This is a genomic window from Exiguobacterium sp. s101, from assembly GCF_018617835.1.
Taxonomy (GTDB): domain Bacteria; phylum Bacillota; class Bacilli; order Exiguobacteriales; family Exiguobacteriaceae; genus Exiguobacterium; species Exiguobacterium marinum.
In genome coordinates this window covers 1-57671 of record NZ_JACSKX010000013.1, presented here as the reverse complement: position 1 = coordinate 57671, position 57671 = coordinate 1, and the positions used below count along the sequence as shown (strand labels likewise).

Below are 57671 nucleotides of genomic sequence, written 5' to 3'. Positions count from 1 at the left end.
GTTGGACGAGATGTTCATAATCGGATTCCATTATGTAAGCCCCTTTCTTTCGATATTCTTTAGCCTGTAAAAATATTGTTTATGGGTAAAGTTGTACATCGACTCATCGTATGATACGTTGTTGGAACAGATCACTAAAGGAGTGTTATTGATGTACAACTGCGTTAGCTGCAACAAGCAATTAACAGAACAGAAAGTCATCCATACAGATGAACTCGGTCACTTTGGTGATCCCATCAAACATTATTGTGATTCTTGTTTCATCGAAGGAGCGAAAATCGGTTTTAACAAGATGGAGATTGGTTGCTGCACAGCATGCCAACAACCGTTCGTTTTAGAATATGATGCGGAAGAGACCGCTAGTCTGGCTCGAGAAGATGGAACCATCCACTACATATGCCCTCAACTACTAGACGCATATCGACAACAAAATGAAGAGTTGATTGACCAGTTAGAAGATGTTCATGATCAATTTATTTTTTATGCAATTCAACCCGATCCGACGCTGCCTGACTTCGGATAATGGATTGTCATTCGCTTTCCTACCAACTTTCGGTCTATAATGGACTGTATTGCAAATAGACATTGAAATTTTCTGTAGCAGAAGTTTTCACGAAAGAATGAGGTTACCCATGAACAAACAGCAATTTACTGATTATCGCCTGAGCGACGAGATCACTCGTGCGTTAGGCATTATGAAATACGAATCACCTACCGAAGTACAACAGCAGGTCATCCCCCGTGCGCTCGAGCGCGAAGACTTAATCGTCAAAGCACAGACAGGAAGCGGAAAGACTGCCGCTTTTGGGATTCCGGTCATCGAGCTCATCGACTGGGCTGAAAATAAACCCCAAGTGCTCGTTTTGACACCGACACGCGAACTCGCCGTTCAAGTCCGAGAAGATATGACGAACATCGGACGTTTCAAACGAATCAAAGCGACTGCCGTCTACGGGAAAGAACCGTTCTCGAAACAGCGTGAAGAGTTGAAGCAAAAGACACATATCGTCGTCGGTACGCCAGGACGCGTCATGGACCACATCGAGCGCGAAACCCTCTCACTCGACCGTATCGAATACTTGATCATCGATGAAGCGGATGAGATGCTCAACCGTGGCTTCCTCGCTGACGTCGAGAAGATTCTTCAGCAGTTGCCAAACGAACGCGTGACGATGGTCTTCTCAGCGACGTTCCCACAAGATATCGAACGCCTCTGTCAGAAGCATATGAATGCTCCTGCGCGTGTCGCCATCGAATCGACCGGCATGACCGCTTCGACAATCGAACACCGTCTCCTCCCGGTTCATCGGAATGAGAAACTTGCTGTCCTTCAAGACATCACGGTCGTCGAGAACCCGGACAGCTGTATGATTTTCTGTCGAACGAAAGAGAACGTCGACACGGTGTACGCCGAGCTCGACAAAGCTGGCTATTCGACTGAACGTCTTCACGGTGGACTCGAGCAAGAGGATCGCTTCGCCGTCATGAACGGATTCAAGATGGGCAACTTCCGTTATCTCGTGGCGACAGACGTCGCAGCGCGCGGAATCGATGTCGATAACGTCGAGCTCGTCGTCAACTATGACGTTCCTGTCGAAAAAGAAAGCTACGTGCACCGTACCGGTCGTACCGGACGTGCCGGCAAACAAGGGACGGCCATCACACTCATGACCCGTCAGGAAGAGCGCCTCATCGGAGCCATCGAATCTTACGTTCAATTCGAAATTCCGATGATCGATGCTCCGACAGAAGCGGAAGTCGCGGCTAACCAAGATGCCTTTGAGCAAAAGTTGAGCGGACGACGCGTCGTTCGCAACAACAAGACGGCTCGCATCAATCAAGACATCATGAAGCTCCATTTCAGTGGCGGGAAGAAGAAAAAACTTCGTGCCGTCGACTTCGTTGGAACGATTGCAAAAATCCCTGGAGTATCCGCTGACGACATCGGAATCATCACGATCAACGACCAGATGACGTACGTCGATATCCTCAACGGAAAAGGTTCGATCGTCCTTCAGGCGATGGAAACGACGCCAATCAAAGGGAAGAAACTTAAAGTAAGCAAAGCTCATAAATAATGCATACCCAGCCTCAAAGATGATGTTCGTCTTTGAGGCTTTTTCGTTATTCGACAAACATCGAAAGCGCTTTCGATAAACGGTAAAAAAATATAGTTTTTAGAAAACGTTTTCATCTGCATCATACCTGTATCAAAGATTGAATTCAACCTTCCTCACTTGATTGTCAAAAAAGAGCCCAAGGTTTAAGCCTTGGACCCTTCACTTGAATCGAAAATCTTGAACGTTCCCTGTGAATCCCGAGATCGACACGTCATTCTTTTCATCGACGCGATAGTAGTATTCTGCGTTCGGTTCATTTGTAAATGTGACGTAGATCGTATACGGATTCGTGTGTTCGAAACCATCCGCGCGAAACGGGATTGTTCTTATGCTGTATGTTTCGTCCGGATACTGCTCAGCGAGATACATGTCAACGAGGTGCTTGTCTTCTGCGACCCGCTCCGCTATAAGAACAGGGCGTGAAAAATAGAACGTACCGTACGTCATAACAATCAGCAATGCAACGCCAACCATACCGAGTCTCCATTTTTCACGCAATGCTAGCGCAAGTAATAGTGGGATAGCAACCAGGATGAAAAATGCAACATATTCAATCAACTCGATCGGATGCATCGATTTTCCCCCAATCAGTCTAACGACTCTTCAGAGATGAGCTTGAACCCTTCGATTTCTGTCTCCTCTTCCACTTCGATTAAGAGACATGGTTTTCCTTTATAATTCACTTGCTTCACGTATTTCAAATCTTGTGGACTGACCGAAATATTGGCGACCTTTGTATTGATCTTGATTGATTTTGACGTATACTTCGGAACGACACTCGTCGCTTTCATCTCATATTTCGTGTCATCCACGACTTGCTTGAACGCCTGCTCGACCTTCTCCGTCGTCACATCTTCCACACCGCTCGCCCGTAAGACGACCTCGACCGCCCGAGAGTCGAGCATGGCCACCGTCTCTTCTTCTTGCTCATTCTCTTCCTCGGCGACGATGATTTGATTGATCTCATCGTAAACGGTCGCGAGTGTCCGGGAATTAACTTCTTCGCCGATGACCGCTTTGATGACTTCTTCAAAGACAGCCTTCTCTTCCACTGCCGTGACGATTTCCGAACCGTTCAACACGTTCTCGATGAACGTCATATCCGGTTGATGCGCTTTATGCGCCGAGTAAAGCACATGGTTCACATCGGCCGCGTTATCCGTGAAACACGGGAATAAGAATCCACCGATTGGCGCCTCGAGTTTGATGATCGGATTTACAATCAAGCTGGCTTTGAATTCCCGCTCGACGAAGTCAAAAACAAGTGACTTTTTCGGAAGTTCTGTCGGGCTGATACTGCCGAGGATGAACTTCGTCGTATACACTTCATCGTTCGCGTGAATCTCAGACTCTTCCGAATGTCGGTTCGTCGGTTTATTGTAATTCCCCCGAATGAACGTCACGACCATGTCTTTCTCAAACGGCGTGTCCTTCACCATCTTCAACGCGATGCGCTGCATATAGTCCGTCCATACGTCTGTCTCTTCCGTACGGAGTCCTTCATAGAGCAACCCTTGCGTATGGTCGACTTGACCTTCCTCAGGATATTGGAACTTCACTTCGAACAACTTTTCATCTAGCTTCCCGCCGAGCACTTTTTTGAAGTTCGTCAAAAACAGTTCTTGCTGTTCTTCTTCAAGGAACGGGAACGGGCGCAACTCTTCGTAATAAATCTCATTCGTTTCCTGTCGGATGTAAATCGTATATAGATCAGCAATCTTGAGTTTGGTCGCATTTACTTTAAACTGTCGGCGAATCGCCGCAATCTCTTTCTTGTTCATTCCATCCACCTCTTCTTTTCTATCAATCCATGTCACCCATTATACCAGTCCTGATTGGTTACTAGTTCCAAAGAAACAATAGGAGGCTGAACAGTCACTCAGATGCTCATGAATATTCACGAATGGGGCAATTTTTATAAATGTGCCCCTTTCTGGGTTCAGTTCAATTCGAGTGAAAGACTACTTCTTTTACTTTTTCATCTAAAAAAGCACCTCAAAAAGAGACGCTTTCAATGGCTATATGGTCTGATATTTTATTAACACGTCTTTCGGGATATGACAATAATCGTCCGGGCAACGTGTCAGACGGTCCTGATGTTCGTCCGCACTTCGCACATAGTTCGTGAGCGGCTTCACTTCAACAGCAATCCGTTCCACATCAGCGCGTTGATCTATAAACGCTTGCGCCTCGAGCAGATGTCGTGGCTCCTCACTGTAGACGCCCGTTCGATACTTCTCCCCGACATCAATCCCTTGTTGATTGATGCTGTATGGGTCGATGATTTCGAACAAGTAATGCATCAAATCCTCGACCGTCACTACGTCCGGATCGAACGTCGTTTTGACGCACTCCGCGTAACCGTCATACTCTCCGTCTAACGTGTCCGTCGTCCCATTCGCACGACCTGCCTCGGTCAAGAGGACGCCGGGTAACGTCTTCACGAATGCCTGGACGCCCCATAGACATCCTTCGGCTAAATAGATTGTTTCGATTGGAACCCTCCCCCATTTCGTTGAATCTTTTCTTCAGCATACACGTATCAATGGGAGAAAGGAGAGATTCACTTGAATAAACAACGTTTTCTCACCACAATGACGAGCTCCATTATTCTCTTTATTGCCATGATTTTTATTTTTAGCAACGACTTTTCTTTATTCATTGAAATGATGATCATCTTTCTTGCGGTTGTCGTCGGTCAAACAATGCTCGAACGACTATTTCGACGATTTGCGGAGAAACAGGTATCGAATCAGACCGTGTTCGTCTCGTTCCTATCGATGCTAGTGATATTATGGACGTTCGCAGGCATTCTTTTCGATTGAATACGAAGTCATTGTTCTTGAATGTACCCCAACCGCTTCAAATCTTCATAGACAAGCGTAGACAATAATTTTCGCCCGTCCCCATTCAAGTGGTCCGGGTTATGGAAGAAGGATTGTTTGTGAATGAACCGTTCATCCCCCATGTAGTTGAGGAATGGGACATCGACATCCAATTTTTCTAAATACTGAAATACGAGGTGCTCCATCACGTTTTCATCAAAATACGTATGATATGACGCATGGACCGGCTCCATCGCTAAGACGACGCGATAGCCTTGCTTTTTGCAGTAATCGATGATGTCTTGTAAATGTGCCATATTCTCTTCAATCTCGTGATGGATCACGGCATTCTCGTATTGAGCGGCCACTTCTTCAAACTTACGCTCGGAATAATTCAGCCCACCATTTTCCCATGGCTTATGCACATCAAAGCGAAAATCTCGGATTTCCCGGGAAATAGCGGCGTAGGCACTCCCACTGTTCAATGCAGGGAAGCGCTCGTGCGTATAGTAGTGGAACCAACTGACCGACTCCAAGTCTTCCCGTTCCAACACGCGATAGTAGTTTTCTTTCCGACCGACGTCCGAATTGCTGAACGTGATTTGTGATAACGAGACGATCACGACCCCATCTGGCTTCAGATGTTCATCGTATTCTTTCAACATCTTTAAGTCATATTCGATCGGTTGACTCGGTAACGCCAAATCCAGATGCGACAATCCAAGCGACTTGAATGAATACCCGTACATCGCATGGGACGTCCCGAGATTGATGATGTCGACCGGGTGGGGGTCTTCCTTAAAGGCAAGGACAGCTCGGTTATTATTATACTCCCACGACTCTTTCACGAACTCGTTGACGGGAATGAAGAGTGCGATGATGACGAGTAACACGACACCTATTTTGATTCCTAAACGCTTCATGCTAATTCCTTTCCGTACATCTTAAAACCCACCGTATACAAATCCTTGGCCCGACACCCCAAACAAGAAGGCCAAGACAATAAAGAACAAGTTGATGGCCACGCTCGTCACCACAGACTGACGTGCCATCCAGTCCCACGCCGAACCTCTCGTCCGCTCAATATGTTGGAACAGATGAACGACGACAAAGACGACGAGGAAGATGATTAAATCGAGTAACGAGAAGATTTGAATCGCCTGTATCATGCCTGACGGTGCCCATGAAGAGGGTGTCACGTACAGTTTGGCATGCGAGAACGCCTCCGCCATGGAGTGAGACTGAAAGAAGACACGTGAGAAGCAGACGAGCTGGAACGTGATAGCGATTTTCCACCACCGATGCAGTGTCGGCACGCAGTCAAATCCGACCCATGACGCCATTTTTTCACGTTGTTGTTTCGTATGGTCTCCGAACACGCGATAGATTCCATGAATGAGTCCCCATAAGACGAAGTTCCATGCGGCTCCGTGCCAAATCCCACTAACTAAAAATGTCACAAGGATAGCTCCGTAAATCTGTTCGCGTTTCTTCTTTCCTTTTGCGAGCGGCATGAAGATATAATCCCGTAGCCACATCGAAAGCGTGATATGCCAGCGGTTCCAGAAGTCGGCGATTGATACGGCGAAGTGCGGCTGCTTGAAGTTTTCCGATAACCGAATCCCAAGTAAGCGTGCACAGCCGATGGCGATGTCACTGCACGCCGAGAAGTCGGCGAACAGTTGAATCGAGAACAACATCGTTGCGAGCACGATCTCCGAACCGGTCGGGTCCGGACTGTTGAACACGCTTGCGACAATCGGGGCTAACCGGTCAGCGATTAACGTCTTCTTGAAGAATCCCCAGATAATGCGCTGAATCCCATAGCTGATGTTGTCGTAGTCGAGATGTTGTTCCGTCTTCAACTGTGGAAGTAGCTTTTTCGCCCGCTCAATCGGTCCCGCTACAAGTTGCGGGAAGAAGGCGAAATAGACCGAGAAATAGCCATAATGACGCTCCGCCTTTTGCTTCCCGCGCGAGACGTCCACGACATAACTGATGGCTTGGAACGTATAGAACGAAATCGCCAATGGTAAGACGATTTCTCTATACGGGACGTCATAATCAAATCCGCTCCATGTGGTGAACGAACGAAGCGAGTCATTGACGAAATTAAAATATTTGAACCAGCCAAGGCAGAAGACGAGCCCCGAGACACCGACCCACATGAGCCGTTTCTTCTGTTCTTTCTTTTCCTGCTTCTCGATCAGAATCCCGATGACGTACGTGAAGGCGGTGCTGATCAACAGTAACGGGATGAATTGAATGCTCAACGTGGCGTAAAAGACATAGCTCGCCAGGAGAAGGAGTATCCAACGGAATCGATGTGGAATCATATAGTACGTTCCAACGATGAGTGTTAAAAATAAGAGAAATTCAATCGAAATAAAAGTCATATTTACCACCTGATGTTATGAAACTTGACGATGTACCGATTCCTGACAATCAGGTGGTCACAAGTTCTCGCTTCGGCAATGCGGCATAACGAATCTTCCCGAACGCATTACGCGGAATCTCGTCAATCTGCATCACCCGCACACCTTTCACCTTGATTTGTTCTTTCATGATTTTTTTTATGTGCGTAACGTCGTCCTGTAACGTATACACGTATAACTGGTCGTCCTCCCCGGCACAGACGCACTCATGTCCATGCTCTCGAAGGAGCGCCTCGACTTCGTCCAGGCTGATTCGACTGCCATACAGTTTAATCATGCGCTTGATGCGACCGACGATGAAGAAATACCCATCCTCGTCGCGGTACGCCATGTCACCCGTATGCAAGACACCGTGATTGTTGTCACCTTTCGCAAGGTCAGCTAACGAGGTCGCATACCCGAACGACACGTTATCACCTTGATACACCAGTTCGCCTGTCACGTTCGCCTCTTTGATGTCATTTCCGGATTCGTCACGCAACGTGAGCGTTCCACCAGGGATGGCAATTCCGATACTCCCTGCTTTTTCCGCATGCATCCGATCCGGTAAATACGATATCCGGGCCGTCGCCTCCGTCTGTCCGTACATGATGAAAAACTGAATCCCTTTTTCTTCACATACCGTCGCGAAGTGCTGTGCGAGCACCGGGTCCAACTTGCCACCGGCTTGCGTCAACTTCTTCAGACTTGGGAGGTCGTACGTCTCAAACTTCAATCGTTTCAACATCTCATAATGAAACGGGACCCCACCAAACGTCGTCGCCTGCTCGGCACGACACAGCTCCCAAAACTCCTTTTGAACGATCGAGCGGTCTGTCAGGATGAGGGTCGCCCCTTTCAACAGATGACTGTTGATGATGGAGAGTCCATACGAATAGTTCATCGGCAGCGTCGTGATTGGTTTATCCGTCTGATCGATGTCGAGATAGTCGATGATGGATGAAGCGTTCGCCTTCAGATTTTTGTATGTGAGGCGAACAAGTTTCGGACTTCCGGTACTACCTGATGTCGTCAATAGAAGGGCCAACTCTTCATGAAGTTCGTGGTAAACCGATGTTCCGGTTTCAAATAAGGCGTAGCCACCATAGCCATAGAAGGCATTCAACGAGTTCGCCAAATCCTCCCTTGTCTCCGGAGCCCAGACGTGCGTTGGTTGATACCGTTCCATCAACTTCTGTAATTGTTCTACTGGAATATCTGCATCGAGCAAGACCGGGACGACTCGCCCACGGAGAAAGCCGATATATCCGAAGAGCGACTCGACCCGGTTCGCACATAAACAGAAGACGAGCGACCGTTCGCCGACTTCCTCACAAATCGAATCCCCGACTTCAAGCATCTCTCTGTATGAATAAGAGCGGTCCGCATAGACCGCCTCACGATTCGCATACTGCTCGAGTGTTTGAAAAAGCGTCATGATTTGATGTCCACACCGAGACGCTGCAACAACGCGATACCAGACTTGTACGAATGGAACTCTGTCATTTCATCCGAGTCGACATACACGTCAAACGCATCCTCGATTTCGGCGATGAGGGTCATATGTCCAATCGAATCCCACTCCGTTGATTCCCCGAGCTTCATCTCTTCAAGGACCACATCGTCCTCTAGTTCCAATCCATTTCGAAATGCCATGTTGTATGCTTCAAGCGTGCTCATTGTATTCATCCTTTCACATTCACTCAACCTTATTCGATTCCATCTATTCTTATCGACTGATAATGATAATCATTTGCCTTGTGATTCTATCACAAATTTTCGAAATCCTCAATTCTTAATAGGAGATAAAGCTTGAAGTTGAGCGATTTTTTGCATGAAAAAGACCACATCGTTATGATGCAGTCTCAGGAGATGATAAAACATATTCGAGTTGTAAGTCGAGTGGTTCTGCCTCGTAGACTTCTGGCACGGTTTCTTCGGCTAACGTACATCCCATCGCTTTGTAGAAATGATACGTATCAACGGCCGGATTCGCCCCGATGTACAGTTTTTTCGCACTCCGTTCGATTGCTGCCTGACAGACACGTTCAAATAATCGCATTCCGATTCCCTGACCTCGGCAAGGACGACTCACATGAATGAAACCCAAATTCAAATACTGGCCTTCCGTTCCGAGCGATTGTCCGTTTAGTCCGGCAAAGCCAAGCAGCGTCTCGCCTTTTTGGATTACCACAACAACGCCGCCACGGTCGATGTAGTAGTTAAGAATCTCAATGACCTGTTGTTTTTTCGCATCGTCCCATTCATCGATGTAATGCTCTTCTTTTTGATAAAGCTCACCATTTGAATCCACGGCATAGATGCGATGGGTTTCTTGAAAACGTTCAAAGGTTGCTAGAAAGTCTGGAGCAATTCGTTCTGTTAGGAGTTTGATGGTGTAGTTCATGTTTTCTCCTTATTCAAAACCAGTAATTGACTAATAATTCATGTCCAACAACTATAGATTATCGATTAATTTATTGGTACTTCAAAAACATATGGTTTGAAATCTAAATCGTAATTGTCTGAATAAGCTTCAGCATTTAATTTGATGGTATTTTCACTTAATTCAATGGCTGGATAGACGATGACCCCTTCAGTTTCAATTCCTGGCAAAATCTCTGATTGAATTTCTTCAAGTCCAGTCTCTTCAGAATTAAAGTATTCCTCTTCTAATTGTTTGTTTCCGATAATCAATTTTGTTGAGTGAGAATAAAATGATGCATTGTCTTGTGTATTATTTTTAACTTTTAAATAAACTCTTGTTTGATTTTTTGCGAATTCTATCTTTTGTAGAGTAACTACAAGCTCATTCTGATTGACTTCTTTATCAACTACTATTTCTTTTTCAGTTGGAGAAATAACAGAAATGTAATCAGAAACTTCTATACTTTCAGCCAATATGACTGGTGCTTGGATTGTTCCTCCAAAAGCATTTTCACCTTCATATTTGTCTTTAACAACACCTTTTACTATTACGTAATCATTAGTACTTATTTTCAAATTAGGATCATTTACAGCTGCCAATGTATTCTTCTCAGAATTTTCAGGATCAGCCCAAAATTGAATATAAGTTCCATCGGAATCTTTCTCTGGTTCAGTAAAAACTTGTCCAGTTAGTTCCACCTCATATCCAATATATTTTTCAGGGTCACTATATAATTTCTCATAGTCTTCAGCTTTTAGTTTTCCTTTGTTGGAAACTTCCTCCGATGCATTACTATCTTTAGAAGTAGAACTTTCAGAATCACCACATGCTCCAAGTATTACAATTACAAAAGATAAGCATGTAAATAAAATTAATTTTTTCACGGTTGAGTCTCCTTTCATTCAATTTACCACCTATAATTTTACTATATTTTTCTATTTTATTGAACAGTAAATTTAATACATCTTCTAAAAGTAAAAAATCTCTGAAATGATATTTAACACACGAAGAAAATATCTCTTTATTTTAGAAATCATTACTGACAAAAATAGAAAATTGATAACTCAATCGTCTAAAAAATCATTACAATTCATTCATTTGTGGTACGGTTCTCCATACCACATCTAAATGAGGTTTTTGTTCAACTTTCATTGTTCTTTCAAATTAAATACTATTTTATCTTTTTCTATAGTTATATAACTGCATACGGGTAAAGTTATTGGATACTTCGCAAATGGATTCAAAAAATGTCCAACTTTAAATTCCAGCTCCCCCTCAGCCTTCCATTTTAATTCACAAAATAAAACACCGGTCAACGATGTATTTTTGGGTTCACTTCTTCCTCTTGGCAATAAGATACCACCCTCTACACGTACGAGCTCATATTCTCCCGTACTAGAGTTATATCTTAAATTAGAGGGACCATATAAAACTTCAGCCACATCCTCCCAATCAACGCCAAAGCTTGCACTATTACAAATAGCGACAAATAATGGACCACCCCACTTATATTTACTCAATTTTGATTTAATTCGTTTCTCAATTGAATTGTTTGCTTCAATTTCTTCTATAGGACCTAATAATGAAAAGTAAATTTTATCTTTTATAAATTTCATCTTAGGTATAGGGATAAATCCCCCTACAAATCCGAAATCATGAATTATCAATTCTTCCTGCTCTTCAACATTCTTAAGATCGAGACCGTCTAAATATCCTATGAGAGTATCTTTAATTTTTTTGGGTTTAATATTATGCTCATCAATATTTTCATAATAAACGATAATATTATAATAGTGCTCGATTTTGCCCAAATAGTTAAGTAAGCGGTCAATAGCTTGGTTTGACTTTTCTCGCTTCTCATTATCAAACAATGTCACAACATCTAATAAAGCTTTTTGACCTTTTATATCCCACAATAATTCTGGTGTTTTTCCATCCTTCAGTTCTGGATCTAGGTCGATTTCACCTAATCTATCGCAATATTCGTATACAAAAAATTCACTTACCTGAGCAAGAAATACCTTATCGTCTAAACTTTTTAAGCGAGAAGAGTACGATTTTTTTTTATCTTCATCAATTTTCTCAAACCACTTCTCTATATAATTTTTAAGTTGTTTACACTTTTCGTTTTTTTCTTTAGCAACACATACTACAATTGGAGATTTCCAGAATTCTTCTGCTTCGGTCAAACTTGATACAAACTCATCATTGTATAACACATTATTCCTCCTCACATTAAGCTTTCATTTTTAGTAGATTTAAAAAATTAAATTTTAAATAGATGAATTTAACATAGGTATTACACAAATTATACTATTCTCTCTAATTAATTTTGAATTCTATTCATCTCCTTTATACACAAGTTAGTCGGGTTTTCGGGTCTTATAATGAGAACCGCGTAACAATCGATATACGCGGCTTTCATATGGTAAAGGCATGTTTATGAGGATTATCAATAAAACCTGTTTTAATCGCTCATTTCGAAGCTTAGGATTGATTTCAGCTTCGTCTGATAAGACACCCCTTGCGTTGTCATGCGATATTCAACAGCAACGAAAAAGGCGGAGGTGACCCGTCAGGATCATCTCCACCTTCTTCCGAAAAGAATCGGATAACATCTTCATTCAGTTTGATTTGAATGGTCTCAATTTTGCGACTCGCATCAATCGTGATTTCTTCAACCAGAATCCGCACGAGGCGCTTCTGTTGCTCCACAGTCAGGGCTTTGTCGTATAGCGTCACGAAATTGCTTAGAAGGCTTTCCACGACGTCAGCGTCCACTTTCAAACGATTTTGTTCCCGGAGTTGTTGTTCAATCTGGGATAGCTCATTCTTAGTCTTCTGAATGTCAAGATCACTTGCTTCCAAACGCTTTTGTACTTCGACTTTTTTGATGACTCCGTCCTCATAAAGACTGATTGTTTTTTCGCGTTTCCGTTCCAAACTTTCCAAACGACGTGTCAGATGTATATGGCGCTTCTGTAATGGTTGAATGCCTTCCTTCGCATTCTTGTTCACTGCTTCAACCAAGCCTTTTAAAAGTGATTGATCACTCAATAGTTCACGAATACGATTGATGACATAAGGATTCGCCTTATCGACCCGAATCCCGTTCGAACTGCACACCGATGATCCTTTGTTCTTCCATTGTCCACAGGCATAATACTCCAGTACGCGCTTTTCTCCATTCTTTCGTCGATTCGTCGTTCGAGAGAGCACCATCCCTGCTCCACACTGGGGACATTTCATGATACCTGTGAGTAGGTAGCTTCCAGAGTGAACCCGGTTCGGTGTATGGCTTCGTCCTTGCATTAACTTCTGCGTCTTTTGCCACGTCTCCTTATCAATGATTGGTTCGTGAACCCCATCGACAAGAACTGGGTTTGGATTGATGTTGTTCCGACGTTTGGTCGCCCACTCCTGTCGCACGTTATAACGGATGTATCCAGCGTAAAGCGGGTTTGTCAGGATCGTCTTGATTCCATTGATGGAATGATTGCGTTTGAGCTTCGTCTTGTGACCTTCGCGGTTCAATAGATTGGCGATGGTCTTATAACCATTTCCTTGGTTATAGAGAGCAAATATCCGACGCACAATCTCCGCCTCATAAGGATTGATTTCAAGAATGGTATCCCCGCGTTTGCGCATCGTGTCTTTCACTTTGATAATGTCATAGCCGTACACCACACCACCATTCCAACGTCCACTCTGTGCGCGCTCAATCATCCCCATTCTCACGTTCTCAGCAATGTTCTTCCGTTCGAACTCGGAGACCGCAGCCATGATATGAAACTGGAAACTTCCTTGTGGTGTATTGGTGTCGATGTTATCCATATGAGAGTAAAATTCGACGTTACGTAATTTGAGAGCATCGACGATATTCAACATGTCGGTGATTTTACGGGATAGACGATTCATCTTCCAGACGAGAACGATATCAAGCCTTCTATCCTCGACGGCTTGAAGCATCGCCTGTAACCCTGGACGGTTCACGACATCCTTTCCACTGATACCTCCATCCACATACTCTTCAATGAGTTCAAACCCCTTTGCTTCACACACCTCCCGAAGACTCTTCAACTGTGCATCGATCGAATACCCTTCCTCTGCCTGCTCGACAGTGGAAACGCGAGCATAGATCGCCGCGCGTTTTCCAATTGTCGATGGATTTTTCGAGCCACTCATGTATGACTTTGGAGGTTCTGCGATGATTTCGAGCACGTCACTCATCTGCCATCTCTCCTTTATTGTTTGCTAGTTGATATAACACCATGTCTTTTAGAATCTCCGTCAGTTCATTTGCTTGTGTATCGATATGCATAGTAGGTTCGCTCCTTTAAAAGTCATCGTTGTCCTGTGGTGGCAATTCAACATTGGCAATCATGTCTTTAATGTCTTCATAGCTACTATTGTCGGTTGGAGAAATAGCTTTCTCCGAACTCCATTGAGGTCCAAACTTATAGCTGAGTTCTTCATCACTTGGAAGATAACCATCAAAAGTATCCGATGCAAACTTTATCCGATATCCCGTCACTCGCTCTGTTCCAAACACTCGTGTTCGAGAAGTCATTCGATCACCTTCTGATACCATCAATTCCTTGTCTCTCCACTCTCGTAAGATGACTTTAGGGCTCGTGTACCCGGCTTTTCGTAAGAATTCCTCTAAGGATTCTTTTAGAATGAATACTTCAACACGATTCGGTTGTCGATGCAGTTTGATTTCCCCAAAAACTTCACTATGCATCGGACGATACGACTTGTATTTGAACTTTCGGATATGGGTAGTGATATAGTTTCGTAATTGATCGTATGCTGTGTTTGCGATATCGAGAGTTTTCAATTGTTCATTGAAGATATCAACCAACATCTTCCGGAACTCGAGAAACTCTCGACTAATTTTGTCCTTCTCATCTTCTGAAGTACGGAAAAAACACACATACGCATAACGGATGGAGAATTCCAGCGTCGCGAACATCGGTGACAATCGATTCACATAGTTACTCGTGCTCGGGACAAGTGATTCATACTCCTTACGAAATTTACTCCACTTTTCGAGTAAAGCTGTCGGTTCTAAATGCAGTAGTCGTTCAGCAAAGAGCGGTCCGAGAATCCCATAATGTTCATTCGTCAACGCGGAGACGGTTTCTGCAATTTCTTTTGAAGGCATGAAGTCGATATCTGTCACTTCAATCGCACGCACGGATAGTCCAGCATTTTGTACGTTATGACCACGACGATCCAGATTTCGAAGGCTCTGCTCCCCTGTAGATACGCAGATGGTCGAGAAAATCGAGCGAGGTCGCTGTTTCGAATCACGTCCGAGTCTCGCCCGTTCCTCTCCATTCGAAAATTGATAGATCATGTCAGAGGCATCCCGTTGTGCCATCGATGACTCATCAATCAGGATAGGCAATCCGAAATTTCCTTGGAAACTATTCAGCAATGCATTCGCAGTAGCATCCCATGAGGTTTTCAATGGAGCGTCGAAAGGACTTCCCCCGACACTCACCGCCAATTTCGCAGCTGTCGTCTTTCCTGTCGAGCTGTTGCCATGAAGATGGACGATATAGTTCAGCAAATATGGCATCTGCAACTTCAGATATCCATGTAGAAAGGCTGAAAATCCGATTGCCAACGCAAGTTTGACCTCTTTGTGCGAGAACATCTTTTTCAACTGACCAACCAACTGTTCATAATCCCCTTTGGTTGTGACAGCTTTGCTATATCTCTCACTCACCTGACTTTCATAATGGTATACAGTTCCATCCGCTGCTCGTTCATATTCTAGACTTCCATGCGCGAACAACAAGGAAGTACCTTCGGCATATTCTTCTTTGCGAAAACCGACATATTCATGGATCGAGTGATGAACGAGCTCATTGATTTGAAGCATCAAGTAGTGAGCGAGCAACGGCTTATTGCCTGGCGTCGGATTGATGACGACCCCTAGACTCGATAACTTGGAAGATACGTTCTCGTTGATGTTTAATGACGACAACTCGACTTCATACCATTCCGCGTTCTGCAGTTGATAGGCGACCCTTGCAACCAGCTCTCCTGTGAGTCGATTTCGCGTCACACTACTGACGTAGATTGGTGTACACAGGCGTTTACGCGCAGGGATGTAGTCATCACTGTCTTTGTCATACTTCATCGCGTATACTCCGTTCGGTTTCAGGAAGAACTCTGGTCCATCGTCCGACTGTATGAGATACTGACCATCTGTGAATATCGATAGATAGTCCACATATTCTGTTTCCATTGTTTCCTGCTGTTCTTGAAAATCACTTTGATCATATGCTTGTTGGTGTTCTAACTCATTTTGTTCAGATAAATGCGACATCGTTATGTCTCCTTTGCAATTTACCTGGGGCCCCGGTAGGAAAACTATAACCACAGTATCGAGTTTTGTGAAGGAAAATCACCGTCGGCAAACGCCCCTGAATCCGTGGGGAAATTTCACCCTCGTCGGCAAACAGCCCTGAATCCTTAGGAGCATTTTCTTACAACTTTTTTTATTCAGAAGACACATTTCAGACACATTTTAGGGCTATTTTATAGATTTAAGCGAAAAAAATAATTCATATCGTTTTCATTTCAAAACGATATGAATTATGATTATCATTTATATATTTTTATCGATAAGATTAAGTCAAATACTACTTTCACCATTTCTTTCATTTTTATCCCTCCGCTAACTTTAAATAATAAGACAGATACAGCGCCACCATATTACGGTCTTCAGCAGGCAATTGACTCAACACTTGTCTGACCACACCCTCATCAATATCCGTCCCATCCGACACGTATTCTTCCATTAAGATGTCTTTCATCGCATCTTCATCCCAGATGCTATCCGAGTCCGCATTGATCCATGCATCCGACTTACAATAGACTTCTTCGCCGTCAATCCAAATCCGTTGATACTCGTTCATTGTTTATTCCTCCTCGATTAGTTGAATTAATTTTAGTTCGTCACGATGATAAATCACTAAACACATTCTTTGCCCATCACGTAGGAGATGGACCAAATATTCTTTATACAGGTACGTTTCAAGTGAGACCCGGTTTCCCGTTGTTTTTTCGATTTCATCAGGTAGGAAGGACAAGTCCAACTCCTCTTTATCGAATTCGAATGCCTCGCTGACAATTAGGTCCCACCACACCTCATCCGTTTTATCCACATACATAAGTGCGCGGTCGATAATCGTTTTAGCATCATTCATCAGCAATGCCCTCTTTCTTTCAATGAGACATATCCTTCTGTGCCGATAATCAAATGATCGAGCAACGGAATACCAATCAAGTCTCCAGCCTGTGCCAATCGCTCAGTGACTGATACATCTTCTCCACTAGGCTCACAGTCGTCAGACGGATGGTTATGACACACCATGATGCACGCTGCGTTCGAGAGAATGGCAGACTTGAACACTTCACGAGGGTGAACTATGGACGCACTTAATGAGCCGATGTGGACCGTCTCTAGCACGACTGGTTCGTTCTTCATGTTTAACCCCATTAGTACAAAATGCTCACGATCGAGGTCGCCCATATAATCACGGAACAAAGAAACCGCATCACCTGGTGAGGTGATGCGGCGTTTAGCGTACATGATTGATTTTTCTCTTACTAACTTCAATGTGACGATTGGAATTCGTTTTTTGGACTCGTTACTCATCATAGTACCTCCTCAAATATTCTCAAGGAAATAATATATATTTAATTTTATATTTGTAACTGATAAATATATATTATTAATGGGATAAAACTATCAAGTTCTATTGGGAAATTAAATAAATGTACGATATAATTATTAATTCTACAAAGTTTGTGTTTATAGATTTCTGATATGATGAAAACATGTAAAGTTATTAAAGTGAATAGCTTCTTAAATACAATACTATTTATAATATTATTAAGTCATTTCTTTATTAGATGGAGGTAAATATGTCAAAAGTACTCATAAGTGAACAACGAAAATATTTAGTAACTACAGTTTCTGAAGCAAAAAAATACGCTCAAGTATTTTTAGATAGTAAACAATTAGACAATACAGAATTCGGTTTACCTGAGATTGATGACAGATATCACATTTGGAGAGTACCTTTATTGAATCATAGTCGTTCAGTATTAGGTTACGTTATTATTGATGCTTTCTCCGGGGAATTTGATCCTAAAAAAACTACAAAAAAAGAAGTTATTCAGGCTCGATTAAAATATTATAACGAAATAAAAAATCCATCATCTAGTAAACCAAAAAAACTGCAATATCCGATTTCACCGTTGCAAAATACTATACTTCATGGAGATAGCAGAGCGATGCTTGATACTTTACCTGAAGAGTCTGTAGATCTAGTCTTCACTTCTCCGCCTTACTTTAACGCTAGAACTGAATATAGCGATTACACAAATTATGAAGAGTATTTAGAAGTAATAAGAGAAGTTATCAGGAAAAGTGCACGCGTTTTAGTTGAGGGTAGATTTTTTGTAATGAATGTATCTCCAGTTTTAATTCCAAGAGCTAGTAGGAATGAATCTTCGAAAAGAATCGCAGTTCCTTTCGATATGCATCGACTATTTATTGAAGAAGGCTTTGAATTTATGGACGATATAATATGGCAAAAACCTGAAGGGGCTGGCTGGGCTAGCGGAAGGGGAAGAAGATTCTCTGCGGATCGTAATCCTTTGCAGTACAAACCTGTACCTGTTACAGAAAATGTTTTAGTATATAGAAAAAAATCTGATAAACTTATTGATTGGTTTATTAGAAAACATCCTGATCAAGACTTGATCAAAGACTCTAAAGTCGGTGATGATTATGAAAAAACAAATATTTGGTATATCAGCCCCGCAAGGGACAAGCGACACCGTGCTATTTTCCCAAAAGAATTAGCTAGCAAAGTGATTAAATATTATTCGTTTAAAAATGATGTAGTACTCGATCCCTTTGCAGGGATTGGGACTACTGGGAAAGCTGCGATTGATCTTGAAAGACGGTTTGTCTTAATTGAAAAAGAACAAGAGTATGTTAATGCAACAATTGATGATTTACAACAATTGTACTTCGACGTTTTTGATGACATTGAAATAAAATAAATGTTAAGGGCAGGATTTTTCTTGCCCTTAACATTTACCCTTCTTCGCTTTCTATTTTTTCAATAAAATGAGCAAGATTTATGTGCTCTAATCTCTCTTCGATCCACTCATGAACTTCATTGTCGTCTAAATCGACTAGTATGTCACCCGAACCTAAGCAGTTGTCTAGGTACTTCGAGAAATGTTTTATCCAAAGCTCATCTTTCATCTCAACGGCATAACCCGCAATACTTTCCGCAATAGAACTCATATGACTATTGGTTCCAATAGTGTCAACAATGACTATTGTCTTTGTAGTATGATGTAAACTTCCAATTTCGCCTTCACTTCTAAATCGAGTCATTTTATCAGTAGCGATTTCTGGGTTTCCTTTACCTATAAATCCAATATCAATCCTAACAGCCTTTTGATCGAATACTACTGTAGCATCGATTTCTCGCTCTTCTTCTTCGGATGAAGACAACCAAAATAATTTTTGAGATGGATCTATAATTTCTGGTACTCTTGGACGGTATTCAAAACCAAATAGCGTAAGAGCCGCGCCTAAAATTAATTTTTCAAAAAGTTTTCCACTCATTGACTTTGATGACCCTCTTACAGTTAAAGTTTGAGCTCCAATTGCTGTAAAAAGATTATTTAGAAATTCCCAATCCACATTTATCTCTTTTCCATTAACTGAAATAGAGCCTTCAATTTTACCAAAATTATGTTCCAATAACGGAACTACTTCTTCTAGTGTATTTGTTAGTTTGTTAATGTAGTCATTTAAATTTTCACGTCCTCTAACAATATTATCCAGACCTTTCTTCGTTAAGCCCATGAGCCACAAGGGTAGTAAACGATGATTATCATTACTTGATAATTGCAACGATTTACCTAAAAAGTCTAAATAGTTGTCTGTAGTATTTTCTTCGTGTTCTAAGTCACATAACAACTTAAAAATCCCAGCATTTGAAATTATAAGTCTAGTTCTAGTCATAAATTCTGTAATGTCACGAACATTTCCACCGCAAAGAACATTAAAGACTAAGGACCTTAGTCCTTCTTCTCCTAAAGCTTCAATGATATCCCTACTAGATGAACGCATCAATTTTTGTCCATCACTATGATACATTGCATAAAGATTTTCATGTTCATTCAAATACCTGTTAAAACGTTCAAATTCTTTAGTATCAGTTAATTCAGCCACACTGACTTCTAAATCTTGAGCTAATATTCTTAAATGCTGACTAGTGGGAGATCTTTTTCCATTTAGTATTTTGCTTACAATACTACTATCTAGAGATAGATCACTTTGATTAATCTTTTTCTCTTCAAGTAATTTTTCAATATTGATTCGTAATGCAACAAAATTTATGTCATGCAAAAAAATTCCTCCTTAATTCAATTTTTTATACCAAGTCAAAATTTATTGACTTTAATACATCATATACATATAAAAAATATGTGTCAATAACTTTTACCAAGTATTTTTTTTTGAATTTCAGAGAAATAAAAACCTCATTTACTTATGGTACGGTTCATTCCGATTGATTCGATACGCCCGATAAATCTGTTCACACAACACGAGCTTCATGAGTTGATGGGGGAACGTCATCTTCGAGAACGAAATCGTATCGTTCGCTCGCTTCATCACATCGTCCGACAAACCAAGCGAGCCCCCGATGACGAAGGCGATTTTACTTTTTCCGTACGTTGCGAGTTGATCGAGTTCACGGGCGAACTCTTCACTCGTTCGCTGCTTTCCTTGAATCGCCAAGACGATGACGTGCGTATCTGGGGATATTTTCGCCAAAATGCGCTCGCCTTCCTTTTGTTTTACTAGTAACATATCTGCCTCACTCAAATGCTCAGGTGCTTTTTCGTCTGACACCTCGATTTCCTGCACTTTTGCATAGGCAGAAAGCCGCTTTGTGTACTCGGCAATTCCTTGTTTTAAATATTTTTCTTTCAGTTTGCCGACCGTGATAATTGAAATATTCATCCAATTCTTCCTTTTTCCACAGTTTTTTTGGAGTTATCCATAGGGTTATCCACAGAGTTATCCACAAATCCACATGTTGATAATTAGTTTTTGCTTGACACAACATATGTTGCATCGGCATCACAGAACTCACATGCCACTTGTCCACTTGTGGATAATTCCTCTAGTAACGGGTACTCCCCCGTCTCATCCACAATGATGTCTAAAGCGATTTCAACATGTTCCTTGCATACTTTTTTTTCCACAGTTTTTCCTCCTTAAAAAAGAAGCGTCGCCGCTTCTTTATGTTGCTTCAGTTAATGTCGCCTCAGTTTCTCTTGCTTCCCCTCGACGTAAATACTCAATGGAGATTGTATCACCGACCGTTGCGTCACGATACAACGCATCACGTAAATCGACGTATCGTTTGATCTCCCGGTCTCCGATTTTTGTGATCACATCCCCGACCCGAAGTCCTGCTTCTTCGGCCGGACTACCCGGTGTCACCTCTTCGACGAAGACACCGTCTTCCTGGTCGAATGAAATCCCGTACTCTTCCCGGATGTTACCAGGTACGGCGATGACTTCCTGAATCGTGACCCCGAGCTGAGCCCGTGTTACCTTACCGTCGCGTTCTAACATGTCAATGACCGGTAGGGCCACGTTGACGGGAATGGAGAATCCGACCCCTTCTACGCTCGCCTCGGCGATTTTCATCGAATTGATTCCGACAAGCTCTCCACGAATGTTGATCAAGGCACCACCCGAATTTCCCGGGTTGATGGCCGCATCCGTTTGAATGACTTCCGCGTTATAATCCATCAAGCCGTCGCTGTTCGTATCGACCGGCACCGTCCGCTCGACACCACTGACGATACCACGCGTAACCGAGTTTGAGAAGACACCAAGCGGATTTCCGATGGCCATGACGGTCTCGCCAGCTTGGAGAACGGTGGAGTCACCGAGAACAATCGGCTCCACATCAATATTTTTCGGCAACTCGACCTCAGCGACAGCCAAATCGTTGAGCGGGTCTTCGCCTAAAATGGTTGCCGATGCGATTTGACCATCGGAAAAGGTGATGTTGACCTCGTCCGCTTCTTCGATGACGTGGAAGTTCGTGACGATATAGGCCGTGTTTCCTTCTACTTTATAGATGACACCAGAGCCGGCACCCGCCTCCCATTGCGAGTCCGAGGTGAACGCACGCTGGATATTGGTGATGCTGACGACGGACGTCTTCGCCCCAAGGACAGCCGTCGTCACGTCCGATTCGGTGACGGTGACGGCCTGTTCGGTCCGCGTCAGTTCATTCGTCACAAAACGAGAGGTCGGCGAATCCCAGAGCATCACAATGACAAAAAACAAAGCCGCTCCTAAGAATCCGCCAACCCCTCCGAGTAACAACGGTTTTATATTTGGTCTCGGCTTATGGCGTACGTGCTCCTCTTGCTTCGGTCGCCATTCGCTCCGAGACGGATACGTCGATTTCTCTTCTGTTGCTTCGTGTACTTCAGGTTCGACGTCTTGAGGTTCATACTCATGGTGTCTCTCTTCGTTCACGACGCGTCCCCCCTTCAAGACAGTGTGATAACTGTCTTTTCCCAAGTTTCCTTATAAAGAAACGAGTGAAGTGGGGATTGTCGGGTCCGTGTCGCACAATTTGATTCGACCTAAGTCGACATCTCGCATGCCGAGTGTTTGCGAGACGCTCATCTGCGCGAGCTCCTTCATGTTGTTGTCCTTGCTTAAGTGGGCCAAATAAATCCGTTTCGTACTGTCGCCGATGACCTCACTCATCGCGATGGCTGCATCCTCGTTCGAGACGTGGCCATAGTCGCCGAGGATTCGTCGTTTGACACTCCATGGATAACGCCCCATCTGCAACATCGAGACGTCATGGTTCGACTCAAAGATGAAGTCGTCCGCTCCACGGATGACCCCTTTCATCCGGTCCGAAACATATCCCGTATCGGTGATATGGGCCAATCGTTTCCCGTCATGCGCAAACTGATAAAACATCGGGTCTGCCGCATCATGGCTCACGTTGAACGTCTCGATTTCGATATCCCCGAACTGTTTCACGTCTCCGACTTCGATTTGAAACTTCAAGGCAGGATCAATCTTTCCAATCAGTGATTCCATCGCTGCCCATGTCTTCGCATTCGCATAAATCGGTAAGTTATACTTTCGTGCTAATATCCCGACACCTTTAATATGGTCGGAGTGCTCATGGGTGACGAGCAGTGCGTCGATTCCGTCAAACGACCGACCGATGGCTTCGATGCGCTGTTGCATCGCTTTTCCGGTCAAACCGGCATCGACGAGCAGCTTCGTCCGTTCCGTCTCGATATAGAGGGCGTTTCCGGTCGACCCGCTCGCTAACACACTATACTGTAAAGTCACGCAATCACTCCTTTCATTCTTTCGTTTCAAACTCCACGTGCTCGACCGTTCCATCGATCGCATTGACGAAGTAGACTTGATCATCAATCCCAATCGACCAAAGCGGTGGCATGATAATCAAACTGCCTGAGCTGTCGAGCGGTAAACTGTAAAACCCGGTATTGATGGCCCGCATCTCCTGGTTCGGTTGGAAGTACTTCCGAGACGCGAGTTGTGAGATGGCTTCACTGGCCGTCAACACGAGGTCGTCTTGCGTTTTTGACGAGAGGTCTTTTAAATGACGCTGCTTATAATCCGTCACTTCGAACGACTCGTTCAACTGAATGAGGATGAGGGACGGACCGATGTACATTTCCGTATCCCCCTCGACTTCAGGTGCTGAAAAAATCTTGTTATCCTCGAATGTTTGCACGAAAGCAATCTGTCTCGTTTTTTCATCGTAGCGCCAGTAGGCGTACTCGTTTCCAAACGGGACATATTCCGCTACAAACGTCGAGGCGGTCGTCCGCAAATCCTTCGCATCGAGCAAGACGGGTTGCTTCAACTCGACTTCGAGTTGCATGTTGTCGAGCGTCGTCGCGAGTTGTGCCTCCCGATTTTTGGTGATCATCGCAGCCGACATTTCTTCAGACGAACCCGTCAAATAGCCGATATCCCGACCCATCCGTGGCAATTTTGCCGGATCGACATTCCGCTGGTCTAAAATCTGCGTGATCGAGGTGTTGTCATTCGTCACGACTTCGGTCGCCCATGTTTCCGTCAACAATTGGAACAATAGATAGATGTTCAAGGCGAGGAAGGCGAAGATTAAAATCGTTTTCGCTTTACTCCAATCCACGATACATCATCCTTTCTGTCCAATCGTCTCCTTGATTGTATGGGACCCAACGGCCCGCCTCACGCACGAACCAGTTCGGTGAAAACGTCACGTAGCGGCTCGTATCTTCGTTATATTCGATTTCATAACCGATTCGAATCTCCGTTACGTTCTCAAACCGTCCGGAGTTGATGAGGGTACTGAGCACCTCGTTCGCATTAGCCAACTGTGTCGTACCGACCGTGATCAGCCGATCGATTTCCAAGTGGTGACGTGTGATCGACCGGACCTGTGCCCCGTCGTTTTCCACACGTAATGTGGATAAGTCGATGGCATCGTTGTTGATAAATGCCTCGCGCTGACTAAAGACCGGATACCCTTTCACATGAAAACGGAACACAGTCGTTTCAAAACCTTTATTTGCAGGTGTGATGGCATCAAAGCGAAGTGAGAGCCCTTGATTCTCAGAAGCTTCATCGACCCATCCACCGTGGAAGTTCACGAATTCTACAATCGAATCTAATCCGAGTGCCGTGTCACGTTCTGTACTGTTCCGAGACAAGTTTCGGTAACGACTGGCGTTCAGGGTCGCATCATATTCCCCAACGCTGACACCATTCGTCAAGGCTCCAATCGAACTTGCCGGGTCGACCTCCTGAACATTCGGGTCGCCCGGGAAGAACGTGTCCCGCATCCAGTCAAGACGGGTATCGATTTGAATCGATGATACGTCGTAAGCAAACAACTCATTCATCTCAGGTCCAATGACCGGAATGTAATTCACCCGCTCATCGGTGTACGTCACCCGCTTCATCGTTCGACTCGAATTTTTCAAGAAGATACTGTTCACATCGCCGTTTCCGACTTTCGTCAACTTTCCTTCCCAAATCGATTGGTCGCTCATGATGGTGCGAATGTTGAACGCATTTTCGTCCATATAGATGAGGATCCGTTGTGGAATTTTCCCAGACAAACTATACGTTCCCGGCAACATGTAGCTGAGCGTATCCGCATAGTAGGCCTCCGGTAAGATCAACTCGAGTCCCTCGTTGATATCCGTATAGAAGCTCGGGACATTTTTCACGGCGAGTGGTTTGAACTCACTCGCTTCAAACGAATCCCGAATGACGCGCATCAGTTGCTTCGGCGTATTCTTCGAAGCGAAGACGGCATTGTTGTCATGTACGACCGCTTGAGTCGGGATGATGACCTGATTCGCTCGGCGCTGCAGGGACTCGTCCACCGTCGTGAGCTGCGTCTCCGATTGGACGGCCTGATACGTGGGATGGTAATCCCACAAGATGATGGTTTGAACAATCGACGTGACGATTAACGTGAGCAAAATGAACGACTTCCACAGTTCCGGCTTTGCAATCGTAAACCGTTTCATCAATCATTCACCTCCACAATCGTATCGAACGGGATGGTGAAGTAAATCGTCGTACCGCGGCCAAACTCACTCTCTGCCCAGATGTCGCCCCCGTGAGCGGATACGACTTCTTTGGCAATCGATAGACCGAGTCCGGTTCCACCGATGTTACGCGCCCGTGCCTTATCGACACGGTAGAAGCGCTCAAAAATTTTCTTCAAGTTCGACTTCGGAATCCCGACCCCTTCATCCTTGATCCCGATAACGAGGCGCTTCGCCCGAAGCATCGTCCGGAACGTGATCGTCCCGCCTTCTGGTGAGAACTTGATGGCGTTCGTGATGATGTTGTCGATGACTTGGGTCATCTTATCTTGGTCGGCATGCACGTAGACACGACGCTTCATCAGTTTGCGACGGAATTGAATCGCCTCTCCTTTCGTCATCTCGTGACGGTCGATGATGTCGTTAAAGAATTGCACGAAGTCGAACTTCACTTTCTGCATCTTGTATTCTTTACTGTCCATCTTCGAGAGTTGCAACAAGTCGTTGACGAGGCGAATCATCCGCTCCGTCTCGTTTTGTGTCGTCTCTAAGAAGCGTGGCGCCAACTCATCGTCTTGATAAGCGCCTTCCGCGAGGACTTCCAAATAGCTGCGCATTGTCGTGAGCGGTGTACGCAACTCGTGACTGACGTTCGCCACGAATTCACGGCGGTCCTGTTCGACTTGTTCTTGTTCCGTGACATCATGCAAGACGACGATGAGACCTGTGATCGGTCCGCTGTGCTTTTGAATCGGTGAGAAGTAGGCACGGACGAGGAACAATTCTTCATCCGTACTGAGGTCAATCAGCTTCGTCGGCATCGTCCCGTCTTCTGGAATAACGATTTCCTCTTCGAACGCGAGGAGACTTTGTAAATTCGTCCCCATCGCCTCTTCCTCCGCAACCCCGATCATGTCGCGCGCTTGGTCGTTCATCAAGATGACGCGTAACGAGCGGTCGGTCGCGACCACCCCGTCCGACATGTTCTCAAGGACACTCGTCAAGCGACGTCGTTCCGCTTCCGTCGTCGCATTTGCTTCCATCAATTCGTCTGTCAATTCGTTGAACGCATACGCGAGTTGACCGACCTCGTCATCCGAGTACACTTTAACTTTCCGCGAGAAGTTCCCTTTCCGCATCTCTACGGCCTGCCTGCGCATGTCGGCAATCGGTCGCGTGATGGTGCGCGATAAGAGAATACCAAGGAACGAGGTGATGATGAGTGCAATCAACGTCCCCGTTGCGAGGATACGTGTCACTTGTTCCATCTGGTTGTAGATGGATTTCATCGATGCCTCGATATAAATCATCCCGGTCGTCGTCCCATCCACTTCCGATTTAATCGGAACGGCGACGACGCGCATTCGGTCATTCGAATCCTCATAGACGAGCGTCTCCTGCGCCCCGCCTGTCGCGAATGACTTCTGGATAAACGTACTCGCCGTCCGTTGTCCGACGAGACTTTGATTATTTTGATTCGAGGTCGCCCGCACGACACTGTTCGTGTCGATGATTTGGACTTCCCGAATGTCGTCAGCTAGCGTCGTGCTCTCTGTAAATTCAGACAGCAGCTGATCCAATAACTGGTTCAACTGCTGGTCAGTAGTCGAGTCACTCTCGTTCGCTGCGATTCCCTCACTGACGTTATAGCTCAGTAGGTTCGCCCGGTCGACGAGTGACTGCGAGAAGTTGTTGATGTATTGTCGTTCCAAAGAACGTACAAAGTACACGCCGATGACTTGCATCGCAACGAGAATGAGCAGCGCATAGATGACGACGAGCTTCCACTGGATTGATTTAAAGAAGTTCGTCCGTTTCATCGTTTAGTCTTCTTCTCCTGCCTTCAAATAATATCCGACGCCACGACGCGTAATGATGTACGTCGGCGTCGATGGGTTATCCTCTACTTTTTCGCGAAGACGGCGTACTGTAACATCCACGGTACGTACGTCACCGAAGTAATCATAGCCCCATACCGTTTGGAGCAAGTGTTCACGCGTCATCACTTGTCCAATGTTTTGCGCGAGGTAATGAATTAATTCGAACTCGCGATGCGTCAATTCGATTTTCTCTTCCCGTTTCGTCACCATGTACGAATCCGGATGAATCGTCAAGTCGCCGATCGCGATATCGTTCGCATTCGCCCCTTTCGCTTCTGGCGCCGGCGCCGTCGCGTGACGTCGCATATTCGCTTTGACACGAGCCAACAGTTCACGTGAGCTGAACGGTTTCGTGACGTAGTCATCCGCTCCGAGCTCTAACCCGAGTACTTTATCGATCTCGGAGTCTTTCGCCGTCAACATGATGATCGGCATATCATACTTCTTCCGTACCTCACGACATACTTCCATGCCGTCTTTGAGCGGAAGCATGATGTCGAGTAAGATGAGGTCCGGTTGAATCTCCTCTACTTTTACGAGGGCTTCTTCGCCGTCATAAGCGACATGCACCTGGTAACCTTCTTTTTCAAGTTTAAACTTCAATATATCTGCGATTGGTTGTTCGTCATCTACCACTAAAATCGTACGATCCATTCAGTGAGTCCTCCTCTTATCATTAAACGTACATGCCTACATTGTAACTCTTTTTATACAGCTTAGAAAGCTTGGTCCATTTCCGTGGAAATGAAAAAGAGAGCCCGATGGCTCCCTTTCTTATGCTTCGTAAATATCACGCAAGATGACCGTCTGTTCACGAGCCGGTCCGACCGAGAACGTCAGCAACTCAATCCCTGTCAATTCTTCGATACGACGAACGTAGCGCTGTGCATTCTTCGGAAGGTCATCGAAGTTGCGGACACCCGTGATGTCTTCTGTCCAACCCGGAAGTTCTTCGTATACTGGTACACACTTCTCGAGGACGCGGAAGTTCGGCGGGTACTCATCAAGATGCTTCCCTTCGTACTCATACGATGTGCAAATCTTGAGCGTCTCAAGACCTGTCAATACATCGATGGAGTTGAGGCAAAGATCTGTGATTCCACTGACACGACGTGAGTGACGTACGACAACCGAGTCGAACCAGCCGACACGACGGGGACGACCTGTTGTTGTCCCGTACTCTTTACCGACTTCACGGATCGTATGGCCGATCTCATCGTCAAGTTCTGTCGGGAACGGACCGTCACCGACACGTGACGTGTATGCTTTACAGACACCGACCACGTGATGAATCTTCGATGGTCCGATTCCGGCACCGCTCGATACGCCACCTGACGCGGCGTTCGACGATGTGACGAACGGGTACGTTCCGTGGTCGATATCGAGAAGGACCCCTTGTGCCCCTTCAAAGAGAACTTTCTTTTCTTCGTCGAGTGCATCGTTTAAGACGACCGATGTATCACACACGTATTTAGCGAACTGTTGGCCATACGCATAGTACTCTTCAAAGATATCATCAAACTCGATCGGGTCGACCTCATACATTTTCACGAACATGCGGTTCTTCAACTCAAGCACGGTCTTTAGTTTCTCCGCAAACACTTCTTTATCAAGAAGGTCAGCGATGCGAAGCCCGATACGTGCCGCCTTATCCATGTATGCCGGACCGATTCCTTTGAGCGTCGTACCGACTTTTGCGTCACCTTTTGCGTCTTCCTCTAGACGGTCTTGAAGCTGGTGATACGGCAAGATGATGTGCGCCCGGTTCGAGATCCGAAGGTTATCCGTGCTCACACCGCGCTCATGTAAGTAAGCGAGTTCGGTCACGAGTGATTTCGGGTTGACGACCATTCCGTTTCCGATGACACACGTTTTGTCCGAATAGAAGATCCCAGACGGAATGAGGTGAAGTTTATATTTCGTATCATTGAAGACGATCGTGTGACCAGCGTTGTCTCCCCCTTGATAACGCGCGACGACTTCGGCTTGTTTCGATAAGAAATCGGTGATCTTTCCTTTCCCTTCATCGCCCCACTGCGTTCCCACTACGACTACTGATGACATAATGAATCCTCCTTATTAATCAACGTTCTGTTCAAACCATCCGTAAGTGTACACTTGAAAAGTAAGAAAGTCAATCTAATGCCGAACGTTTTATATAAGATGTAACTATTCGTTCGTTATTTTTAAACAAAGACACCACCGACGTTACATCGGTGGTGCGAAGGCTTGTGTCTCCATATTGACGAACTTGTTATACTCTTTCCGGAAGGAGAGCTTGACCGTACCGGTCGGACCGTTACGTTGTTTCGCAATGATGATCTCAATCGTATTGGCGTCTTCACTCTCTTTATCGTAATAGTCATCACGATAAAGGAAGGCGACGATATCGGCATCCTGCTCGATCGCTCCCGATTCCCGGATATCCGACATCATCGGTCGCTTGTCTTGACGACTCTCTACGCCACGCGAGAGCTGTGACAAGGCGATAACCGGTACTTGCAGTTCCCGCGCAATCGCTTTGAGCGTACGCGAGATCTCCGATACTTCTTGTTGGCGGTTCTCGCCCGGTTTCCCGTTCCCGACGATGAGCTGCAAGTAGTCAATCATAATCATCCCGAGGCCGTACTCCTGTTTCAAACGACGACACTTCGCTCGAATCTCGTTGACACGGAGACCCGGCGTATCGTCGATGTAGATGCCTGCTTGCGAAAGCGACGACATTGCGAGTGACAGACGGCCCCAGTCTTCTGCTTCGAGACGACCGGTCCGGAGACGCTGGGCATCGATATTCCCTTCCGCACACAACATACGCATAACGAGTTGCTCGGCACCCATCTCCAAACTGAAGATGGCGACGTTCTCGCCCGTACGGACGGCAACGTTTTGCGAGATGTTCAAAGCGAACGCGGTTTTCCCGACAGATGGACGAGCGGCCACGATAATCAAATCGTTTCGCTGGAAACCGGCCGTCATCTTATCCAAATCGGTGAAGCCCGTTGCAATTCCAGTGATTTCACCACTCGACTGATGTAGTTTTTCAATCGTTGAATATGCATCCGAGAGAACCGACCCGATTGGATGGAAACTCGATTGTCCTTTTCGCTGTGATACTTTTAAAATATTCCGTTCGGCATCTGACAGCACGGAATCGACCTCATCTTGGCGTTCATAACCGTCTGACACGATATTGGTCGCCGTTCGGATTAAACGACGGAGCGCCGCTTTTTGGTCGACGACGTTCAAGTAATAGCCGATGTTTCCAATGGCCGGTACAGATTCAGCGACTTCTGCCAAATAGTTGAGACCGCCGATTTCGTCTAGAATGCCTTGAGCCTGTAACTCTGAACTGAGCGTGACTAAGTCGACGAGTTCGCCCCGGTCATTGATCTTTAACATCGCTTCAAAGATGCGTTGGTGGCTGACACGATAAAAGTCGTCCGGGTCGACACGTTCTGAGGCCGTGATCAACCGATCCGAATCGAGGATGATTGCCCCTAAGACGGCTTGCTCCGCTTCCACGCTATGTGGTGGTGTATTGACTTGAATCGCATCACTCATCCGTCTCTACCTCACCTTCAAGCTTCTTGTACATGTACATTCAACGTCGCGACGACGTCATGGTGCAACTTCACAGGCACTTTCGTGAAGCCGAGCGCCTTGATTGGGTGCTCGAGTTCAATTTTACGCTTATCAATCTTATAGCCCATTGTTTTAAGGGCATCCGCGATTTGTTTGCTTGTGACTGACCCGAACACGCGACCGCCTTCCCCTGCTTTCGTCGTGACGGCGATCGTCTCTTTTTCAAGCTTCTCTTTTAGTTGTTTCGCTTCGTTCAACTCTTCTTCTGCGGCCTCTTCGGCACGACGTTCTTTCGCTGCGAACGCTTTTAGGTTCCCAGGTGTCGCTTCTACCGCCAAATTTTTCTTGAACAAGACATTTTTCGCGTAAGCGTCTGCCACATTTTTCACTTCTCCAGCTTTTCCTTGCCCTTTTACATCTACTTTCAAAATGACTTTCATTCTAATTCCTCTCCTTCAGTTTCATCTGTTACATAATGATCGATTGCCTCTTTCAACATGGCATTCGCTTGTTCGCGACTCACTTCGAGCTGCGTCGCCGCATTCGTCAAATGTCCACCACCATCAAGCATTTCCATGATGACTTGAACATTGACGTCACCGAGGGATCTTGCGCTAATACCTGTTCGTCCATCCGGTAAAATCGCGATGACGAATGATGCTTTCACGCCTTCCATATTTAACAGTTGGTCTGCCGATTGGGCAACCAACACTTGATGATGCGCCTCATCGTCAGAAGCGACCGCAATCGCCATGCCGCCTGCATAAATTTCGGTGTTTCTCAAAATCTGAGACTGCTCGATATAAGCATCGAGGTCCTGTCGCATAAAATGCTGTACGAGAACCGTATCCGCCCCTTGAATTCGTAAGAAAGATGCCGCGTCAAACGTACGTGAGCCTGTTCGGAGCGTAAATCCTTTCGTGTCGACCATGATTCCTGCAAGAAGCGATGTCGCTTCCAAAATGGAAAGCTTGCGGCTTCCCGCCTGATACTCAATCAGCTCCGTGACAAGTTCACACGTTGATGACGCATATGGCTCCATATAAACGAGTACCGGATCTTCGATAAACTCTTCCCCGCGACGGTGATGGTCGATGACGACGACTCGTTCCGCTCGGTAGAGAATATCTTTTGAAATGACGAGCGATGGACGGTGTGTATCGACGACGACGAGAAGCGTCTGCTCATCAATGAGGGGTTGTGCTTCATATTCGGTTAGGAACTGGCTATACAACGCGTCATCGTTCTCTACTTCTTGGACGAGGCGCTGAATTCCGATACTCGTTTCGCCAGACGGAATCACGACATACGCCTCACGTCCGACAAACTCAGCCAATTTCATAATCCCGATGGACGCCCCGAGCGAGTCCATATCTGGATTCTTATGCCCCATTATGAGAACACGACTCGATTCTCGAATCAAGTCACGCATCGAGTTCGAGATGACACGTGCCCGGACGCGCGTCCGCTTTTCGGTCGGGTTTGTCTTCCCCCCGAAGAAACGTACTTTTCCGTTATGACGTTTGACAACAGCCTGGTCACCACCACGACCAAGTCCGAGGTCTAGACTTGACTGAGATAAGTTGCCGAGCTCCGTTAGCATTGTCTCTCCACATCCAATCCCGATCGATAACGTCAGCGGGATCCTCTGCTCTTTCGTCGCTTCACGTACTTCATCTAAAATTGAGAATCTGTTGTTTTCAAGTTCAGATAACGTTCGCTCGTTCATAACGAGGAAAAAGCGATCCGCCGCTGTACGGCGCATGTAGATGTGATGCTGCTGTGCCCATTGATTGAGAAGTACCGTCACACGACGATTGATCTCACTACGCACTTGTTCATCCACCGCAGTCGACATCTCATCATAGTTATCCAAGTACAAAATACCAATGACTGTTTGCGATTGCACATACTTTTGCTCAATTTCTGCTTCCTCGGTCATGTCAAATAAATAAAGGGTTTGATGTATTTGATTGTAGTAGACGCGGTAGACACGATCGCCTACTTCAATCGTGGCTTCATCCTCTTCCTCTTCAATCAATTCAGCGAATGCAGAATGGAGCGCGTCGAGCGGGACTCCAATCGCCATATCGAGTTCGAAGATCAATCGCGATTGTTCGTTAAACCAACTGATGCGCCGGTCTTGATCAAAGACTAAAATTCCAATCGGCATCGTCGTCAACGCTTCTTTCCCGACCTCTTCGATTTGATGAGAGAGTGAGAGGACATACTGTTCCCAATTTTTACGCTCCCGTCGCATTGTTACTTGCTGATAGATGAAGAAAATCAGCGTGCCCATAAACAGGGTGATTGCCGCCACAATATTGTAGAACGCCAATCCTAACGAGACAAGGACTCCAATCACATATGGAACCATGTGCCGTGCGTATTGGTTCTTCACGGATGTTAATGCTTCACCACTGTGCATGTATGCCTCCTAAAATGAGTAATGTTCACCCATAGAATCGTAAAGGTTTCTGCTCTATCATACCATATTCGTTGGTTTCACTTACACACTTACAGACGAGATGAAATACAAAAAAACGACTTATCCAAAAGGATAAGTCGTTCGTCAAACATTACTCTGCAACGTATGGAAGCAAAGCCATTTGACGTGAACGCTTGATAGCGACAGTAAGTGGACGTTGGTATTTCGCTGAAGTACCAGTCACACGACGTGGAAGAATTTTACCACGCTCTGAAACGAAGCGTTTGAGTAATTCTACGTCTTTATAATCGATATGAGTGATGTTGTTCGACGTAAAGAAACATACTTTACGACGACGACGACCTCCTGGACGACGTGCCATGTGAAGACCTCCTTTATAAGTTAGTTTTTCATGTCAACGATGATTAGAATGGCAAATCATCATCTGACAAGTCAATTTTGTTGCCACCCGAGAACGGATCTGCATCAAAACCTTTATTTGAAGACTGGTTTGAGGACTGAGATGAAGTCGAAGCAGCTCCTGCGCCCCATCCTGATCCACTTGACTCACCACCACTGAAGACATCTCCAGATGGTGCTTGCTCACGTTGCCCTGAAGCTCCGCGTGGTTCAAGGAAGCGTACGCTGTCGGCGACTACTTCTGCCCGGTAACGACGTTGGCCATCTTGTCCTTCGTAACTACTGATTTGAAGGCGACCGTCAACGCCGGCCATGCTGCCCTTTTTCAAGTATTGTGCTACGTTCTCTGCTTGTTTGCGCCAAACGACACAATCAATAAAGTCCGTCTCGCGCTTCCCATCCTGCCCAGCAAATGGACGATCGCAAGCGAGAGTAAAGCGTGTTACGGCGATTCCGCTCTGCGTATAACGCATTTCCGGATCGCGAGTCAATCGACCAACTAACACAACTCGGTTAATCATCTCCAAGATCCCCTTTCACGATACGAAACGTTAAGGATTAACGCTCGTCTTTTGTTGTCATTTGACGGACAACGTCGTCAGAGATCTTCATGAGACGCTCTGTTTCTTGGATCGCTTTAGGTTCAGCAACGATGTTAAGAAGAACGTAGTGTCCTTCACGCATCTTGTTGATTTCATAAGCGAGACGACGTTTACCCATGTCTGTTGTTTTTTCAACAGTACCACCGTTTTCAGTGATGACGTTGTTGAAGCGTTCGATTAAAGCTTTCTTCGCTTCCTCATCAACTGATGGACGGATAATGTAAAGAAGTTCGTATTTACGCATTATCTTTCACCTCCTCTTGGACTAGCGGCCCCTACCAATTGCAGGAGCAAGGAGCAAACAATTGTTTTACTCACGTCATAATATACTATCAAACTTACTTAACTTTTACAATACGTTTCCGAAAATCAACTTATACGTTGAAACGGAATGTGACAACATCGCCGTCTTGGAAGACGTATTCTTTTCCTTCAGAACGAAGTTTCCCTTGTTCTTTTACCATCGTCATATTGCCAGCCGTTGAAAGATCGTCATATGAGACGACTTCGGCACGAATAAAGCCCCGTTCGAAGTCTGAGTGGATGACACCAGCACACTGTGGTGCTTTCATCCCTTGTTTGAACGTCCAAGCACGAACTTCTTTTTCACCTGCAGTGAAGTACGTTGCAAGACCGAGTGTCGAATAAGCCGCACGAATCAATTGATCGAGTCCAGACTCTTCGATGCCGAGATCTTGTAAGAACTCAAGACGTTCTTCAGGTTCGAGTTCTGAAATTTCTTCTTCGATGCGTGCACAGATGACAATCACTTGCGCCCCTTCTGTTGTCGCGTGATCACGGACGGCTTGAACATGTTCGTTTGCATCCGCATCCGCTACTTCTTCTTCACTGACGTTTGCCACGTACAACATCGGTTTCATCGTCAATAGTTGGAAGTGCTTCACGATTGCCAATTGGTCATCCGTGAGCTCTGCGACACGGGCAGGACGTTCTTCTTCTAAGACGGCTTGCACGATTTCAAGTGCCTCAAGTTCTTGTGCGGCACCTTTATCTTTTGATTTGACCATTTTTTGAACACGTGTGATCCGTTTTTCAACTAACTCGAGGTCGGCTAAAATCAATTCAAGGTTAATTGTCGTAATGTCGTCTATTGGTGAGACACGACCCGCGACGTGCGTGATGTTCTCATCTTCAAAACAACGAACGACTTGGCAGATTGCATCGACTTCGCGAATATTCGCTAAGAACTTGTTTCCGAGTCCTTCACCTTTTGAAGCCCCTTTAACGATTCCGGCGATATCTGTAAATTCAAACGCTGTTGGAACCGTCTTTTTTGGTTTGACGAGTTCTGTCAATCGATCAAGGCGTGCATCTGGTACTTCTACGACGCCGACATTCGGGTCGATCGTCGCGAACGGATAGTTAGCCGCTTCGACTCCTGCTTGTGTAATCGCATTAAACAATGTCGATTTCCCGACGTTTGGCAATCCGACAATTCCTGCTGTTAATCCCACTAATAGTTCCTCCTCATCCGGTGTTTCCCGGGAAATGTTAAACCGTCTGTGGAGTGGGTACATTCAGTACACCACACCGTCACATCCTTCACAATTATAGATAGTCCACGATTAAACCGCAACTCACGTTCATAACCTAAAGAAAAACGCCGCTTATTCCGCGGCGTTGCCTTGCTCAAGCACTTTCTTGAATCGCTTATCAAAGTCCCGGCGTTGCATGAGCACACTTGCTCCACAACCTTGACATTTGATGCGAATGTCCATCCCTACACGTGTGATTTGCCAGCGATTCGTCTTGCAGGCATGTGGTTTTTTCATTTCCACAATATCGTTCAACGCATAAGTTTTACTGTGCATTTTCTACTTCTCCTCCTTTAGGAGTCGGGTTAGGGGGTAACATAACCGTACGTGGGTACGGAATTTCAATATTGCGTTTGTCGAATCCGGCTTTCAATTCTTTATGCAGAATCCGGCCGGCTGTGAAATGTTGGGTCGGTGGTACTTCTGCCATCAAGCGATAGACGACCTCTGAAGCCCCGAGCGATTGCACGCCAGCGAGGGTAATCGGTTCGATGAAGAGGTCATGATATTTTGCCTCAACTTCTTTTGCGATTTCTTTAATCGCCGATTCAACGCGTTCCATGTCTTCTTCATAAGCAACACCAACATCGACGACCGCCACACTGTTTTCAAGTGAGTAGTTCGTCACTTGCATGATCTGTCCGTTCGGAATAATGGATACTTGTCCGTTCAATCCTTTTAACTTTGTCGTCCGGATGCCGACTTCGATGACGATCCCTTCAACTTCTTGGTTCAAGCTGACGTAATCCCCATTTTTATACTGGTTTTCAAAAATGATGAACGCGCCGGTGATGACGTCTTTCACCAAACTTTGGGCACCAAATGAAATAGCGAGACCTGCCACACCGGCCGAAGCAATCAACCCGGCAATATTTACACCGAATTGCCCAAGCACCGTCAGGACCATGATCAATCCGATGACATAACGAATCGTATTTTGTGCCAGTTTCAATAACGTTTCGTTCTGTCGTTGTGCGACAATGTCATTTTCTTTTATTTTTCGGAGCGTAAACACGCGTTCCACCATCGTGGTCAAGATTCTTGTCGCGATGTATAAACCAAGGATAATGAGCGCCACACCGGCGAGTTTAATCCCAAGCCCAATCCACATGTCCGTATCTTTGAAATATTCCACGAATCGGTTCACGCTATCAATCGTTTCATCCGCAACCGTGTTTAAATCTTTTTCTGTATTTTGCGAAGCCATCTTTTCACCTCAAAAGTCGTAGATTCTAAATCATCAAAACACATTTCGTGACTTTTCTCAAACACTGCATTCAGAAGTTTAGATGTTTTCCACTTTTGGGAATGGTTTAGTACGAGATTAATCCCCCATCGCAACTAGGAATAGGCAGCTTAGAAGAGAGGATGAGATTCATGCCGTTTCGCTTAAAACCTCATAAACCATACTCCTTCTTCATTGAACACACTGAGCGGAGTGGATCCAGACTGCTTGCAGACCAGCTTCATGAACAGTTGGCCAATGAAGCCCATCGCCCCATCGTCCTTATTTGCATCGGTTCGGACCGTTCGACCGGTGATTCTCTCGGTCCCCTCGTCGGGACGTTCTTGGAAGAACGTCACATCCGAAATTTACACGTTTACGGCACGTTAACCAAGCCCGTACATGCGCTTAACTTGGTGGAAACGTTGCATGAGATTCAAACACGCTTTCATCAGCCGCTCATTATTGCCATTGATGCTTGCCTCGGTCGTTTGTCGAGTGTCGGGTATGTCTTTTTCTCAGAAGGGCCACTTGCCCCTGGCGCGGGTGTTCAAAAAGAACTTCCGGCAGTAGGCGCTTATAATATAAAAGCCGTCGTAAACGTGAGCGGGTTCATGGAAATGATGATTTTGCAGAATACCCGCCTTCATCTCGTTTATGAACTCGCATGCTTCATTACAGACGGGTTCGTCGACTTTGATGCACGCATCGGACGTCTTCATCATGAAGAGGCCGCCATCACACGACTTCGTCAGTCACGGGACGAATCAAAATCTTGAGGGGACAGCAACATCAAAAGTTGTTCGAGGTCGTCTTGTGAAAAGTATTTTAGTTCCAACACGCCCCCTTTTCTGCGCGGGCGAATCGATACATCCATTTGAAGACGCTCTGCAAGCACGGCTTCGACCGCTTCGATATCTGCGTTCGATTGCTTCAGCGTCTTTTTTTCTGTCCGCTCTTTTTGTAAGTAACGCTCAAGGCGCCGGACCGTCCAATGCTCGGTGATGACGCGTTTTGCAATCTGTTCCATCAATTGTTCCGACTTCACACCTGTAATGGCCCGCGCATGACCCATCGTTAAATCTCCGACCATGACCGCGTGCTGAACCGCACTCGGTAAGCGAAGCAAACGTAAGCTGTTCGTCACGTGGCTTCTACTTTTCCCGACACGGTCTGCCAACTGTTGTTGCGTCAGCCCTAGCGTCTTCATCAATTGTTCATATGCGACCGCTTCTTCGATCGCGTTCAAGTCTGCTCGCTGTATGTTTTCGATCAAAGCTAGTTCCATGACCCGATCCGAGTCGGCCGTGACGATTAAAGCGGGAATGTCTTCTTGCCCGGCGAGTTTCGCAGCCTGAAATCGCCTTTCTCCGGCGATGATTTCATAGTATCCAGTCGCTTTTCGAACGACAATCGGCTGTAATACCCCGTAGCGCTCAATCGATTGACGCAATTCTTCGAGTTTTTCCACCTCAAATTGTTTCCGGGGCTGATTCGGGTTTGGGCGAATGAATTTTAAGGCTAATCGTTCCATCTACAAACCTCCTTCATCGTATGAAAAAGCACGGACTCATTGTTGAGGCCGCGCTTTCGGGATGCGAATTCGAATTTCAACAAATTCCTCTTCGTCTACTTCTTCAGTTTGGACATCAATCCCTGTTTTCCCAATCAAATCGATTGAGTCACGAATCGTGTTAATGGCGATTCGCGTGTCGCGCGCAAAACTCTTCGTCCGACGACGTTGTTTTTTTGGCTTACGCTTTTCTTCCTCGATTGGCGTTGTCAAAAAGGCGACTCGCTCTTCCGTCTCCTTGACGTTGAAGTCTTGCTCCAATACTTCAGCGAGAACTTGGAGTTGTAATCCTTCTTCTTTTAACGGTAGCAGTGCACGCGCATGTCGTTCATTGATCCGACGATCGCGAAGCGACTGTTTTACATCCTCAGGTAATTTCAACAAACGCAACTTATTGGCAATCGTCGACTGACTCTTCCCTAAACTCTTCGCGAGCGCATCTTGAGTCAAGCCGTTCAAGGCAAGTAAACGATCGTATGCTTCTGCCTCTTCGATTGGGCTCAACTGCTCACGCTGCAAGTTTTCAATCAGGGCGAGTGCGGCTGTCGTATCATCGTCCATATCGCGAACGATTGCCGGGATTGCTGACCAACCGAGAGATTTCACCGCTCGGAAGCGACGCTCTCCGGCAATGATTTCATAGCAGTCCCCGTCTGCCTTTCGGACCACGATTGGTTGAAGCAGCCCGTGTTCCGAAATCGTCGTTGCCAGTTCTTCAATTTTAGCCGGTTCAAACACTTTACGTGGTTGGTAACGGTTGGGACGTAATCGTGATAACGAGAGTTCCTGTACCGTGTCATCCGCTCGAACTTCCGCAATCTGAGTCACGGCAACTTCGTCTTTTCGATTCACACCGAACAATTTCGCAAATCTATTCTTCAACGTCGGGCACCCCTTTTTATGTAAAAAAATAAGCAGACTCCACCACTGGAATCTGCTTTTGTTTCACGTGAAACGACATCATCAGATAAGTGGCTCTTTCGCCGGCGTCCCCGCTTTACGCGGATATTTCCCGGGCGTTTTTCGTAGTTTATCTACAACTACGATATTACGCTCACTCATCTCTCCTGGCAATAGAAACTGGTGTGTCGATTTTTCTTTTCCGCCTAAAACAGCTAAAGCGTTTTTTGCATCTGCCATCTCGTCAGAAACCTTGGCCGCTTTAAGCGCAACGAAGCTTCCGCCTACTTTCGCGAGTGGTAAACAGTATTCCGCCAACACGGTCATGCGGGCAACCGCACGCGCTGTGACGACATCAAACTGTTCACGGAACTTTTTATTTTTCCCGAACTCTTCGGCCCGCCCATGATGGAAAGCGACACCCTCAAGTCCGAGGGCAAGGGCCAACTCGTTTAAGAACGTGATGCGCTTATTCAATGAATCGATGATTGTGACGTGTAAGTGCGGAAATAAAATTTTAAGAGGAAGACTCGGGAATCCCGCCCCCGCCCCGACATCACATACCGTTTCGACTTTCGTGAAATCGAAGTGAAACGCTGCGCTGAGCGAATCATAAAAGTGTTTCAAATACACTTCTTCCTGATCTGTGATGGCTGTTAAATTCATTTTTTCGTTCCATTCGACAAGCATTTCGAAGTAGCGTTTGAACTGAGTGAGTTGTGTCTCATTCAATTCAAACCCTTCAGCTCGTAACGCTTCAATAAATTGAGATTCGTTCATCGTTTCACTCCACCGTTGCGTATTGTCCTTGTTCGATGTAGACGAGCAAGATTGACACGTCTGCCGGGTTTACGCCTGAGATGCGTGACGCTTGTCCGATCGAAAGGGGACGAACTTGTTTTAGTTTTTGTTTTGCTTCTGTCGCGAGACCACCGATCGCATCGTAATCCAAGTTTTCTGGGATTCGTTTTTCTTCCATACGACGCATCTTCTCGACTTGTTCAAGCTGTTTGGAAATATAGCCTTCATACTTCACTTGAATCTCAACTTGCTCTTTCACTTCAAACGACAATTCTTCTGTTGATGGAACGACCGTCATGAGCGCTTCATAAAATACTTCCGGACGTTTCAACAAGATGTTGGCATGCGTCGCTTCTTTGAGCGGGTGTGCACCGAGTGATTCGAGCATCGCATTGACTTCAGGTGTCGATTTAACGACAAGTGACGCAAGTCGCTTCACTTCTTTTTCAATCGCTACACGCTTCTCGTTGAGGTGGGCATGACGACCTTCTGAAAGTAATCCGATCTCATACCCGATGTCGCTAAGTCGCAAGTCCGCGTTGTCATGACGCAACAAGAGACGATATTCGGCACGCGAAGTGAGTAGACGATACGGTTCGTTCGTTCCTTTCGTCACGAGGTCATCGATCAAGACGCCGATATACGCTTGCGAACGGTCCAAGATGACAGAGTCTTTACCGAGCACTTTGCATGCGGCGTTGATTCCCGCCATGATGCCTTGTCCGGCCGCTTCTTCATAACCACTCGTCCCATTGATTTGTCCCGCTGTGAAGAGACCTGGGACTGCTTTTGTTTCGAGAGTTGGCCAAAGTTGAGTCGGTACGACCGCATCGTACTCGATCGCATAACCCGGACGCATCATCTCTGAGTTTTCAAGACCTGGGATTGTCCGAAGCATTTGATGCTGCACGTCTTCTGGCATACTCGTCGAGAAGCCTTGGACGTAAATTTCTTCTGTGTCGCGACCTTCTGGCTCCAAGAAGATTTGGTGACGCGGTTTATCGTTAAATCGAACGACCTTATCTTCGATCGATGGGCAATAACGTGGTCCCGTCCCTTTGATCGCGCCCGAATACATCGGTGAACGATGGAGGTTCTCATCAATCAACTGATGCGTCCGCTCACTCGTGTATGTGAGCCAGCATGGAATTTGTTCGATTGGGTTCAAATCCGTCGATGTGTACGAGAAGAATGATGGATTCTCGTCTCCTGGCTGAATCTCCGTCTTCGAGTAATCGATTGTCTTTCCGTCGATTCGTGGTGGTGTCCCCGTTTTGAATCGAACCAAGTCGAGACCGAGCTCTTCTAGATGCTTCGACAGCTCGACCGATGGCATCTGGTTGTTCGGACCGCTTTCATAGGCCAATTCACCGATGATGATTTGACCACGCATGAACGTTCCTGTTGTGACGATGACAGCTTTCGCGCGATATTCTGAACCCGTGTTCGTTACCACGCCGCGTACTACCCCGTCCTCAATCAACAAGCGTTCAACGAGTGCCTGACGAAGAAGTAGATTCGGCTCGTCTTCTAGCACTTTCTTCATATGATTTTGGTATTGGAATTTGTCCGCCTGTGCTCGTAACGCACGTACCGCCGGACCTTTCGATGTGTTGAGCATCTTCATTTGAATGTATGTCGCGTCAATCGCACGACCCATCTCACCACCGAGCGCATCGATTTCACGTACGACAATCCCTTTCGCCGGTCCACCGATTGACGGGTTACAATACATGAACCCGACCATGTCCGGGTTCATCGTCAGCATCGCTGTTTTCGCACCCATTCGAGCCGATGCGAGTGCCGCTTCGATCCCTGCGTGCCCGGCCCCGATGACGATGACGTCAAATTCGCCTGCCGTATAAGCCATATTCGTTCCTCCTTATTATTTCCCAAGACAAAATTGTGAAAAGAGCTGGTCAATCAAGCTCTCTTGTACGGTATCTCCATTGATTTCACCGAGCGTATCCCACGCACGACGTAAATCGATTTGGACCATATCGATCGGCATATTCATGACGGCACTGCCGAGCGCCTCATCAATTTGGCCAATCGTTCGTTTGATTAACTGAATGTGTCGAGCGTTCGAGATATATGTCATATCCTGCGACTCGACGCCTTTTGCGAAGAAGAGGTTTGCAATGGCCGCTTCAAGCGCATCGATTCCCTCATCTAGTAAGAGCGACGTCGCCACAATCGGACGTCCTGCCGCTAGTTTCTCTAGCTTAGAAGAATCCATGTTTTGTGGCAAGTCCGTCTTATTGATGATAATGATGGCATTCATGTCTTTGACCGCTTCAAACAACGCCTCATCCTCAACTGTCAATCCTTCATAACCGTTCAAGACGAGAAGGACCAAGTCCGCAGCTTCCAATGCCTTCCTCGACTTCTCTACACCGATTCGTTCCACGATATCTTCCGTTTCCCGAATCCCTGCCGTGTCGATCAATTTGAGCGGAACGCCTTTCACATTGACGTATTCCTCAATCGTATCACGCGTCGTCCCAGCGATTTCTGTGACAATTGCCTTCGTCTCTTGAACAAGCGTATTCATGAGTGAGGACTTTCCGACGTTCGGTCGCCCGATGATCGCCGTGCCCAAACCTTCACGTAAGATTTTCCCTTGCTTTGCTGTCTCAAGCAACTGCTCAAGGATGTGCTTGACTTCGCCAGCCTTCTCTTCGACGATAGCCTGTGTCATCTCTTCTGCATCATATTCCGGATAGTCGATGTTGACCTCGACTGCCGCAATCGTCTCGAGTAATTGTTGGCGTAACTCACGAACGAGTCGTGATAATCGTCCTTCCATTTGAGACATCGCAACGTTCATCGCCCGATCGGTCTTCGCTCGAATCAGGTCCATGACCGCTTCTGCTTGAGATAAATCGATACGACCATTCAAAAAAGCGCGTTTTGTGAACTCGCCCGGTTCTGCTAAGCGGATATCGGATTGATCGAGAATGAGCTCCAGGACACGATTGACCGCCACGACGCCTCCGTGACAATTGATCTCGACGACATCTTCCCGAGTAAACGTCTTTGGCGCGCGCATGATACTGACCATGACTTCATCTACGACCTCGCCCGTTTCAGGACGTTTCAATGTTCCATAATGAATGGTATGTGAATCGACTGTTGTTAAGTCTTTTCCAGAAAACACATTGTTAACCGTTTCGACCGCCAAATCGCCCGATAATCGGACAATCCCGATAGCACCTTCACCCATCGGTGTCGAAATCGCTGTAATCGTGTCAAACTCTAGCATCTTTCTCCCTCCAAACCTAAACATCTTCTTCTATCATATGCATAACGAACCTACTATACACGATATTCGACTTGAACGAAAGCGTTCGCCCATCAATAAAGTCATTGCGAATCTTCCCATTATTTTCGTAAAATAAAGGAATATATTTACATAGAAGAGAGGGTATGAATGTGAAACAACAGACAGCGATTCAAGTTATCACCGAACGACTTAAGCAGGACGAAGCGGTTCAAGCCGTCTTTGTGAAAGGTTCGTTCGGTCGAGGAGAAGAAGATGAACATTCCGATGTGGACCTCTATGTAATGGTTCAGCCCGACCAAGAGATATCCTTCCTGTCAAGACGTCTCGAGCACCTCCTTGCGTATCGCCCAATCTTGTTGAAAGATGAGATTCACATCGTCGCCCCACAACTCATTGTCGTATACGATGATTTTCTTCACGTCGACCTGTTCACCGTCACGATAGATTCGTTGAATCACCAAGACTCGATTCATGTGCTCTATGATCCGGCTCACCTTCTCTCCGCACATGAAAGTTCTTTGCAGTTAGATGATGTGTCGACGAGTGATCATGCGTTTGATACCGTTTGGTTCTTTTTCCAATATACGAAATCTCGCAATCGAGGTAACGGCATCTGGGCGACCGAGATGCTTCGGCAAGGGATGGTTCATTTCGCATATGTGTTAGCCACCCACCACACACCTGAACGGGCATCGCTCGGCTTAAAAGATGTGGCACAGCGACAAACAATCGATTTACATTCGTTTTATGACCAATTGACCCCCGCTTCGCACGAAAAGGCCGCCCGCATGTCTATCGAGCGACTCAAAGAGGAGCAACCGTTCTTCTCGACATTACCCGGTTATAACGTATTCGGACCGTTCATGGAACAGTTGATTCAACGAGAAACAAGCCGCCCCTGTGAATAGGGCAGCTTGTTCTTTAGTAACGTGTTTGCCGTTTCGTCGAGCGAATCGTGAAATAGAGAACGAGTTCTAGCACAGCAATAGCGATGAGAATTCCACCGAACAGTTGAAACAGGACGAGCAGACTGCTAAATGGATTCGTCAACATGAGAATCCCGACACCAATCCACAATATACTTCTAATCAAAAACCAGAGCCATCGCCCTGCCATCGATTGACGGTATCCAAGCGCTTGAATCAGGCGAATGATTCCACCAAATAAAAACAGTGCTCCGATTAAAATCGGAAGAAGGCTCGCTAACGTCTCTGCGAAGAAGAAGACAACCGCCCCCAATATCAAATAAATGACCTCCATAAAGAAAGATGGTGGTAAACCTTCCTGTCGCCTGCAGATGCCTTGAAAAACCATCCATATACCCATAATGGCCAAATATCCGGCAATCACATACACCATAACATCAAAGAAAAAGCGAGGGTACAGCAGAATAAGAACACCGAGCACAAAATAAATGACAGCTTGCCATAATGTCGATCGCTCCAAGCGGTGAATGAATGCTTCCATTTTTCTACACCTCCTTTTTTTATTTTTTTCTTTCTGTATTCCCGTCTCATCGACACGCAACCCCACAAAAAAAAGCTGAGTGTCATGAGACACCCAGCTTAATGATTATTTACGCTTTTTCTTTTTGTTTTTCTTTTCTTCTTCAGCAAGAGCTGCACGCTCTGCTTCTTTTGCAGCGATTTTCGCTTCTGCTGCTACCTTCATCTTCTCACGCATCGGGAGCATGATTGCCATCGTGACGATGATCGAAATGATATATCCGACTACCCAGTACAATGAGAGGGCAGCTGGAAGGTTGATTGACATGATAAAGATCATGACCGGGAAGATATAGAGCATCATTTTCAATTGTGGGTTCTGTTCTTGACCCGCCATTGAGATTTTTTGTTGTGCAAACGTCAAGATTGCCGCTAAGATCGGCAAGACGAACGTCGGGTCCGGAGCACCGAGGTCAAACCATAAGAAGTTCGCCTCAAAAATCTCAGGTGTACGACGAATCGCATCGTAGAACGCGAAGAGAATTGGCATTTGAATCAAGATTGGCAAACACCCTGCGAGCGGGTTGATTTGATACTCTTGATAAAGTTTCATCATCTCTTCTTGGAGTTTACGTTGTGTTTCTTGGTCTTTCGAGCTGTACTTTTCACGAAGCTTCAGCATTTCTGGTTGCAAGACCTGCATCGCACCCATACTCTTCGTCTGCTTGATCATGAGTGGGAGAATCAACAAGCGAACGATGATTGTCGCGATGATGATTGAAATCCCGTATTGCCAAGGGCCACCTACTAAGTAAGCAACTTCCTTCAAAAGCCATGCGAGCGGCCATACAAAGTACTTCGCCCAGAAACCTTCTGTGTCAGCCGTAACTGGTTCGGCTTGGATGGTAGACGGATCCACACAGCCTGCCATCAGCATGATGACCGCAGTCATGGCAGCGAGTAATCCTAATTTTAGCTTTTTGCTCATAATTCCTCCTACACTTTCATTATCAATTCTTTTTTAACGCACACGTCTATCGGGCAATCTTATAAGACTCTGATTATATGAGAGAACAAATTCAGATTGTCATGGTCACCGGCCTTGCTTTTGCCAAACTTTCGACCGTTTGAATACGTGTTTCAAACTCTCGGTCACTTCCGACTGCGTTAATGCAGTCGCAGGCTTCCGGGCGATGATGACATAATCATTTGGTGCAACGTTTGGTTCGAGCAAGCGAAGCGACTCACGCATCAATCGTTTCATACGGTTCCGTTCCACAGCATTGCCAAGCTTTTTACTGACGGAAAGGCCCACTCTGAAATGCGCTTGATCCGCTTTGAGCGTGTAGACGACAAACTGACGATTGGCCACGGAGCGTCCTTCGCGAAACACCGCTTGGAACTCTTCATTCTTTTGCAGGCGGTATTCTTTTTTCAAAATTCTCACTCCATCCTTCGCTTCAAAAATCGTCAACTAACATCATATCATATCCGCATCATTTGAACGAGGGAGAATCGATGAAATGCTACGTTTCTGTGACGAACTAAAAAATTGCCCGAGGACAGGATCCCCGGGCAATTTTTATTCGAAATTATACAGTCAAGGCTTTGCGGCCTTTACGACGACGAGCAGCAAGAATGTTACGACCGTTTTTAGTCGCCATGCGTGCACGGAATCCGTGGACTTTCTTACGCTTACGGTTGTTAGGATTGAAAGTTGGTTTCATGGTTACAGCACCTCCTCAAGATTAACGCTCTATTAGCAAGTTATAGTTTCATTTAAGGCAGTCTTTAAGATTATATAAATCGTTTCACCAATTGTCAATGTATTTTCGAGCAGTTTTCGAATTCAACGAAGAAAGCGTTCTGAAATCTCTACTTGAAGGTGAAATTGATCTAGTTCATATGCTAGTAGAGGAAAAAATTCATACACAACCTTTACACATTTTATAAATGGTCTTTATAAATATTGATGTTAAGCCATTTTATCCACAATCACTTGAAGTTATCCACATTTATATGTGAATAACTCCTCTTTTTTCATAATTAAATTCTTCATTTTTTCGTTTTCTTCTTTTACAAAAACATTTCTACAGTTCCCTTCTTCCTCTTTTGTGCATAACTTTTTTATTCTTTCATACACGAATACGTTGTTATCCACAACATATCCACAAACTACACAGCATGTGGATAAGTGGGTGTGGATACTTTTCTTAATCTGTGGATAAATACCAAAAAGCATTGCCACGTCTATTTTATTTTGCTAAACTGAATGTGCACAAACTTGTGGATGAACAATTCGTGATTCCAAGATATACACAGGCTGTGGATAAGTGTTATCCCCATAATGAACACCATGTGGATAACTTTATCCACAGTTTTTGTTCTCTGGGGATAACCCTAGTTTCTACTATAAAATAGTGTATGTGTATATCGTGTGAATAAGTTTTACCTAACATGTGAGTAAAGGAGGTCTTTTATTGAAGAATGCTCGCGAGATTTGGAGAAATGTCTTATCGGTAATCGAAGAAGAAGAACGAACGCCAAAAGCTAGTTTTGACATGTGGTTAAAATCAACCGAAGGAATATCCTTGATGGGAACGACACTCGTCGTGTCGGCACCTGCTAGTTTTATCGTTACATGGTTAGAGCGGCAGTATCTATCTCTTTTACAAGATACAGTCGAAGAGATCACAAATAACAAACTTGAAATTCATTTTATTGAAGAATCTCAAGCACACAAGTATGCTCCAGCTGATGGATCTCATGAATCAATTGCTGTGACAGAAACAAAAGAACAACCCTTACCATTACCTTCAAAAGAGGAAGGGGATCTTGGACAACTGAATGACAAATACATTTTCGAGACATTTGTCATCGGCTCAGGGAACCGATTTGCCCATGCAGCATCTCTCGCTGTCGCCGAAGCACCTGCACGCGCGTATAATCCACTATTCATTTATGGAGGCGTCGGACTTGGGAAGACGCATTTGATGCATGCAATCGGTCATTACGTAAAAGCTCAAAAACCGGGAGCTCGAATTGCCTATGTTTCCTCTGAAAAATTTACGAACGAATTTATCAACTCGATCCGGGACAACAAAACTGGTGAGTTCCGTAATCGCTATCGGAATATCGATGTGCTGCTCATTGATGATATTCAGTTCTTAGCAGGGAAAGAGCAGACTCAGGAAGAGTTTTTCCACACTTTCAACGCGTTACACAACGATCAAAAACAAATTGTGATTTCAAGTGATCGACCACCGAAAGAAATTCCAACATTAGAAGATCGGCTGCGCTCGCGTTTCGAATGGGGGCTGATTACGGATATCACGCCGCCAGACCTCGAGACACGTATTGCGATTCTTCGTAAAAAAGCGACTGCTGAAGGTCTTGATATCTCTAATGAAGTCATGCTTTATATCGCTAATCAAATCGATACGAACATTCGTGAGCTAGAAGGGGCATTGACACGTGTCGTCGCTTACGCAAAACTAGTCGGACGACCAATTGATCCGGACGTTGCAGCTGAAGCGCTTCATAATATCATGCCCGTTCAGGAAGCGAAGAAGATAGTCATTCATGACATTCAAGAAATTGTCAGTCAACACTTCAACATTCAAGTAGAAGAATTAAATTCGAAAAAGCGTACTAAAACACTGGCATTTCCACGCCAGATTGCGATGTATTTGTCTCGAGAGATGACGGAGAGCTCCTTGCCTAAAATCGGGGAGGAGTTTGGAGGACGCGATCATACGACTGTGATTCATGCCCATGAAAAGATTAGTACACTCCTGAAAAACGATGTGGAAATGCAAGAGACGATTCAAACGTTGAAAAAGGCACTGTCTAACTAATGAAGAATTCTCTGTGGATATCCTGTGGATAAACCACCTTAGTTATCCACAAGTTATTCACAAGCGGAATGGCTTTATACGTAGGCTTAAAGGGACTTATCCCCAGTATCCACAGCCCTTACTACTATTATGACTTAATTAATACTATTATTATCATTAGGAAATTGACTCATTTCACCTTAGGAGGAATTATCCACATGCATTTAACGATTCAACGAGATGTATTTATGCAAGCAGTACAAGATGTATCAAAAGCTGTGGCTTCACGTACAACAATTCCAATTTTGACAGGATTAAAACTTGAAGCACATGCGGACGGTTTGACACTGACAGGAAGTGACACCGAAATTTCGATTGAACGCTTGATTCCAATCGAAGAGGGTGGAATTGAACTCATTCAAATTCAACGTGCCGGAAGTGTCGTTTTAAACGCCCGCTTCTTAGGAGAAATCGTGAAGAAGTTACCGACAAATGAAGTCACCCTCGAAGTATCTCCGAACTTCATGACTCGAATTGAGTCTGGACAGGCGGAGTTTCACTTGAATGGACTCGACCCGGACGAATACCCTCGTCTACCGGAACTTGCAAGTGACCGTCGGTTCTACTTACCGGCCGATCTTTTGAAGACGATCATTCGTCAAACGAGTTTTGCTGTTTCATCACAAGAGACACGCCCAGTATTAACTGGAGTCAACTTCTCAGCTGAGAAAGGATTCCTTACATGTGTCGCAACGGACAGTCACCGATTGGCACTTCGTCGTGCCCGCTTTGAGACGGATAATGATTTAACGTTCCAAAATGTCGTCGTTCCAGGTCGTTCACTTAACGAATTGGCAAAGTTACTCGACCGCGAAGAATTACCGATTGAGATCGTCCTCACAGATCAACAGATTTTGTTCCGAATGAAGAACATCTCATTCTTCTCTCGCTTGTTAGACGGTGCGTATCCTGATACGTCACGTCTCATTCCAGAAGAATATCGTACTGCGGTACGCATGAACGCGAAAGAATTCTTACAAGCCATTGATCGTGCTTCACTCTTGGCACGTGCAGACCGCAACAACGTCATTAAATTTGTAGCGGAAGATACAACGGCAGTTGAAGTGTCTTCACACTCACCAGAAGTCGGGAAAGTGTCTGAACGTGTCAGTATTTTATCGCTTGAAGGGGAAGAACTAAAAATTTCCTTTAACTCAAAATTCGTGATGGACGCACTTCGGGCACTCGATGCATCTGAAATCGAAATCCAGTTCACTGGTTCGATGCGACCGTTCATTTTACGACCGGTTGAACAAGATAGCGTTCTTCAACTGATTTTGCCAGTCCGTACATCGTAAGCTGCGGATAGGGATGATGAGGTGTCTTACCTTATCATCCCTCTTTTTGCCTTATTCGACGATTTTCGATAAACTAATATGTATGGCGATTTTTTCAGATCAGCATATGGGAAAGGGAGTGACGACATGGAAAAAGTGTCGATTACAACCGAGTATGTGACACTCGGACAATTTTTAAAATTAGCAGACATCATCTCGAGTGGGGGACAAGCGAAGTTCTTTTTAGAGGATGTCATGATTAAAGTAAACGGTGAGCAAGATCAACGCCGTGGCCGTAAATTAAGAGATGGAGATACAATCGAAGTCGAAGGCTTCGGGGAATATCAAATCGAGGGAAATTGACGTGCATTTAAAGTCGATCCGATTGCAAAACTATCGCAACTACGAAACCCTCGAGCTAGATTTTTCAGAACAGACGAATGTTCTAATTGGTGAGAATGCCCAAGGGAAAACGAATCTTCTCGAATCGATTTACGTACTTGCGCTGGCGAAATCGCATCGGACGACACAAGACCGTGAATTAATCGGATGGGAAGCTGACGCTGCGAGTATCGAAGGACGGATTCATAAACGTACTGGTGAAGCAGTACAAAGTCTCTCATTTTCTCCTAAAGGAAAGAAAGCAAAGCTCAATCATTTAGAACAACGTCGTCTCAGTGACTATGTCGGCGCATTTAACGTCGTCTTGTTCGCGCCTGAAGACTTAGCCATCGTGAAAGGCAGTCCACAAGGGAGACGGCGATTTTTAGATATGGAAATCGGTCAGGTCAGTCCGGTGTACTTACATGAACTCAATCAATACTTGAAGACGCTGAAACAGCGAAACGCCTTGTTGAAGCAGTTATCCGCAAAAGGTGGCGATGAGACGTTACTAGAGGTGTTAACGGATCAATTGATTGAACTCGCTGTGAAAATCGTGATGAGACGCTATCATTTCATCGACCAGCTCGAAAAATGGGCTAATCCGATTCATTCTGGGATTACGAGAGAACTGGAAACACTGACAATTCAATACGTTTCGGATACGTTCCAAAAAGAACGCTTCTCAAAAGAACAGATGTTTGAAACGTATCGTCAAAAGTTTGATAAAATAAGAGAGAACGAACGACGAAGAGGTGTGACCTTGTTTGGTCCACATCGCGACGATTTTGAATTGTACGTCAACAATCGAAATGTTCAAACGTTCGGTTCACAAGGTCAGCAACGAACGGCGGCCTTGTCATTGAAGCTAGCTGAAATTGAGTTGATTCATGAAGAAGTAGGCGAGTATCCTCTGTTGTTATTAGACGATGTGTTATCTGAGCTTGACGATCATCGCCAAACCCATCTCCTCGATACGATGGGACGGAAAGTACAAACAATTTTGACAACAACAAACATTGATGGGATTGCACATGAAACGATTCAACAAGCCAAAGTGTTTCACGTGAAACAAGGTGAAGTTGAAATAGAGTCAATGTGATCGTGTCAAAAAGGAACACCAAAACATGTATAGTAGGTGAAAATAACCGATGAGAAATGAAAATGAAAAAGAATTGCAAGCGTACGGCGCCGATCAGATTCAAGTCCTTGAAGGCTTAGAAGCTGTTCGTAAACGTCCAGGGATGTATATCGGTTCCACAAGTTCTCGCGGTCTCCACCATTTAGTATGGGAAATTGTCGATAACTCCATCGATGAGGCGCTTGCAGGTTACTGTGACACAATCACAGTGACGATTGAGCCAGGAAACTCGATTGTTGTCGAAGATAATGGGCGCGGAATTCCAGTCGACGTTCAAAAGAAAACAGGTAGACCTGCCGTTGAAGTTATATTCACAGTGTTGCATGCGGGGGGTAAGTTCGGCGGTGGCGGATATAAAGTATCTGGAGGTCTTCACGGTGTCGGGGCGTCGGTTGTTAACGCCTTATCGACAAAGCTTGAAGTGTTCGTTCGTCGCGATGGAAATGTGTATTACCAAGCGTTTAAGCGAGGTGTTCCACAGGGTGAACTCGAGATCGTCGGGACGACAGATACGACAGGGACGACTGTCCGCTTCTTCCCAGACGGAGACATCTTCCAAGAAACTCTCGAGTATGACTTTGATCTGTTGGCGACACGTCTACGTGAGCTTGCCTTTTTGAATAAGGGACTACGAATCGTTGCAAAAGATGATCGTAGTGATGAGACGATCGAGCGCAATTATCACTATGAGGGTGGAATCAAATCTTACGTTGAGCACTTGAACCGTTCGAAAGCTTCGATTCATGAAGAACCTGTGTATGTACACGGCACAAAAGACGGAATCGAAGTGGAAATTGCACTTCAGTACAACGAAGGCTTTGCTAGTAACATCTATTCGTTCACGAACAATATTCCGACGCATGAGGGGGGAACACACGAGACTGGATTTAAAACAGCCCTCACACGTTCCATCAACGATTATGCGAAACGGTTCGGATTGATGAAAGAAGCCGATGGTAGTCTTTCCGGAGACGATGTCCGTGAAGGATTGACGGCGATTGTCTCGGTCAAACACCCTTCTCCTCAATTTGAAGGGCAAACGAAAACTAAACTCGGGAATGCCGATGCACGGACGGCAACGGACACGTTGTTCAGCGATACGTTCGAACAATTCCTGCTCGAGAACCCATCGGTCGGTCGACTCATTGTCGATAAAGGTTTGATGGCGGCACGCGCACGCCTTGCAGCGAAGCGGGCACGAGAGATGACGCGTCGTAAAGGAATACTCGAAGTCAGTTCATTGCCAGGGAAATTGGCCGACTGTTCTTCAAAAGACGCATCGAAGTCTGAATTGTACATCGTCGAGGGTGACTCGGCGGGTGGTTCAGCGAAGTCTGGACGTGACCGTCACTTCCAAGCGATTTTGCCGATTAGAGGTAAAATCATCAACGTCGAGAAAGCACGTCTTGATAAGATTTTGGCCAACCAAGAAGTCCGGACGATCATCACGGCTCTTGGAACAGGGATTGCGGACGAGTTCGATTTATCAAAAGCGCGCTATCACAAATTGATTATCATGACCGATGCCGATGTCGATGGTGCACACATTCGGACGCTATTGTTGACGTTCTTCTATCGTTATATGCGCCCACTCGTTGAAAGTGGATATGTTTATATCGCACAACCACCGCTCTATGGTGTGAAGCATGGTAAAGAAACAACCTACGTTCAAAACGAGCGTGAGTTGCAAGCTACGATTGCACAACTTCCTGAAAATGCACGTTATAGCGTTCAACGTTACAAGGGTCTTGGAGAAATGGACCCTGAGCAGTTATGGAATACGACAATGAACCCAGAAACGCGTTCGATGCTCCGTGTCGATCTTCAAGATGCGATTGAAGCGGATGAAATCTTCGAAACACTCATGGGTGACAACGTCGAGCCACGCCGTGACTTTATTCAATCTCACGCCCATTACGTGAAGAACCTCGATATTTAATAAGAAGGGTAGGCAATAACGAATGGCAGAACAAGAAAATATCAAGGATATAAATATTAGCCAAGAGATGCGGACGTCATTCATGGACTATGCGATGAGTGTCATCGTATCACGTGCCCTTCCGGACGTGCGAGATGGATTGAAGCCGGTTCACCGTCGTATTTTATATGCGATGAACGAGCTTGGGATTCGTGCGGACAAGCCACATAAAAAGTCGGCGCGCGTCGTCGGGGATGTAATCGGTAAGTACCACCCTCACGGTGATTCAGCCGTTTACGAGACAATGGTCCGTATGGCTCAAGATTTCAGTTATCGTTATGAATTAGTCGACGGTCATGGGAACTTTGGTTCAGTCGATGGTGATTCAGCCGCTGCGATGCGTTATACCGAGGCACGAATGTCTAAAATTGCGATGGAACTCGTACGAGACATCGGAAAAAACACAATCGATTATCAACCGAACTTCGATGGTGAAGAAAAAGAACCGGTCGTACTCCCGGCTCGATTCCCAAACTTCCTTGTGAACGGAACGAGCGGGATTGCCGTTGGGATGGCGACAAACGTTCCACCACATAACTTGAACGAAGTCATCGATGGCGTCTTGGCCCTTTCTCACAATCCAGACATTACGATTGCTGAATTGATGCAACACATCCCAGGTCCTGACTTCCCGACAGCGGGAGAGATTTTGGGACGTAGCGGAATTCGTCGTGCGTATGAAACCGGACGTGGGTCGATTACGATGCGTGCGAAAGCCGAAATCGAGACGTTGAAAAATGGCCGTGAGCGCATTCTCGTGCACGAGATTCCTTACCAAGTCAACAAAGCACGTCTCGTTGAAAAGATTGCCGACTTGGTCCGCGATAAAAAGATTGAGGGCATCACAGACTTACGAGATGAATCGGACCGGAACGGGATGCGAATCGTCATTGAGGTTCGCCGCGACGCGAATGCGAGTGTCATCTTAAACAATTTATACAAACAAACACCGATGCAAACGACGTTCGGGGTCAACATGCTCGCCCTTGTAGGCGGTCGTCCAAAAACGTTGAACATCAAACAAGCGATTTATTACTACATCGAACACCAAAAAGAGGTCGTACGTCGTCGTACGCAATTCGATTTGGACAAAGCGGAAGCACGTGCTCACATTTTAGAAGGTCTTCGTGTTGCCTTGGATCACTTGGATGAAGTTATCTCCATCATCCGTAGTACGCGTACAGGTGACGAGGCTCGTGAAAAGTTGATTGCCCGTTTTGGACTTTCGACTGAACAGACGCAAGCAATCTTAGATATGCGCCTCCAACGCTTGACTGGATTGGAACGTGAGAAGATTGAAGGCGAATATCGTGAAGTGAAAGCGTTGATTGAAGAACTTCGTGCGATTCTTGGAGATGAGGAGTTGCTCCTCGATATTATCCGCAACGAACTGCTTGAAATCAAAGAACGATATGGCGATGCACGTCGTACGGTGATTCGTACAGATATCGTCGAGCTTGAGGATGAGGATTTGATTCCGGTTCGTGACATGATGATCACGCTCACGAGTGAAGGCTATATCAAATCGATTCCATCGGATTCTTATCGGACACAGCGCCGCGGAGGACGTGGAAAACAAGGAATGGGAACGAACGATGAAGATTTCGTCCTTCGCTTGCTTTCAGCATCGACACACGATACCATCCTGTTCTTTACGAATTTTGGACGCGTCTTCCGTCTCAAAGGATACGAAATTCCTGAGATGAGCCGTACCGCGAAAGGAATGCCAATCATTAACTTGCTTCAAATCGACAAGGGTGAAAAAGTCGAAACAATGATTCCGGTCGATTTCAACAGTTACTTGGCTAACCAAACGGTAGTAGAAGAGGCAGAGGATGAATCAGAAGAAGTGGCAGATGAGCAGTTGTCTCTTGTGTTTATCACAAAAGAGGGCTTGGTCAAACGTTCCCCACTCTCGGCATACGCTCGAATCAACAAAAACGGTCTCCGCGCTATTAGCTTGAATGAGACAGACGAACTCGTCACGGTCCGTCTTGCGAAGAGTGACGATGAGATGTTGATTGTCACACGCCAAGGAATGTCGATTCGCTTCCCACTTGAAGGAGAAGTTCGCTCGATGGGACGTACGGCACGAGGAGTACGCGCGATTCGTTTGAAGAAAGAAGACGATTTGGTCGTTTCAATGGAAATCGTTCGAACAACACAAGATGTTTTGATCATCACGGAAAAAGGATACGGAAAACGTACGGCCATGGAGCAATTCCGCACACAAGGTCGTGGTGGTTCCGGAATCATTGGAATTAAGACAGACCGTGGGACAGTCGTTGGTATGCGTATCGTAGATGAAGATGATGACATTATGTTGATGACAGAACATGGGGTCGCGATTCGTATCGATTCGCAAACGATTTCTCAGATGGGTCGAAGCACACGTGGTGTAAAAGTGATGAACATTGAAGAAGGCGATCGTTTAGCGACTATCGCTAAACTGAAAAAAGATGAATTAGAAGAGGAATTAGCAGTCGATTTGGAGAATGGGTTTGAGGATGAAGCACCTGAACCTGACAAATCGTCTAATGTGAATGAGTAAGACGAGAGGTCGAGCGGTGTTTCCGTTCGACCTTTTTTCTATATATAGGAGGGATTCGCGTGCGTTTGAACTTATCTACTGTACATGTTGGCATGACTTTATTGTCACCAGTTTCTTCCTTAGAGGCCGGAATTCACTTGACGAATGAACACCTTCGTTTACTCCGTTTCTTAAAAATCGAAGAGATTGATGTCGCGCCTGTAGAACGAACGACCCTCACTTCAAAAGAAAAGGATATTTTATATGGCCAGGTGCTTCAATATGAAAAGCATTACAATCAATGGGAAGAACGGATTGCCCCTAATCCTTATGAGGCTCTAGAATTCATTCATCAACTCTTTCGTCAAGAAGTACCGTTGTCAGCAGTTGTTCATTTCTTTACAGATCAGCCCCTACGAAAGAACCATGTTATTTATCATGCAATTTATCGAGCTCTCGTTTCTCATGCCTTATCGAAGTATCGAGGTGATGAGCATCAACTTCAATTTGATTATGGAATCGCTTCTTATTTTGCGGATGCAAGTTATGCTAAAATTCGGAAATGGTCTCATATGCGTTATTTCACAAAAATGGAGCGGGAACTTTTGTATCAACATCCGCTTGTCTCAGCAGCGATGTTGCCAAGCACTCAAACGTTACGAGGACGCGTGTATCAATTAATCGAAGAACATCATGAACGACTAGATGGATCTGGGTTTCCGAAACGTCTAACAGAGCGCGAACTAAATCCAGCTTCTCCTCTATTTATTGTAGCGGACCGTTTTTGTCAGTTAACGGCCCAAAGAACGTTTCGAAAACCACTCTCTCCAGAAGAAGCATATTTTTATATGTGTCAGAACAAAGCATATGATGAAGAAGCGCTGTCGCTTCTTGCTACCTTACTAGGATTTTATGAGATTGGTCGGTCCGTTTTATTAAGTAGCGGGGTGCGTGGGAAGATTCATGCATATACGACTTGTATCGATCAGCCTATCGTCATAGAAAATACGAATCAAAATGAATATGATTTATCCCGTTTGAATGAAGTTTGGATTGTAGCGTTCCAATAAGAAGAAACTGACGATTCCTTTCATAAAAATAGATGGGAATTGTCTTTATTTATTCTTTTTCAAAAAACTTTATTTTTATAGTTGACGGATATAAATACAGGTGTTACTATAAATGAGTCGCTAAGAGCGGCAGACGAACTTTGAAAACTGAACGATGAGGCAAAAATAAGTTTTACAATTTTTGAATGAAGCGCAAGCTTCGTCAATTTAAGAGCTATAT

General features: G+C 45.4%; 57 protein-coding genes (1 of these 57 running past the window's edge). 13 read left to right on the top strand and 44 right to left on the bottom strand.

Annotation, left to right across the window (positions count from 1 at the left end; translation table 11 throughout):
• Positions 1 to 31, bottom strand: partial view of an alpha/beta hydrolase gene (locus KNO76_RS11465; RefSeq protein WP_214885539.1) — the 5' end (the start) only. 1046 nt of this gene lie to the left of the window's left edge; only the first 31 of its 1077 coding nucleotides appear in the window; the start codon lies at positions 29 to 31; its stop codon lies off the left edge, out of view.
• A gap of 120 nt (positions 32 to 151) precedes the next feature.
• On the opposite strand from KNO76_RS11465, the gene KNO76_RS11460 reads away from it, so the two are divergent.
• Both KNO76_RS11460 and KNO76_RS11455 read left to right on the top strand, forming a co-directional pair.
• On the top strand, positions 152 to 523 hold the full coding sequence (locus KNO76_RS11460; protein WP_214885538.1) for a hypothetical protein: 372 nt from the start codon (positions 152 to 154) through the stop codon (positions 521 to 523).
• Positions 524 to 632: 109 nt separating this feature from the next.
• The gene (locus tag KNO76_RS11455; protein WP_214885537.1) at positions 633 to 2078 is read left to right on the top strand and encodes a DEAD/DEAH box helicase; all 1446 of its coding nucleotides are present in this window, start codon (positions 633 to 635) and stop codon (positions 2076 to 2078) included.
• Positions 2079 to 2279: 201 nt separating this feature from the next.
• Here KNO76_RS11455 and KNO76_RS11450 read toward each other — a convergent pair whose 3' ends face one another.
• The 3 genes from KNO76_RS11450 to KNO76_RS11440 form a co-directional block, all read right to left on the bottom strand.
• Positions 2280 to 2693, bottom strand: a complete 414-nt coding sequence (locus KNO76_RS11450; protein WP_214885535.1) for a hypothetical protein — start codon at positions 2691 to 2693, stop codon at positions 2280 to 2282.
• 14 nt (positions 2694 to 2707) lie between these two features.
• A complete protein-coding gene (locus tag KNO76_RS11445; protein WP_214703546.1) occupies positions 2708 to 3901 on the bottom strand; it encodes a DUF4317 domain-containing protein in 1194 nt (397 codons plus the stop codon).
• Between the two features lie 237 nt (positions 3902 to 4138).
• The gene (locus KNO76_RS11440) at positions 4139 to 4615 is read right to left on the bottom strand and encodes a peptide-methionine (S)-S-oxide reductase (protein ID WP_214885573.1); all 477 of its coding nucleotides are present in this window, start codon (positions 4613 to 4615) and stop codon (positions 4139 to 4141) included.
• Positions 4616 to 4687: 72 nt separating this feature from the next.
• Between KNO76_RS11440 and KNO76_RS11435 the strand changes: the two genes are divergently transcribed.
• On the top strand, positions 4688 to 4945 hold the full coding sequence (locus KNO76_RS11435) for a hypothetical protein (protein ID WP_214885534.1): 258 nt from the start codon (positions 4688 to 4690) through the stop codon (positions 4943 to 4945).
• Between the two features lie 8 nt (positions 4946 to 4953).
• Here KNO76_RS11435 and KNO76_RS11430 read toward each other — a convergent pair whose 3' ends face one another.
• The 12 genes from KNO76_RS11430 to KNO76_RS11375 all read right to left on the bottom strand — a co-directional run bounded on the left by KNO76_RS11430 (position 4954) and on the right by KNO76_RS11375 (position 17465).
• Positions 4954 to 5868: a hypothetical protein gene (locus KNO76_RS11430; protein ID WP_214885531.1), complete on the bottom strand. Its 915-nt coding sequence runs from the start codon at positions 5866 to 5868 to the stop codon at positions 4954 to 4956.
• A 21-nt stretch (positions 5869 to 5889) separates the two neighbouring features.
• A complete protein-coding gene (locus KNO76_RS11425; RefSeq protein ID WP_214885524.1) occupies positions 5890 to 7341 on the bottom strand; it encodes an MBOAT family O-acyltransferase in 1452 nt (483 codons plus the stop codon).
• Positions 7342 to 7390: 49 nt separating this feature from the next.
• Positions 7391 to 8797 (bottom strand): AMP-binding protein, encoded by a 1407-nt coding sequence (locus KNO76_RS11420; protein WP_214885522.1) that lies wholly within the window; start codon positions 8795 to 8797, stop codon positions 7391 to 7393.
• Positions 8794 to 9039 (bottom strand): acyl carrier protein, encoded by a 246-nt coding sequence (locus KNO76_RS11415; protein ID WP_214885519.1) that lies wholly within the window; start codon positions 9037 to 9039, stop codon positions 8794 to 8796. Before KNO76_RS11415 ends, KNO76_RS11420 begins: the two co-directional genes overlap by 4 nt.
• A 172-nt stretch (positions 9040 to 9211) precedes the next feature.
• Positions 9212 to 9766: a GNAT family N-acetyltransferase gene (locus tag KNO76_RS11410; protein WP_214885518.1), complete on the bottom strand. Its 555-nt coding sequence runs from the start codon at positions 9764 to 9766 to the stop codon at positions 9212 to 9214.
• 65 nt (positions 9767 to 9831) lie between these two features.
• The gene (locus tag KNO76_RS11405) at positions 9832 to 10671 is read right to left on the bottom strand and encodes a DUF4352 domain-containing protein (protein ID WP_214885517.1); all 840 of its coding nucleotides are present in this window, start codon (positions 10669 to 10671) and stop codon (positions 9832 to 9834) included.
• 264 nt (positions 10672 to 10935) lie between these two features.
• On the bottom strand, positions 10936 to 12006 hold the full coding sequence (locus KNO76_RS11400; protein ID WP_214885516.1) for a hypothetical protein: 1071 nt from the start codon (positions 12004 to 12006) through the stop codon (positions 10936 to 10938).
• 313 nt (positions 12007 to 12319) lie between these two features.
• The gene (locus tag KNO76_RS11395) at positions 12320 to 14017 is read right to left on the bottom strand and encodes a recombinase family protein (RefSeq protein WP_214885515.1); all 1698 of its coding nucleotides are present in this window, start codon (positions 14015 to 14017) and stop codon (positions 12320 to 12322) included.
• 106 nt (positions 14018 to 14123) lie between these two features.
• Positions 14124 to 16130, bottom strand: a complete 2007-nt coding sequence (locus tag KNO76_RS11390; protein ID WP_214885513.1) for a DUF927 domain-containing protein — start codon at positions 16128 to 16130, stop codon at positions 14124 to 14126.
• 340 nt (positions 16131 to 16470) lie between these two features.
• Positions 16471 to 16722, bottom strand: coding sequence for a hypothetical protein (locus KNO76_RS11385; RefSeq protein WP_214885507.1), 252 nt, complete (start codon positions 16720 to 16722; stop codon positions 16471 to 16473).
• 3 nt (positions 16723 to 16725) lie between these two features.
• The gene (locus KNO76_RS11380; RefSeq protein WP_214885505.1) at positions 16726 to 17013 is read right to left on the bottom strand and encodes a hypothetical protein; all 288 of its coding nucleotides are present in this window, start codon (positions 17011 to 17013) and stop codon (positions 16726 to 16728) included.
• Positions 17013 to 17465, bottom strand: coding sequence for a JAB domain-containing protein (locus KNO76_RS11375; protein ID WP_214885504.1), 453 nt, complete (start codon positions 17463 to 17465; stop codon positions 17013 to 17015). Before KNO76_RS11375 ends, KNO76_RS11380 begins: the two co-directional genes overlap by 1 nt.
• A 269-nt stretch (positions 17466 to 17734) precedes the next feature.
• On the opposite strand from KNO76_RS11375, the gene KNO76_RS11370 reads away from it, so the two are divergent.
• The gene (locus tag KNO76_RS11370; protein WP_214885503.1) at positions 17735 to 18883 is read left to right on the top strand and encodes a DNA-methyltransferase; all 1149 of its coding nucleotides are present in this window, start codon (positions 17735 to 17737) and stop codon (positions 18881 to 18883) included.
• Between the two features lie 34 nt (positions 18884 to 18917).
• Here KNO76_RS11370 and KNO76_RS11365 read toward each other — a convergent pair whose 3' ends face one another.
• The 19 genes from KNO76_RS11365 to KNO76_RS11275 form a co-directional block, all read right to left on the bottom strand.
• Positions 18918 to 20249: a CfrBI family restriction endonuclease gene (locus KNO76_RS11365; protein WP_214885499.1), complete on the bottom strand. Its 1332-nt coding sequence runs from the start codon at positions 20247 to 20249 to the stop codon at positions 18918 to 18920.
• 138 nt (positions 20250 to 20387) lie between these two features.
• Positions 20388 to 20867 carry a 23S rRNA (pseudouridine(1915)-N(3))-methyltransferase RlmH gene (gene rlmH / locus KNO76_RS11360; RefSeq protein WP_214885497.1) on the bottom strand — a complete coding sequence of 160 codons (480 nt, stop codon included), beginning with the start codon at positions 20865 to 20867 and terminating at the stop codon, positions 20388 to 20390.
• 83 nt (positions 20868 to 20950) lie between these two features.
• Positions 20951 to 21112, bottom strand: a complete 162-nt coding sequence (locus KNO76_RS14265) for a CxxH/CxxC protein (protein WP_084483554.1) — start codon at positions 21110 to 21112, stop codon at positions 20951 to 20953.
• A 37-nt stretch (positions 21113 to 21149) separates the two neighbouring features.
• Positions 21150 to 22409 carry a S1C family serine protease gene (locus KNO76_RS11350; RefSeq protein ID WP_214885495.1) on the bottom strand — a complete coding sequence of 420 codons (1260 nt, stop codon included), beginning with the start codon at positions 22407 to 22409 and terminating at the stop codon, positions 21150 to 21152.
• A 51-nt stretch (positions 22410 to 22460) separates the two neighbouring features.
• The gene (locus KNO76_RS11345; protein WP_214885493.1) at positions 22461 to 23252 is read right to left on the bottom strand and encodes an MBL fold metallo-hydrolase; all 792 of its coding nucleotides are present in this window, start codon (positions 23250 to 23252) and stop codon (positions 22461 to 22463) included.
• A 13-nt stretch (positions 23253 to 23265) separates the two neighbouring features.
• Entirely contained in the window at positions 23266 to 24090 is an 825-nt protein-coding gene (locus KNO76_RS11340; RefSeq protein ID WP_214885491.1) for a two-component system regulatory protein YycI, read from the bottom strand.
• Positions 24077 to 25459: a two-component system activity regulator YycH gene (yycH, locus tag KNO76_RS11335; RefSeq protein WP_214885569.1), complete on the bottom strand. Its 1383-nt coding sequence runs from the start codon at positions 25457 to 25459 to the stop codon at positions 24077 to 24079. Before yycH ends, KNO76_RS11340 begins: the two co-directional genes overlap by 14 nt.
• Positions 25459 to 27300, bottom strand: a complete 1842-nt coding sequence (gene walK, locus KNO76_RS11330) for a cell wall metabolism sensor histidine kinase WalK (RefSeq protein WP_026824722.1) — start codon at positions 27298 to 27300, stop codon at positions 25459 to 25461. Before walK ends, yycH begins: the two co-directional genes overlap by 1 nt.
• A gap of 3 nt (positions 27301 to 27303) precedes the next feature.
• On the bottom strand, positions 27304 to 28014 hold the full coding sequence (gene yycF, locus KNO76_RS11325; RefSeq protein WP_026824723.1) for a response regulator YycF: 711 nt from the start codon (positions 28012 to 28014) through the stop codon (positions 27304 to 27306).
• Positions 28015 to 28134: 120 nt separating this feature from the next.
• Entirely contained in the window at positions 28135 to 29424 is a 1290-nt protein-coding gene (locus tag KNO76_RS11320; RefSeq protein WP_026824724.1) for an adenylosuccinate synthase, read from the bottom strand.
• Positions 29425 to 29568: 144 nt separating this feature from the next.
• Positions 29569 to 30921, bottom strand: coding sequence for a replicative DNA helicase (gene dnaB / locus KNO76_RS11315; RefSeq protein ID WP_026824725.1), 1353 nt, complete (start codon positions 30919 to 30921; stop codon positions 29569 to 29571).
• Between the two features lie 17 nt (positions 30922 to 30938).
• Positions 30939 to 31382, bottom strand: coding sequence for a 50S ribosomal protein L9 (rplI, locus tag KNO76_RS11310; RefSeq protein ID WP_214700773.1), 444 nt, complete (start codon positions 31380 to 31382; stop codon positions 30939 to 30941).
• Complete coding sequence (locus KNO76_RS11305; RefSeq protein ID WP_214885489.1) at positions 31379 to 33370, bottom strand: DHH family phosphoesterase; 1992 nt, start codon at positions 33368 to 33370, stop codon at positions 31379 to 31381. Before KNO76_RS11305 ends, rplI begins: the two co-directional genes overlap by 4 nt.
• Before the next feature lie 151 nt (positions 33371 to 33521).
• Positions 33522 to 33752: a 30S ribosomal protein S18 gene (gene rpsR, locus KNO76_RS11300; RefSeq protein WP_015880232.1), complete on the bottom strand. Its 231-nt coding sequence runs from the start codon at positions 33750 to 33752 to the stop codon at positions 33522 to 33524.
• 43 nt (positions 33753 to 33795) lie between these two features.
• Positions 33796 to 34311, bottom strand: coding sequence for a single-stranded DNA-binding protein (gene ssb / locus KNO76_RS11295; RefSeq protein ID WP_026824728.1), 516 nt, complete (start codon positions 34309 to 34311; stop codon positions 33796 to 33798).
• A 37-nt stretch (positions 34312 to 34348) separates the two neighbouring features.
• A complete protein-coding gene (gene rpsF, locus KNO76_RS11290) occupies positions 34349 to 34636 on the bottom strand; it encodes a 30S ribosomal protein S6 (protein ID WP_026824729.1) in 288 nt (95 codons plus the stop codon).
• Positions 34637 to 34766: 130 nt separating this feature from the next.
• Positions 34767 to 35867, bottom strand: a complete 1101-nt coding sequence (gene ychF, locus KNO76_RS11285; protein ID WP_026824730.1) for a redox-regulated ATPase YchF — start codon at positions 35865 to 35867, stop codon at positions 34767 to 34769.
• A 153-nt stretch (positions 35868 to 36020) separates the two neighbouring features.
• Complete coding sequence (locus KNO76_RS11280) at positions 36021 to 36224, bottom strand: DUF951 domain-containing protein (protein WP_026824731.1); 204 nt, start codon at positions 36222 to 36224, stop codon at positions 36021 to 36023.
• Complete coding sequence (locus tag KNO76_RS11275; protein WP_051545930.1) at positions 36214 to 37155, bottom strand: mechanosensitive ion channel family protein; 942 nt, start codon at positions 37153 to 37155, stop codon at positions 36214 to 36216. The genes KNO76_RS11280 and KNO76_RS11275 overlap by 11 nt, the downstream gene beginning before the upstream one ends.
• A 170-nt stretch (positions 37156 to 37325) precedes the next feature.
• Between KNO76_RS11275 and yyaC the strand changes: the two genes are divergently transcribed.
• Positions 37326 to 37952, top strand: a complete 627-nt coding sequence (yyaC, locus tag KNO76_RS11270) for a spore protease YyaC (RefSeq protein ID WP_214885487.1) — start codon at positions 37326 to 37328, stop codon at positions 37950 to 37952.
• Here the strand turns inward: yyaC and KNO76_RS11265 are convergent.
• The 5 genes from KNO76_RS11265 to mnmE all read right to left on the bottom strand — a co-directional run bounded on the left by KNO76_RS11265 (position 37925) and on the right by mnmE (position 43712).
• Positions 37925 to 38707: a ParB/RepB/Spo0J family partition protein gene (locus KNO76_RS11265; protein WP_026824734.1), complete on the bottom strand. Its 783-nt coding sequence runs from the start codon at positions 38705 to 38707 to the stop codon at positions 37925 to 37927. The two genes, yyaC and KNO76_RS11265, sit on opposite strands and share 28 nt — an antisense overlap.
• 36 nt (positions 38708 to 38743) lie before the next feature.
• Entirely contained in the window at positions 38744 to 39628 is an 885-nt protein-coding gene (gene noc / locus KNO76_RS11260) for a nucleoid occlusion protein (protein WP_214885485.1), read from the bottom strand.
• An 81-nt stretch (positions 39629 to 39709) separates the two neighbouring features.
• A complete protein-coding gene (gene rsmG / locus KNO76_RS11255; protein ID WP_026824735.1) occupies positions 39710 to 40426 on the bottom strand; it encodes a 16S rRNA (guanine(527)-N(7))-methyltransferase RsmG in 717 nt (238 codons plus the stop codon).
• Between the two features lie 4 nt (positions 40427 to 40430).
• The gene (gene mnmG, locus KNO76_RS11250; RefSeq protein ID WP_214885481.1) at positions 40431 to 42317 is read right to left on the bottom strand and encodes a tRNA uridine-5-carboxymethylaminomethyl(34) synthesis enzyme MnmG; all 1887 of its coding nucleotides are present in this window, start codon (positions 42315 to 42317) and stop codon (positions 40431 to 40433) included.
• A 15-nt stretch (positions 42318 to 42332) separates the two neighbouring features.
• Entirely contained in the window at positions 42333 to 43712 is a 1380-nt protein-coding gene (gene mnmE / locus KNO76_RS11245) for a tRNA uridine-5-carboxymethylaminomethyl(34) synthesis GTPase MnmE (protein WP_214885480.1), read from the bottom strand.
• 170 nt (positions 43713 to 43882) lie between these two features.
• On the opposite strand from mnmE, the gene KNO76_RS11240 reads away from it, so the two are divergent.
• On the top strand, positions 43883 to 44641 hold the full coding sequence (locus tag KNO76_RS11240; protein ID WP_214885479.1) for a nucleotidyltransferase domain-containing protein: 759 nt from the start codon (positions 43883 to 43885) through the stop codon (positions 44639 to 44641).
• Between the two features lie 13 nt (positions 44642 to 44654).
• On the opposite strand, the gene KNO76_RS11235 is transcribed toward KNO76_RS11240, so the two are convergent.
• The 4 genes from KNO76_RS11235 to rpmH all read right to left on the bottom strand — a co-directional run bounded on the left by KNO76_RS11235 (position 44655) and on the right by rpmH (position 46905).
• Complete coding sequence (locus tag KNO76_RS11235) at positions 44655 to 45200, bottom strand: HdeD family acid-resistance protein (protein ID WP_214885478.1); 546 nt, start codon at positions 45198 to 45200, stop codon at positions 44655 to 44657.
• Between the two features lie 105 nt (positions 45201 to 45305).
• The gene (gene yidC / locus KNO76_RS11230; RefSeq protein ID WP_214700768.1) at positions 45306 to 46166 is read right to left on the bottom strand and encodes a membrane protein insertase YidC; all 861 of its coding nucleotides are present in this window, start codon (positions 46164 to 46166) and stop codon (positions 45306 to 45308) included.
• A gap of 105 nt (positions 46167 to 46271) precedes the next feature.
• Complete coding sequence (gene rnpA / locus KNO76_RS11225; RefSeq protein ID WP_214700767.1) at positions 46272 to 46616, bottom strand: ribonuclease P protein component; 345 nt, start codon at positions 46614 to 46616, stop codon at positions 46272 to 46274.
• A gap of 154 nt (positions 46617 to 46770) precedes the next feature.
• The gene (rpmH, locus tag KNO76_RS11220) at positions 46771 to 46905 is read right to left on the bottom strand and encodes a 50S ribosomal protein L34 (protein WP_015880216.1); all 135 of its coding nucleotides are present in this window, start codon (positions 46903 to 46905) and stop codon (positions 46771 to 46773) included.
• Between the two features lie 753 nt (positions 46906 to 47658).
• Here rpmH and dnaA point away from each other — a divergent pair.
• The 7 genes from dnaA to KNO76_RS11185 all read left to right on the top strand — a co-directional run bounded on the left by dnaA (position 47659) and on the right by KNO76_RS11185 (position 57451).
• Entirely contained in the window at positions 47659 to 49035 is a 1377-nt protein-coding gene (dnaA, locus tag KNO76_RS11215; RefSeq protein WP_214885477.1) for a chromosomal replication initiator protein DnaA, read from the top strand.
• Between the two features lie 197 nt (positions 49036 to 49232).
• Positions 49233 to 50372 (top strand): DNA polymerase III subunit beta, encoded by a 1140-nt coding sequence (dnaN, locus tag KNO76_RS11210; RefSeq protein WP_026824743.1) that lies wholly within the window; start codon positions 49233 to 49235, stop codon positions 50370 to 50372.
• A gap of 126 nt (positions 50373 to 50498) precedes the next feature.
• On the top strand, positions 50499 to 50714 hold the full coding sequence (gene yaaA / locus KNO76_RS11205; RefSeq protein ID WP_015880213.1) for a S4 domain-containing protein YaaA: 216 nt from the start codon (positions 50499 to 50501) through the stop codon (positions 50712 to 50714).
• A gap of 1 nt (position 50715) precedes the next feature.
• Positions 50716 to 51834, top strand: a complete 1119-nt coding sequence (gene recF / locus KNO76_RS11200) for a DNA replication/repair protein RecF (protein ID WP_214885470.1) — start codon at positions 50716 to 50718, stop codon at positions 51832 to 51834.
• A gap of 49 nt (positions 51835 to 51883) precedes the next feature.
• Positions 51884 to 53812 carry a DNA topoisomerase (ATP-hydrolyzing) subunit B gene (gyrB, locus tag KNO76_RS11195; RefSeq protein WP_214885468.1) on the top strand — a complete coding sequence of 643 codons (1929 nt, stop codon included), beginning with the start codon at positions 51884 to 51886 and terminating at the stop codon, positions 53810 to 53812.
• Between the two features lie 22 nt (positions 53813 to 53834).
• Positions 53835 to 56402 (top strand): DNA gyrase subunit A, encoded by a 2568-nt coding sequence (gene gyrA, locus KNO76_RS11190; RefSeq protein WP_214885466.1) that lies wholly within the window; start codon positions 53835 to 53837, stop codon positions 56400 to 56402.
• A 59-nt stretch (positions 56403 to 56461) separates the two neighbouring features.
• Positions 56462 to 57451 carry an HD-GYP domain-containing protein gene (locus tag KNO76_RS11185; RefSeq protein WP_214885465.1) on the top strand — a complete coding sequence of 330 codons (990 nt, stop codon included), beginning with the start codon at positions 56462 to 56464 and terminating at the stop codon, positions 57449 to 57451.
• Positions 57452 to 57671 lie beyond the last annotated feature (220 nt).

Bases quoted from the DNA above. Each gene is read 5' to 3' on its own strand.
- rsmG (WP_026824735.1), bottom strand. From the start codon at position 40,426: ATGAACGAATCTCAATTTATTGAAGCGTTACGAGCTGAAGGGTTTGAA.
- dnaN (WP_026824743.1), top strand. From the start codon at position 49,233: ATGCATTTAACGATTCAACGAGATGTATTTATGCAAGCAGTACAAGAT.
- rpmH (WP_015880216.1), bottom strand. From the start codon at position 46,905: ATGAAACCAACTTTCAATCCTAACAACCGTAAGCGTAAGAAAGTCCAC.
- KNO76_RS11420 (WP_214885522.1), bottom strand. From the start codon at position 8,797: ATGACGCTTTTTCAAACACTCGAGCAGTATGCGAATCGTGAGGCGGTC.
- KNO76_RS11415 (WP_214885519.1), bottom strand. From the start codon at position 9,039: ATGAGCACGCTTGAAGCATACAACATGGCATTTCGAAATGGATTGGAA.
- gyrA (WP_214885466.1), top strand. From the start codon at position 53,835: ATGGCAGAACAAGAAAATATCAAGGATATAAATATTAGCCAAGAGATG.
- KNO76_RS11380 (WP_214885505.1), bottom strand. From the start codon at position 17,013: ATGAATGATGCTAAAACGATTATCGACCGCGCACTTATGTATGTGGAT.
- walK (WP_026824722.1), bottom strand. From the start codon at position 27,300: ATGAAACGGACGAACTTCTTTAAATCAATCCAGTGGAAGCTCGTCGTC.
- KNO76_RS11445 (WP_214703546.1), bottom strand. From the start codon at position 3,901: ATGAACAAGAAAGAGATTGCGGCGATTCGCCGACAGTTTAAAGTAAAT.
- KNO76_RS11265 (WP_026824734.1), bottom strand. From the start codon at position 38,707: ATGGAACGATTAGCCTTAAAATTCATTCGCCCAAACCCGAATCAGCCC.
- KNO76_RS11460 (WP_214885538.1), top strand. From the start codon at position 152: ATGTACAACTGCGTTAGCTGCAACAAGCAATTAACAGAACAGAAAGTC.
- KNO76_RS11305 (WP_214885489.1), bottom strand. From the start codon at position 33,370: ATGCACAGTGGTGAAGCATTAACATCCGTGAAGAACCAATACGCACGG.
- KNO76_RS11375 (WP_214885504.1), bottom strand. From the start codon at position 17,465: ATGAGTAACGAGTCCAAAAAACGAATTCCAATCGTCACATTGAAGTTA.
- KNO76_RS11425 (WP_214885524.1), bottom strand. From the start codon at position 7,341: ATGACTTTTATTTCGATTGAATTTCTCTTATTTTTAACACTCATCGTT.
- KNO76_RS11235 (WP_214885478.1), bottom strand. From the start codon at position 45,200: ATGGAAGCATTCATTCACCGCTTGGAGCGATCGACATTATGGCAAGCT.
- rlmH (WP_214885497.1), bottom strand. From the start codon at position 20,867: ATGAATATTTCAATTATCACGGTCGGCAAACTGAAAGAAAAATATTTA.
- KNO76_RS11395 (WP_214885515.1), bottom strand. From the start codon at position 14,017: ATGAGTGACGTGCTCGAAATCATCGCAGAACCTCCAAAGTCATACATG.
- dnaB (WP_026824725.1), bottom strand. From the start codon at position 30,921: ATGAGTGATGCGATTCAAGTCAATACACCACCACATAGCGTGGAAGCG.
- yycF (WP_026824723.1), bottom strand. From the start codon at position 28,014: ATGGATCGTACGATTTTAGTGGTAGATGACGAACAACCAATCGCAGAT.
- KNO76_RS11320 (WP_026824724.1), bottom strand. From the start codon at position 29,424: ATGTCATCAGTAGTCGTAGTGGGAACGCAGTGGGGCGATGAAGGGAAA.
- mnmE (WP_214885480.1), bottom strand. From the start codon at position 43,712: ATGCTAGAGTTTGACACGATTACAGCGATTTCGACACCGATGGGTGAA.
- KNO76_RS11280 (WP_026824731.1), bottom strand. From the start codon at position 36,224: ATGCACAGTAAAACTTATGCGTTGAACGATATTGTGGAAATGAAAAAA.
- KNO76_RS11450 (WP_214885535.1), bottom strand. From the start codon at position 2,693: ATGCATCCGATCGAGTTGATTGAATATGTTGCATTTTTCATCCTGGTT.
- KNO76_RS11275 (WP_051545930.1), bottom strand. From the start codon at position 37,155: ATGGCTTCGCAAAATACAGAAAAAGATTTAAACACGGTTGCGGATGAA.
- yaaA (WP_015880213.1), top strand. From the start codon at position 50,499: ATGGAAAAAGTGTCGATTACAACCGAGTATGTGACACTCGGACAATTT.
- KNO76_RS11385 (WP_214885507.1), bottom strand. From the start codon at position 16,722: ATGAACGAGTATCAACGGATTTGGATTGACGGCGAAGAAGTCTATTGT.
- gyrB (WP_214885468.1), top strand. From the start codon at position 51,884: ATGAGAAATGAAAATGAAAAAGAATTGCAAGCGTACGGCGCCGATCAG.
- yidC (WP_214700768.1), bottom strand. From the start codon at position 46,166: ATGAGCAAAAAGCTAAAATTAGGATTACTCGCTGCCATGACTGCGGTC.
- yycH (WP_214885569.1), bottom strand. From the start codon at position 25,459: ATGAAACGGTTTACGATTGCAAAGCCGGAACTGTGGAAGTCGTTCATT.
- yyaC (WP_214885487.1), top strand. From the start codon at position 37,326: ATGCCGTTTCGCTTAAAACCTCATAAACCATACTCCTTCTTCATTGAA.
- rpsF (WP_026824729.1), bottom strand. From the start codon at position 34,636: ATGCGTAAATACGAACTTCTTTACATTATCCGTCCATCAGTTGATGAG.
- KNO76_RS11390 (WP_214885513.1), bottom strand. From the start codon at position 16,130: ATGTCGCATTTATCTGAACAAAATGAGTTAGAACACCAACAAGCATAT.
- mnmG (WP_214885481.1), bottom strand. From the start codon at position 42,317: ATGGCTTATACGGCAGGCGAATTTGACGTCATCGTCATCGGGGCCGGG.
- KNO76_RS11370 (WP_214885503.1), top strand. From the start codon at position 17,735: ATGTCAAAAGTACTCATAAGTGAACAACGAAAATATTTAGTAACTACA.
- KNO76_RS11455 (WP_214885537.1), top strand. From the start codon at position 633: ATGAACAAACAGCAATTTACTGATTATCGCCTGAGCGACGAGATCACT.
- rpsR (WP_015880232.1), bottom strand. From the start codon at position 33,752: ATGGCACGTCGTCCAGGAGGTCGTCGTCGTCGTAAAGTATGTTTCTTT.
- rplI (WP_214700773.1), bottom strand. From the start codon at position 31,382: ATGAAAGTCATTTTGAAAGTAGATGTAAAAGGGCAAGGAAAAGCTGGA.
- KNO76_RS11430 (WP_214885531.1), bottom strand. From the start codon at position 5,868: ATGAAGCGTTTAGGAATCAAAATAGGTGTCGTGTTACTCGTCATCATC.
- ssb (WP_026824728.1), bottom strand. From the start codon at position 34,311: ATGATTAACCGAGTTGTGTTAGTTGGTCGATTGACTCGCGATCCGGAA.
- KNO76_RS11410 (WP_214885518.1), bottom strand. From the start codon at position 9,766: ATGAACTACACCATCAAACTCCTAACAGAACGAATTGCTCCAGACTTT.